This is a genomic window from Hominiventricola filiformis (assembly GCF_020686965.1).
Taxonomy (GTDB): domain Bacteria; phylum Bacillota; class Clostridia; order Lachnospirales; family Lachnospiraceae; genus Hominiventricola; species Hominiventricola filiformis.
The window spans coordinates 1-57,671 of the sequence record NZ_JAJEPS010000015.1 but is presented as its reverse complement, the minus strand read 5'-3'; the positions used below and the strand labels follow the sequence as shown (position 1 = coordinate 57,671).

The window sequence follows — 57,671 nt, the reverse complement described above, 5'->3', positions numbered from 1 at the left end:
AATACCATGGATATTCCGGCTTATTCCCCGGATTATCTGTCCGGATACAGCTCGGAGATTTATACAGTGGATCTGAAGGATGCGCACCTCGCGGCAAGAACAAGAATGAGTGCGGCCCTTTACAGTATGGTTGAACAGGATGTGTTGCGACGTTATGATCATGTGCGAAGTATTCGCATGGATGAGCATTATGATGCAGAAACCTATAAGCACGTGTTGCTTCCAGTCTATTCCACTGCTTATCGATATAAAAACAAGACCTATACGGTGCTGATTAATGGACAGACCGGGCGGGTGAAGGGCGAGTATCCGAAGAGTGTAGCGAAGATTACATTGATAATCCTTCTGGTACTGGCAATTATTGGTATGTTCTTCCTGGCAACATCTGGCGGCGAGGAAGATTATGGCCTGCAGAAGAATGAGACTGAGACGGTCTGCGAATATGAGGCAGATGAATTGACGCCTGCAGAATACATATGGATACAGGAGGTATCATAGAATATGGGTTTATTTGGAAATCAGTTTGCCAATGTGGTAGAGTGGGAAGAATACAGAGATGATGTGCTGTTCTGGAAATGGAGCAACCGGGAAATCAAAAAAGGCAGCCGCCTGATTATCCGTCCGGGGCAGGATGCAATTTTCCTGTACAACGGAAAAGTAGAGGGTATTTTTACAGATGAGGGAAGCTTTGACATCGAGTCTGAGATTATCCCGTTCCTGTCTACCTTAAAAGGCTTCAAATTTGGCTTTAACAGCGGAATCCGCGCGGAAGTGCTGTTTATCAATACCAAAGAAGTGACCGTGAAATGGGGTACCAAGAATCCTATTAACATTCCGGCACCTGGACTTCCTGCAGGTATGCCCATTCGTGCATTCGGAACTTTCTGCTGCAAGATCAGCGACCATGCGGCATTGATTGAGAAGATTGCAGGTGTGAAACAGCAGTTCACTATCGATGATGTGAAAGAGCGTGTTACTTCCATGCTGGATCAGCTTCTGATGAAATGGATTGTGCGGGAAGGCAAAGATATGTTCAACCTGCAGGCTAATTCTTTTGATATTGCAAAAGGAATTCAGGAAGATCTGGATATGGAGATGATGAGGATCGGTATCAGCATTGCCGTCTTTAATATTTCCAGCTTTACCTATCCGGAAGAGATCCAGAAGATGGTAACCAAGACCGCATCCCAGAGCGTTGTCGGTGACATGGGACGTTATCAGCAGATGTCCATGCTGGACGCCATGGCAAATGGAAATGGCGGCGGCCGTACGGCGTCTGATATGGCAGGCATGGCCATGGGCATGATGATGGGCCAGCAGATGGCGGGTCAGATGCAGCAGAATTTTGCAGGTCAGCAGGCACAGCAGCAGGCGGCCCCGGCTTCTTCCGGCAATACGGCAGCCCCGGCAGGCGGATGCAAATTCTGTCCGGAATGCGGTACAAAGACAGAGGGTATGAAATTCTGTCCGAACTGCGGAAAAAAACTGATGTAAGAAGGAGAATGATATGAAACAGAAAGGAAATCCTTTGGCACAGTTTTTGATCGGACTTGCAATGTTAGTATCTGGTGGTTACTGGTTCTTATCCAGTGTGGCGGTACATACAGCATTTTATAGCCTAAGACTTGGCGGTATGCGGCTGAACGGTGGCTTAGTGGTAGTGCCATTTATTGTTGGCGTAATCTGGATTTGTGTAAATACCGATTCATTTGGCGCAAAACTCCTGACAGGAGCCGGACTTTTGATGATTGTGGCATCTGTCATTGCGGGAACAGAGTTTGTGTTCCGTTATACCAGTCTGTATAATTATTTGATTATGCTGGTGCTGATGTTCGGAGGAGCAGCATTGATTTTGAAAGTATTGTGCCATGATCCGGAGAAAAAGAAGAAAAAAGACAAGGAAAGTTGAGGCAGAATAAAATGACCAGAGAAGAATTTCGTGTATTAGTAGAAGAGAAAGGACCGGTGATTCTGGATGGAGGAACCGGTTCCTGCTTGAGAAAGATGGGAATGCCGGTAGGCGTCAGTACAGAACAGTGGGTCTATGAACATCCGGAAGAGATTGCCCGTCTGCAGAGAGAATATGCGGATGCCGGATCAATGGTCATCTATGCTCCGACCTTCGGTGCGAACAGAGAGACTCTGAAAGGTATGGGACTGGAAGCAAATGTGGAGATCCTGAACCGGGAGCTGGTAAAGCGGACCAAAGAGAATGTCGGAGACCGGGTACTGATTGCCGGTGACATGTCCACGACCGGAAAGGGACTGGAGCCTTATGGACCCATGACTTACGACAGTATGATGGAGATCTATAAGGAGCAGATTACGCTGCTGGTCGAAGCAGGAGTTGATCTTCTGGTGGCAGAGACACTGTTGTCCCAGGATGAAGCAACTGTGATCTGTGATGCGGCAAGGGAGGTTTGTGATCTTCCACTTATTATTTCCTTCACCTGTGAAGGAGACGGCACTCTTTATTTTGGCGGCACCGTATTTGAAGCAGCTGCGACTATGGAAGCCATGGGGGCAGCTGCGGTGGGCGTCAACTGTTCGGTTGGGCCGGATCAGTTATCTGCAGTCATCAGTCAGCTTCATGAGACAGTATCCATTCCAATTGTGGCAAAACCCAATGCCGGTATGCCCACAATCACGGAGACGGGTGAAGCAGTGTACAGTATGGGCTCAGACGAGTTTACCAGACACCTGCTGCATCTGAGAGACTGCGGCGCTTCTGTTATTGGCGGATGCTGTGGTACTACTCCGGAATATATCGAAGATGTAAAGAAGAGTCTGTAATATGAAAAAAGGAATTACACTGGTACTCAGTGTTGTTGGAATTATTCTGTTTCTTGTATTCCAGCTGCAGGCACAGAAGAATGTTGTAATGGCGGTTCCGGTGGTAAAAGAAGAGGTATATGAAAGTATTAAGGAAAGCCGGACGCCGGTACAGAATCTTACCAGGGCGGAACTCCAGATTGGTGCTGTAACCGCAGCCTGGGAAGAGACAGAGCAAAGATACTATATTCCCAAAAACATGGATGAGAGCGGTTTTCGTGGAGAGCTTGGTGGGCTGCTTGACGGACAGCCAGTCTCTCTCGTGTGGAAACCGGACAGTGCATTTGACAATACTGACGATGCAGTGAAAGATAGGCATCTGTTTTCCTGTATGGTGTATTCTGACACGGAATATGCGGAACTTACGGTACTGTTTACCGGTATGCCGGTTATGAAAATAGATGGGGATATGGGAGCGGAAGGCACACAGATATCACTTTTTGATCCGATTTTTGGAGCTGATGGGGAATATCGGTCGCTGCAGAGCAGCGCTTACTATAATATCCGTGGAAATGCCAGCAAACGGTTTGAAAAGATCGGTTACAAGCTGGAACTGCTGGAAAATGATGGAACGACAAAAAGAAAAGAAACACTTCTCGGTATGAGAAAGGATGACAGCTGGCAGCTGAAAGCGCTGTATTCGGACAGAAGCAAGCTGAGAGATAAGCTTTCAACGGAACTCTGGAACAATATTGCGGACCTGACGCAGACGAAAGCAGATACCGGATGCCGGATGGAATATCTGGAACTCATCGTAAACGGAGAGTACAGAGGACTCTATACGCTGGTTGAACCGACGGATTACAAGTCTCTTGGCCTGGATAAAACAAAGGACATCATCTACAAGGTGGGTTCTGACGAACGTCCCAATGATGATCTTTTTGCGGAAAGTGAAGCGTCTCAGTCCTTTGAGTGCGGAGGAGTTCATATCCGTCAGGCTTCTAAAACATGGGAGTCCGGACTCTGGACTCCGTTTCAGACATTCTGGGATAATGCCTATGAACTGGACACCACAGGAAGTCTGGAGACGCTGTATAGCTGTATTGACCGACAGAATTTTATCGATTTTGATCTGTATTACAATGTAATTGCAGGTATGGATAACCGGTTCAAAAATATTATTTACAGCACGGTCATGAATAAAGACGGCACATATGTTATCCGGCGGATTCCGTGGGATCAGAATTATTCCTGGGGAGATGACTTCGAACAGGGAGAAGATAAAGACATTAAAAATATTCGATTTAATCCGGAACTGAAAACGAAATGGCTGAATGAAGACGTATTCCGCAATATGCAGGCGCTGGATGACACACTTCCGACAGATATGCTCCGTACATGGAAAAGATGGCGTGAAAGTTTTCTGACAGAAGAACGGTGGAAAGCATATGCACGGGAGCAGATGGCATATATTACGGATTCCGGGGCATTTGCAAGGGATACAGAGAAATGGCCGGACAGTGAGAATGTGAACAGCACGAAAGAAATCGAGTCCTATATTGATGCCAGATTTTCCTGGCTGGATAAATATTTGGCAGATTTAGCAGAACAATAATTGACAAAGATGATCATCATTGCTAAAATATTTGGTATTAACAACAGAAAGCAGGGGTATACATGCAAAAAGTAGTATTTTCGATACTGGTGGATAATACTTCCGGTGTATTGAGCAGAATTGCCGGATTGTTCAGCCGCCGCGGCTACAACATTGACAGTCTGACTGTAGGCGTTACCGCGGACCCCAGATATTCGAGGGCAACGGTTGTGACAAAAGGGGATCAGCAGATCCTTGACCAGATCGAAAAACAGCTGAACAAGCTGGAAGATGTGGTGGATATTAAGAGACTTGATCCGGATAATTCCGTGTGCCGTGAGCTCCTTCTGGTAAAGGTTCTCTGTGATGAGAAGAACCGCCAGAACATTATTTCCATTGCCGATATTTTCAGGGCTAAAATCGTAGATGTTTCTATACAGTCACTTGTAATCGAGCTGGTAGGAAGCCAGTCAAAACTGAGCGCTTTCCTGCGTATGCTCAAGGATGTTGAGATTCTTGAACTTGCACGTACCGGTCTTACCGGACTGTCCAGAGGAACCTTCGACGTTAAGATCTATGACGAGAACGGTGAACTGGTAGACTATGATTTTATGCAAGACTAAAGCAAACACACAAAAGGATGGAGGAAAAGAAAATGGCAAAGATTTACTATCAGGAAGATTGTAATCTTGCAGCTCTGGAAGGCCAGACAATCGCAGTTATCGGTTACGGCAGCCAGGGTCACGCACAGGCATTAAATGCAAAGGAGTCCGGATGCCATGTGATTATCGGACTTTATGAGGGAAGCAAATCCTGGAAAAGAGCTGAAGAGCAGGGATTTGAAGTATATACCGCAGCAGAGGCAGCTAAGAAAGCAGACATCATCATGATCCTGATCAATGATGAGCTTCAGGCAGCTATGTACAAAAAAGATATCGAACCGAACCTGGAAGAGGGTAACATGCTGATGTTCTCTCATGGTTTCAACATTCATTTCAATCAGATCGTACCGCCGAAGAATGTAGACGTTACCATGATCGCGCCGAAGGCACCGGGACATACTGTAAGAAGTGAGTATCAGGCAGGAAAAGGAACTCCGTGTCTGGTAGCTGTTCATCAGGATGCATCCGGTAAAGCTCTGGAGAAAGCTCTGGCATATGGTCTGGCAATCGGTGGAGCAAGAGCAGGTATTCTGGAGACTACCTTCCGTACTGAGACCGAGACCGACCTGTTCGGTGAGCAGGCAGTTCTCTGCGGTGGTGTATGTGCACTGATGCAGGCTGGATTTGAGACTCTTGTTGAGGCTGGATATGATCCGAGAAATGCATACTTTGAGTGTATCCATGAGATGAAACTGATCGTTGATCTGATCTATCAGTCAGGATTCGAAGGAATGAGATATTCCATCTCCAATACTGCAGAGTATGGTGATTACATTACCGGACCGAAGATCATTACCGAGGATACCAAGAAAGCAATGAAACAGATCCTGAGAGACATTCAGGATGGTACTTTTGCAAAAGATTTCCTTCTGGATATGTCTCCGGCAGGTGGACAGGCTCACTTCAAGGCAATGAGAAAACTTGCTGCAGAGCATCCGTCAGAGCAGGTTGGTAAAGAGATCCGTAAGCTGTACAGCTGGAACGGTGAAGGAAAACTTCTCGACAACTAGGAATAGGTAGAAACCGCCACGGTACGGGGCACCTGCGGGTACTCCGCCGCGGCGGTTTTTTTGTGAGGTATGACTTTGAAAAAGCACGGATTATCGACAGGGCACTTGATTTGCCTGTTTTTACTGCTTCATATAGCGGCTGTGGGATATGCAGTCACATTCCTGCATCCATATTATGGTTCCAATGATGAATTTACATTGGCGGCGATTGCCTCTGGGGCATACGGGAGTTATACGCAGTATTTTATCTATCTGCACAGTGCATTTGGATGGATATTGAAATGTTTCTATATGCTGTTCCCGTCTGTGAACTGTTATACGATGGTGATGTACGGGCTGATTTTTCTGTCATTGTCAGCCATTGGTTGTACCTGGATTACCAGGTGGAAAAAAATTGGCACTGTAATGGCGGTTATGCTGGTTTTGGCAGGACTGTCACCTCTCTATGTGGAATTACAGTATACAAAAACAGCGGCTGTTGTGACAGCAGCTGGATATGTTCTGCTGTTTATTGGCGGACAGAAAGCAGAAAAATGGAAAAAAGCATTTGTGCAGGCCCTGGGAATTCTGTTGCTTCTGCTGGGAAGCTGGATTCGTTTCCAGTCCTTTGGCATGGTCAGCATTCTTGCATTTGGATTCTGGCTTGCACGGGCAGTGGGGGTACTGAAAACAAGAGAATGGAAGCAGTTTCTGGTATGCGACTGCCTGCCGTGTATCATTGCTTTTTCCTGTGTGTTCGGAAGTATTGCCGCAGAAAATGTTCTGGTCTATACACCTGGAAGCCAGGAAGAGCATTATCGGGAATATGATAAGGCAAGACAGCGTCTCCTGGATTACGGTGTTCCGGAATGGGATGATTATCAGGCGGAATATGAGGCACTTGGCCTTACAAGAACGGATGTCATCAATCTGGAAAAATGGCTGATTGCGGATTATGACCGTTACACGGCAGATACGTTTAATGCGATTGTTGCATTTCGGCAAGACCGGCCATTCCAGTGGGAATACCTGCTGGATTATCTGCGAATTTTGATAATGAAGCCATTGTTCCTTCTGGGAGCATTTGGATGGCTGCTCTGGTTTGCAGTATCCTTCAGGAAAAAGAAGGATCTGCCAGAATATGTAGTGGTATTCTGGCCGGGGATTGCGTTACTGGGAGTATATCTTTATTTTATTAAGATTTACCGGGTATTGCCTATCGTGGTGACTGCCTGCCTGCTGATGTTTGTTATTTTCATCTGGTCTGCAGTGCAGGAAAGAATTTTTGAACAGTGGGAAGATCAGCTGGAGGGAAAACGGTTTGCAGCAGCCGGTATGGCAGGTGTGATCCTGACTGCCGGACTGGGCGTCAATATGCTGATTCGTCCGCTTGGACAGCCTTCTTTGCAACAATCGGAAGAAAGCGTGGCATTTCGGAATCTGTACGACACGATTACCAAAAACAAAAATGTTTTTTATGCATTTGATCCTGTCAGCAATACCGGTGTGGAACTTGGATATTCTATTTTTGAGAAACTTCCGGATGATTATCTGACAAATATATTTACGCTGGGAGGCTGGGAAACGGAATCTCCGCAGATTGTGGATAATCTTGAAAAATATGACTGCAGAAGTCTTCTGACAGGGCTCTATACCAGTGATCAGGCAGTGCTCATATCGGACACCATGCTGGAACACATTATGCTGCATCTGCAGGATATATATGATGGTATTTTTATTACGTACTCCAAGGTCAATCAGATTGGCAATTTTAATCTGTATGCGCTGAACTACAAGATGTCCGGCCTGAAACAGACAGATAAATACAGCGGAACACTGGATCGCACTTATACAGCGGAGGCAGATCGATATGATGTGATCGAGGGAACGGTCGACATGACGCCGGAAGAGTTGGAAGGGAAAAGCGTATTTCTCTGGATGGAGAGTGTGGAAAGTGGAAAACGCAGGATGTTCCAGGGAACCTGGCAGCAACAGGACGAAGATGGGCTGTACTCCATGCTCTATGATACTTCTCTTTCTGATACCAGCCAGTTCCGGTTTACAATACCGAAGATGGATTATCCTCTGGATGACCGTTATGAGGTGAATATTGTTATCCGTGACAGAGATAAAGCGGTAAGAATTCAGACAGAAAATCATCTTTATGATACGGAGGCACCGTGATGGAACAGGAAATACGAAAAAAACGTCAGGTAAATTTCGAACTTCTCAGAATTCTCTGCATGTATATGATTGTCATCGGGCACTGCCTGTTTCATGGCCGTGTAACGGCAAAACTGGGATATGGTACGGTGAATTATTTTCTGTCCTATCTGATACAGTCATTTTCTGTAGTACATGTGAACTGTTTTGTCATGATCGGCGGATATTTTGCCATAGACAGAGCTTTTAAAGCAGAACGGGCAGTGAAGCTCTGGAAACAGGTGGCATTTTATTCTGTTGGTATTTTTTTGCTGTGTGCGATATTTGGAAGTATTGCACCGGTGGATGTGGTGAAGGCAGTGCTTCCGATCTCGTCAAAGACATACTGGTTTGCATCTGTCTATATGGGACTGCTGCTCCTGATGCCATTTCTTGGCATGGTGGCAGTGCGGATTACCAGAAAACAGTATCAGTACCTGCTTTTGCTGCTGGCATTATTTTTGAGTGTCAATCATATGATTTTTCGGACGGATACCTATGGAACTTTCAATGGCCGTGATCTTCCCGGATTTATCTTTCTGGCATTATTGGCGGGATATATAAAGCTCCATATGAGAGAAGACAGAAAATATGTGAGAAAGGGACTTGCGGGGTATGTGATCTGTTCCCTGTCAGTACTGGCAAGTGTATATCTGTCGGTGAAGATGGGACTTGAAGATACCGGGTATTTCCTGAATTACAATTCACCGCTGGCATTACTGGCAACATTTTCTATTTTTGTGGCAGTCAGGAATATGCCATGGAAAGAGAGCAGGCTGGATGGCCTGATTCTGAAGGTTTCCGGCGCAGCGTTCGGAGTCTATCTGATCCATGACAATTATCTGATCCGTTATCTGGTGTGGGATACTTTTCGCGCCAGCAAAGTAGCGAGAACCCACTGGGCAGTGATCTATGCGGTAGTGGCAGCAGTGATTGTCTATATCGTGTGTACCTGTGTGGAACTGCTGCGTCAGAGGCTTTTTAAGGCAGTTGGGACCTGTTACGGGAAGACGGGATGTTACAGAAAAGAACAGAAACTATGTGAAAAAATAAACTTCATGTTATTTGAAAATGATACAAATCAGGAGGACAAAAATGAGCGAATATAGAATAGGAACGAAATGTGTACAGGGAGGCTACACGCCGGGAAACGGAGAACCGAGACAGGTGCCGATTATCCAGTCCACTACATTTAAATATAATACCAGCGAGGATATGGGAAAACTGTTTGATCTGGAAGCGGAAGGATATTTTTACAGTCGTCTGCAGAATCCGACCAATGATCATGTGGCAGCCAAAATTGCAGAGATGGAAGGCGGAACTGCAGCTATGCTCACATCCAGCGGACAGGCTGCAAATTTCATGGCAATGTTCAATATCTGTGAGTGTGGAGACCATATCGTTGCCTCATCTTCGATCTATGGCGGAACCTTTAATCTGATTGCCGTTACCATGGCGAAGATGGGGGTTACCGCAACTTTTGTATCACCGGATGCAACGGAAGAGGAGTTGAATGCGGCATTCAAACCGAATACAAAACTGATGTTTGGAGAGACCATTGCCAATCCGGCGCTGACCGTTCTGGATATTGAACTGTTTGCAAAAGTGGCTCATGCTCATGGAGTTCCGCTGATGGTAGATAATACGTTCCCGACACCGGTGAACTGCAGACCGATCGAGTGGGGTGCGGACATTGTTACCCACTCTACTACAAAATATATGGATGGACACGGAGCGGCTCTTGGTGGAGCCATCGTGGACAGTGGAAATTTTGACTGGATGGCTCATGCTGATAAATATCCGGGACTCTGCACACCGGATGAGAGTTATCATGGAATTACTTATGCAGAAAAGTTTGGAAAAGAGGGTGCGTTCATTACTAAATGTACGGCGCAGCTTATGCGTGACTTTGGCTGTGTGCAGTCTCCGCAGAATGCTTTTATTCTGAATCTCGGCCTGGAATCTCTGCATGTACGTATGCCGAAACATGTGGAAAATGGTCAGGCTGTGGCAGAATTCCTGGAAAGTCATCCCAAGGTTGCTTATGTGAATTATTCCGGACTTCCGTCCAATAAATATTATGAGAGAGCACAGAAATATCTTCCCAATGGAGGATGTGGTGTCGTTTCCTTTGGACTGAAAGGTGGCCGTGAGGCAGCTTCCACCTTTATGAAGAACCTGAAATTGGGCGCGATTGAAACTCATGTGGCAGATGCCAGAACCTGCTGCCTGAATCCGGCAACTTCCACTCACAGACAGATGAATGATGAACAGCTAAAAGAAGCAGGTGTGCCGGCAGAACTGATCCGCATCAGTCTTGGACTCGAAGATAAAGAAGACCTGATTGCAGACATTTCCGCGGCGCTGGATGCAATTAAAGAAGAAAAGTAGAACTTGACATTTTCGACAGAGTTTGCTATCATAAATTTCAGTGAAATAAGTAAATGCGTTGATGAGGAATAGTACATTCAGACTTGATTTCAGAGAGCTGTCGGCTGGTGTGAGACAGCAGAGAGAATGTTTGGAACTCGCCTCGGAGCGGCTGTCCAAAATCTTCTATATAATAAGAAGAAAGTAGACACAGACGGAATCCCTGCCGTTACGAAGGGAAGGATATAAGAAAGTAATTTCCGTATCCGGTAAGTGTGCGAATCATTTCGCAAAATGAGAGTGGTACCGCGTAGAACAGTTTAGTCCTTCGTCTCTTGGTCTGTAAAGGCCGGAGACGGAGGATTTTTTGTTTTATAAGAATGAACGGTTCCAGGCTCCTTTGGCGTTTGCTTTGTTTCACAGAAGAAAAATGTGAAAGAATGTAGAATTAAGGAGAGAGAAAAATGATGAATTACAAGAAGTATACCAGACAGTATTTTATGCCACCTGAAAGATGCATGGATTGGGCAGACAAAGAATATGTGGATCATGCTCCGGTATGGTGCAGCGTTGACCTGCGTGACGGTAACCAGGCACTGGTAGTACCTATGACATTACAGCAGAAACTGGATTTTTTCCAGATGCTGGTAAAGATTGGATTTAAAGAGATCGAGGTTGGATTCCCGGCAGCATCTGAGACAGAGTATGAGTTTTTAAGAGCTTTGATTGAGCAGAATCTGATTCCGGATGACGTGACGGTACAGGTGCTGACTCAGGCGAGAGAGCACATCATCCGCAAAACATTTGAAGCATTAAAAGGCGTAAAAAATGCCATTGTGCATGTCTATAATTCGACTTCTCTTTCCCAGAGAGAGCAGGTATTCCGCAAATCCAAAGAGGAGATCCTGAAGATCGCTGTCGAAGGAGCAAAACTCTTACAGCAGCTGACTGACGAAGCCGGAGCTGATTATCGTTTTGAGTACAGTCCGGAGAGTTTCACCGGAACCGAGCCGGAGTATGCACTGGAAGTCTGCAACGCAGTATTGGATGTGTGGAAACCGACAGCCGACAGAAAAGCTATTATCAACTTGCCGGTAACTGTACAGCATTCTATGCCGCATGTCTATGCACAGCAGATTGAATATGTCAGCAAACACTTAAAATATAGAGAAAATGTATTGGTTTCCCTGCATCCGCACAATGACAGAGGATGCGGGGTAGCTGATACGGAGATGGGACTTCTGGCCGGTGCTGATCGGGTAGAAGGAACCCTGTTCGGAAACGGTGAGCGTACCGGTAATGTAGATATTGTAACTGTTGCCATGAATATGTATGCCCAGGGTGTAGATCCTGAACTTGACTTCTCCAATATGACCGAGATCTGCGATGGATATGAGCATTACACTGGCATGAAGGTCAATGAAAGAAATCCATACAGTGGCGCGCTGGTATTTGCTGCATTCTCAGGGTCTCATCAGGATGCCATTGCAAAGGGTATGAAGTGGATCGAGGAGAAACATCCGGATCACTGGACTGTACCGTATCTGCCTATCGACCCGACTGACGTTGGAAGAAGCTATGATGCCGATGTTATCAGGATCAACAGTCAGTCCGGAAAGGGCGGCGTAGGTTATATTCTGGAGAGAAACTACGGTATCGAGATGCCGCCGAAGATGCGCGAGGCTATGGGATATGCAGCAAAAGCAGTATCCGACGAGCAGAACAAAGAGCTGCAGCCTGCTGAAATTTATCAGGTATTTGAAGAAAAATTTGTGGGAATTACCGAACCGTATCATATTACGGAAGTACATTTTAAACAGGTAAATGGCATCACCACGGAGGTTACCACAACCTATAAGGGTGAGAAGAAAGTGACTACTGCAAATGGTAATGGACGTCTGGATGCAGTCAGCAATGCACTGAAGAAAGCATATGGATTCGACTACAAGCTGGTCACCTATCAGGAGCATGCGCTGACCAAGGGAACCAGTTCCAGCGCAATCGCATATGTTGGAATTCAGACGCCGAATGGCAAACTTCACTGGGGAGCAGCCATTGATCCGGATATTATCCGTGCATCCATTGATGCATTGTTAACTGCAATTAACCATTCCGTCAAGTAAAATAATTGACAAAAGAGGAGAGCGTTTTTCATGATTTTTCATGAGAAGCGCTCTTTTTTCTTTGCTATTGTCATAAAAAAGCAAAGAATGGTTCATAATAGTTAACAAAATTGTAATATTTGTATTGACTTTTTCATTTGTCCCGGGCTATAATGCCAAACTGTAACCCACGGAAACACAGATTTTTCGTGAGACAACAAGAGGCATAAAATGCCGGATCATAAAGAAAAGGAGTGTATGTATGCGTAGATGCTATCGGGCTGCAGCACTTGTGTTAGGAACGATCCTGACGACAGGTCTTGCATCCTTCAACTCCTGCAGTATAGGCACACTGACTGCATATGCTGCAGAGGACACACTTACGGAAGAGCTTGCGACAGCTTTCCAGCAGGAAGTCCAGGCAGGAGCAGAAAACGTCGAAACAGAAATACCAGCAGAGGAAGCTGCAGTGCAGCCAGCTCAGGAAGAGCCAATGGCAGAGGAAGTTGTACCGGAAGAACCCGTTCCGGAAGAGCCTGCACCTGAGGAAGTACCCACTGAGGCTGTGGCAGCGAATTTTAATTTGGATGAACAGGAGTATCAGGTACTCCTACGAATAGTGGAAGCAGAGGCAGGCGGTGAAGATACCGTCGGCAAGATGCTGGTAGCGAATGTGATCATGAACCGGGTGAACAGTGGAATTTTTCCCGCAACGGTGACCGGAGTGGTCTACCAGAATACGGAATGCGGCGCACAGTTTGCCCCTACCGTGGATGGAAGAATCGACCGGGTGAGTGTATCACAGGATACGACCGAGGCCGTGAACCGGGTACTTGGAGGAGAGGATGTGTCTCAGGGCGCACTTTTCTTCCGTTCTACGCGGAGCAGAAGCAGCTGGTTTGACCAGAGTCTGAACCGGGTACTGGAACACGGAAATCATATTTTTTACACATTGTAGAGAAGAAAGGGGCAGTTGCCCCTTTCTTTTTTTACTTTCTTGTGGTACACTGCGAAGTGTTAAAAGCATAAAATGGAAAGAGGAGCGAATACATGGAAGTGTTATACAAAAGTACCAGAGGAGCTGAAGAAGCTGTCACTGCGTCCTGCGCAATCTTAAAAGGACTTGCAAAAGACGGCGGTCTGTTCGTGCCAACGGAGATTCCGAAGCTTTCCCTCAGCATGGAAGAACTTTCGAAAATGTCCTATCAGGAAACTGCTTATGAAGTGATGAAACTGTTTCTGACAGATTTCACGGAAGAAGAGCTTAAAGCCTGTATCGCAGGAGCTTATGACAAAAAATTTGATACGGATGTAATCGCACCGCTTGCAAAAGTTGAGGGTGCTTACTATCTGGAGTTGTTCCATGGAGCAACGATTGCATTCAAGGATATGGCTCTTTCGATTTTGCCATATCTGATGACAACAGCAGCAAAGAAGAATCATATCAAAAATGAAATCGTCATTCTGACTGCGACTTCCGGAGATACGGGAAAAGCAGCGCTGGCAGGTTTTGCAGACGTGCCGGGAACGAAGATTATCGTTTTCTATCCGAAGAATGGTGTAAGCCCGATTCAGGAAAAACAGATGGTAACTCAGGCCGGAGACAATACCATGGTTGTCGGTATTCATGGAAACTTTGACGATGCGCAGAGCGGAGTGAAGGCTATTTTCGGAAACAAAGAACTGGCAAAAGAACTTGACAAAGCAGGATATCAGTTCTCAAGTGCGAACTCCATCAATATCGGACGTCTGGTTCCGCAGGTTGTATATTATGTATATGCCTATGCAAAACTTCTGGAAGGCGGAGAGATCAAAGATGGTGAGACCATCAATGTGGTTGTGCCTACCGGAAATTTTGGAAATATTCTGGCAGCTTATTATGCAAAACAGCTGGGTGTTCCGATCGGAAAACTGATCTGTGCTTCCAATGATAACAAAGTACTGTATGATTTCTTCCAGACCGGAGAGTATAACAGAAACCGCCCGTTCATTCTTACCACTTCTCCATCCATGGACATTCTCATCTCAAGCAATCTGGAGCGTCTGCTTTACAGAATTGCAGGTGACGATGCTGCCAAAGATCAGGAACTGATGAAAGAACTGACAGCGGATGGAAAATATACAATTACAGATGCCATGAAAGAAAAGCTTGGTGATTTCTGCGGATACTATGTAACCGAGGCAGAAGATGCACAGGAGATCGCGAAAGTATACAAGGACACTGGATATGTGATGGATACGCATACGGCGGTTGCGGCCTGCGCATATGAAAAATATAAAGCAGAGACCGGCGATGAGACGAAGACAGTCATTGCATCCACTGCAAGCCCCTATAAATTTACCAGAAGCGTCATGGAATCTATTGACGCTGAAAAGTATGGAAAACTGGGTGACTTTGAACTGGTTGATGAGCTGAGCAGAATTTCCGGAGTTGCAGTTCCCAATGCCATCGAAGAGATCCGCACTGCACCGGTTCGTCATAAGACGGTTTGTGAAGTACAGGACATGGAGAAAACAGTCCGCGGTTTTCTTGGTGTAGAGTAGGAGAGATATATGGATACTATCTGGAATATTACAGATCTGATTGTGCTCGGAGCAGGATTCTATGCATTGTATGCAGCTTATGTGCTGAGAACACAGGGAAAGATCGTTAAGACATTTCTGGTGTTCAAGGATACGGATGTGAGCAGCTGTAAGGATCTGCAGGGATATGCGAATCTTATGTCACCGAAACTTATGGTGCTTGGCGGAGTGATGGTGGCATATGGAGCAGTATCTCTTTTTAATACATATGTTGCGAGTATCACGGGACTTTACATCGCATTTATCATTCTGTTCCTCGCTGTGCTCTTCTGGTACGGATATGAGGTAAGCAGAGCAATGAAAAAATACTTTTGATCTTGACATTTTTTTCACGGAATGTAATAATAAATCTGATCTGGGTCAGCTGAGTACTCCTTTCGAATTATGACGGAGTTCGGATGTGAGCAGGAGCTTTGAACCTGATCTGAAATTATACAAAAAGAAAGAGGTCTAGTGAAACATGGGAAAAATTGATTTAACCAAGTATGGTATCACCGGAACAACTGAGATTGTACACAACCCTTCTTATGAGATGCTTTTCGAAGAAGAGACCAAACCGGGTCTGGAAGGTTTCGAAAAAGGACAGGTAAGTGAGCTCGGTGCAGTAAACGTTATGACTGGTATTTATACCGGACGTTCCCCGAAAGACAAATATATTGTAATGGATGAGAACTCCAAGGACACTGTATGGTGGACTTCTGATGAGTACAAAAATGACAACCATCCGGCAACTCAGGAAGCATGGGAGTCTGTAAAAGAGCTGGCTAAGAAAGAACTCTCTAACAAAAAACTGTATGTTGTAGATGCATTCTGCGGTGCAAACAAAGATACCCGTATGGCTATCCGTTTCATCGTGGAAGTAGCTTGGCAGGCTCATTTCGTAACCAACATGTTCATTCAGCCGACTGCTGAAGAGCTTGAGAAATTTGAGCCGGACTTTGTTGTTTACAATGCTTCCAAAGCAAAAGTTGAGAATTACAAAGAGCTGGGTCTGAACTCTGAGACCGCAGTTATGTTCAACATCACTACCCGTGAGCAGGTTATTGTAAACACCTGGTACGGCGGAGAGATGAAGAAAGGTATGTTCTCCATGATGAACTACTATCTGCCGCTGAAGGGCATCGCTTCTATGCACTGCTCTGCAAACACAGATATGGATGGAAAGAACACCGCTATCTTCTTCGGACTTTCCGGAACTGGTAAAACCACCCTGTCTACCGACCCGAAACGTCTTCTGATCGGTGATGACGAGCACGGCTGGGACGACAACGGAGTATTTAACTTCGAGGGCGGATGCTATGCAAAAGTTATCAATCTTGACAAAGATTCCGAGCCGGATATCTACAATGCAATCAGACGTGACGCTCTTCTTGAGAACGTAACTCTGGATGCAGAGGGTAAAATTGATTTCGCTGATAAGAGCGTAACCGAGAACACCCGTGTATCTTATCCGATCAACCATATCGAGAAGATCGTTCGCCCGGTATCCGCAGCTCCGGATGCTAAGAACGTAATCTTCCTGTCTGCTGACGCATTTGGCGTACTTCCGCCGGTATCTATCCTGACTCCGGAGCAGACTGAGTACTACTTCCTGTCCGGATTTACTGCAAAACTTGCAGGAACCGAGCGTGGAATCACTGAGCCGACACCGACCTTCTCCGCATGCTTCGGACAGGCATTCCTTGAGCTGCATCCGACCAAATATGCTCATGAGCTGGTTAAGAAAATGCAGAAGAGCGGCGCTAAAGCTTATCTTGTTAACACCGGATGGAACGGAACCGGAAAACGTATCTCCATCAAAGATACCCGTGGTATCATCGATGCAATCCTTGATGGCGCTATCCTGACCGCTCCGACCAAGAAGATTCCGTTCTTCAACTTCGAAGTTCCGACCGAGCTTCCGGGAGTTGATCCGGCAATTCTTGACCCGAGAGATACCTACGCTGAGGCTGCTCAGTGGGAGGAGAAAGCAAAGGATCTGGCTGCTCGTTTCCAGAAAAACTTTGTTAAATATGAGAGCAACGCAGACGGAAAAGCACTTGTATCTGCTGGACCGCAGCTGTAATCATTATTGTATTTACAAAAGGAGTGCTGCTTTGCAGCGCTCCTTTTTTGCATGGCCAGGTATAAAGAGAAAGGGAGGCTCATACAATGAACCATGGAAAGATGATATTGGAAGCCTGCGTGGACAGTCCGGAATCTGCAGAAGCAGCTGAAAAAGGCGGAGCAGACCGGCTGGAATTGTGCGGGCATCTGATTATCGGGGGAGTGACGCCGGATGAATGGCTTTATCGCAGTGTGCGTGAGCATTGCAGGCTGCCGGTAAGGGTTCTGATTCGGCCAAGATTCGGGGATTTCTGCTACACAGAAGCAGAGTTTCAGATGATGGAACATCAGGTGGCGCATTTTAAAAAGCTGGGTGCGGATGCCGTAGTGATCGGCTGCCTGAGACCGGACGGAACACTGGATCTGGAGCGAATGAAACGACTGGCGGAACTGGCAGGAAATATGGAAATCACGCTTCACCGGGCATTTGATGTGTGCAAAGATCCTGGAGAGGCACTCGAGCAGGCAGTTATGCTTGGAATTGGGACTGTACTCACATCAGGTCAGGAGAACAGTGCGCTGAAAGGGGCGGATTGTCTGGCAGAACTTCAGAGGCAGGCCGGAGACCGGATTACACTGATGGCAGGTGCGGGAGTTGGCCCGGCGAGTATCCGTGAGATCTGGCAAAAGACCGGACTGCGTGCTTATCATATGTCTGGTAAGAAAACATATGATTCGAGAATGGAATATCGAAGAGAGGGTGTTCCCATGGGACTTCCTGGAATCAGTGAATTCGAAGTATGGAGAACAGATGAGGAGCTGATCCGAAAAACATCCGGAATATTGTCAGAAATTGGTAATAATTGAAAAATACCAAAGTTTTTTCTCCCGACAGTTGTCAAAAATGCAAAAATAGGGTATACTATGGTTACGGATTTCCTGGGGTGTTCGATAGCCCTGTTATTTTGAACCTACATTTACGTTTATGGGATTCCAATATCGCAGGCTGGATGTCACGCCTCCGTCCTTACTGGACGCCAGTGGAAGGCTGAATGCTCTGTTGAGGTTACCCACCTAGCTTTGGCTAGGCGTCAAAATACAGGGAACGGCACTTTGGGAAACGGAAGATATCGGGTATTGCAGAAGATGCAGTACCCGTTTTTTTGTGCAGCAGAGAGGATGCTAAAATGAGTGGGAAAAAATGGAAGGGAAAGTTGTTGCTGCTGATTTGTCTGACGGCATGGCTGCTTTTTTTACTGATACAGGACAGAACTCATGATGCGGAAGAACCGCCATCCGGAAATGGCGAGGAACTGATCCTGCCTGAGCCGGGAGTTCCTGAGCAGGAGGAAACACTTTCGAAGATTCCATCTGCAGATGCCTGCATCCGGGTATTGATTCTGAACAAAAGCGGCGGAATCTATCATGAAACAAAAGAACCAGATAGAAAATATCCGGGAACAATGCAGGATTATGAAACAGAGAATGGCTGGGTCATCGTCAATGAGGTTCCGCTGGAAGAATATCTTCGGAGAGTTGTACCAAGCGAGATGCCATCCGGTTATGCGGAAGAGGCACTGAAGGCCCAGGCAGTCTGTGCCCGCACGTATGCAGTCTGGCAGATGCAGGAATATGCATATCCGGAATATGAGGCGCATGTGGATGACAGTGTTTCTTTTCAGGTTTATAATCAGGTGGAAAGCCAGGAAAGTACAGATCAGGCAGTACAGGAGACGAAAGGCCAGATTATGCTGTATGAAGGCCGGCCGGTAAAAGCCTATTATTTTGCTACTTCCTGCGGCGTGACAACTGATGAGGCAATCTGGGAGGATGCGGATCCGACAAAAACACCTTACATAGAAGGACGAAGAACAGGGAATGGAAGCCTGAAGAAAAGTCTTACGGAGGAGACCGTTTTTGAACGATTTATTCGGAAAAAACATGCGGGAGATCTGGAGATTGCAGAACCATGGTACCGTTGGAACTGTTATCTTTCTCTTGCACAGATTACGGACAATGTACAGAAATGGCTGCAGGTACGCAGTGAGAAGACGAAAGACGGGATTCTGGTGAAGAATGGGGATCAGTGGATAAAACGTGAAGACTGTGATCCGGGAGAAATCAGAAGCGTATCCATTGAGAAGAGAAATACTGGAGGTGCGGCACTGGAAATGCTGATGGAGGGAACGAAAGAAACCCTGAAAATCAGATACGAGTATAATATACGCATGTTTCTCGGAGCACCAGAAGAAAAAATTTACAAAAATGATGGAACAGTGAAAGAGGGAAGTCCACTTCTTCCCAGCGGCTATTTTGTACTGGAACCTGTACAGAAAGATGGGAAAACAGTTGGATATGAAGTGTATGGAGGCGGTCTGGGACATGGAGCCGGTATGAGCCAGAATGGAGCGCGGATTCTGGCAGAGCAGGGGGAATCTTACGAGTCCATTCTTCATTATTTTTATAAAGACATAGAACTTGCTATTTTGGAATAAACAGGGTATGATAAGCAGGCAAACCATGCACGGAAAGGGTAAAATCATATGCTGCGCAGACTGATTATCATGATACTGGAAATAAAAAAGGACCTGGAGAGTGCTCATGTAGGGGCATATGCGGCGCAGTCTGCGTATTTTATTATTCTGTCATTTCTGCCGCTCACGATTATGCTGCTGTCACTGGTACAATTTACCGGAGTAGGAAAAGCAGACCTTTATAATCTGATTCAGACGGTGATTCCCCTGGGGTTCCGAAGCTGGGTTATTGGCATGGTGGATGAGATGTACAGCCGGACGATAGCTACGATTTCATTGTCTGCACTGGTCATGGTATGGTCTGCCGGAAAAAGTTTTATGGCGCTGAACCGGGGAATGAATGCCATCTGTCAGGTGGATCGAAAACCTAATTATCTGATGCTTCGTCTGCGGGGCGCCATTTTTGCCTTGATTTTTGTACTGCTTGTGGTGGCATCTCTGGTGCTCATTGTCTTTGGAACCTCCATTCATCTGTGGATCAGGTATCATTTTCCGTTTCTGACAGTAATCACGCGGATTCTGCTTACGTTCCGTCTGTTGATCATGTTGGTCTTATTTATGGTATTTTTTGCAGTGCTTTATATGATGCTGCCAAACCGTAAGACGACTTTTACGGATCAGCTGCCGGGGGCTTTGTTTTCTGCGGTGGCATGGTATTTGTTTTCCTTTGGATTTTCCATTTATATTGAATACACCAGAGCCTATACCATGTATGGAAGTCTGACTACGTTAATGTTATTTATGTTCTGGCTTTATTTTGTTATGTATATTGTGCTGATCGGTGTGGAGATCAACCATTTCTGGCTTGACCGGTAAAAAATTTTGTGTTATAGTAGTTGTCGATATGGAAATGCGTAGAAGGTGTCAGTAGCAACCTGTTTTCCGACAGAGAGGAAGAGCCAGCGGCTGTAAGCTCATCCCGGTTCAGACAGTATTGTGAATTTCCCACTGGAGCAGCATCCTTGAAATTATTTATGAAAAGTAGGGGAATGACGTTCACCGCACGTTACGCGGCATGAGTGTCCGGTCGAAAGAAGATCGGAAATAAGGGTGGTACCACGGATTACAGACTTCGTCCCTGTTAGGGGATGGAGTTTTTTTATTATCTGAAACAAAGGAAACCCTGAGACTATATTAAAGGAGTTCAGTCATGAAAGAAAAACTGCAGAAAATCAGAGAAGAGGCTATTGCACGTATCAAAGCATCCGGCAATCCTGATGCGCTGAATGAAGTACGTGTATCCGTACTTGGAAAGAAAGGGGAGCTTACAGCACTCTTAAAGAGTATGAAAGAGTTAGCTCCGGAAGACCGTCCGGCTTTCGGACAGCTGGTAAATGATACCAGAGCCGAGATCGAGAAGGTGATGGAAGAAGCAAAGAAGAACATGGACAAGCTGCTTCTGGAGGCAAAACTGAAATCAGAAGTGATCGATGTTACTCTTCCGGCAAAGAAAAACAGTGTCGGACACAGACATCCGAACACCATTGCTCTGGAAGAAGTAGAGCGTATCTTCATTGGTATGGGATACGAAGTGATTGAAGGACCGGAGGTTGAGTATGATCTTTATAACTTCGAAAAACTGAATATTCCGGCAAATCATCCGGCAAAGGATGAGCAGGATACTTTCTATATCAACAAAGACATCGTGCTCAGAACCCAGACCTCTCCGGTGCAGGCAAGAATCATGGAAAAAGGAAAGCTTCCGATTCGTATGATTTCTCCGGGACGTGTATTCCGTTCTGACGAAGTAGACGCAACTCATTCTCCGTCCTTCCATCAGATCGAGGGACTGGTTATTGATAAGAATATTACCTTTGCTGACCTGAAGGGAACTCTGGAAGAGTTCGCAAAAGAGCTGTTTGGAGCAGAGACTAAGACTAAATTCCGTCCCCATCACTTCCCCTTCACGGAGCCGAGTGCAGAGGTAGACGTATCCTGCTTCAAATGCGGCGGTAAAGGATGCCGCTTCTGTAAAGGTTCCGGCTGGATTGAGATTCTTGGCTGCGGTATGGTACATCCTCATGTACTGGAGATGTGCGGCATTGACCCGAACGAGTACACTGGTTTTGCATTTGGTGTAGGTCTGGAACGTATCGCACTGTTGAAATATGAGATTGACGATATGAGACTGCTGTATGAAAACGACATCAGATTCTTGAAACAGTTCTAAGGAGGAAATTACAAGATGAATACATCTTTATCATGGATAAAAGCATATGTGCCGGAGCTTGATGTGACGGCTCAGGAGTTCACCGATGCCATGACCCTGTCTGGTTCCAAGGTGGAAGGATTTACAAAAATGGATGCTGACCTGGAGAAAATCGTTATCGGTCAGATTCAGAAAATCGAACGTCATCCGGATGCAGATAAGCTGATCATCTGCCAGGTAGATATCGGAGAGGCAGAACCCATTCAGATCGTAACCGGTGCTCCGAACGTGAAAGAAGGAGATAAAGTTCCGGTTGTTCTGGACGGCGGACGTGTAGCTGGCGGTCATGACGGCAAGATGACACCGGGAGGAATTAAGATCAAAAAAGGAAAACTCCGCGGGGTTGAGTCTAACGGTATGATGTGCTCCATCGAGGAACTTGGTTCTACCAGAGATATGTATCCGGAAGCACCGGAATACGGTATCTATATCTTCCCGGAAGATGCGAAAGTTGGCGCAGATGCCATCGGTGCACTGGGACTTCATGATGTGGAGTTTGAATTTGAGATTACTTCCAACCGTGTAGACTGTTACAGCACGTTAGGCCTTGCAAGAGAGACTGCTGCAACCTTCCACAAAGAATTTAAGGCTCCGGTAGTAGAAGTCAAAGGCTGCGGCGGAGATGTCAATGATTATATAAAAGTAGAAGTACAGGCAGAGGATCTCTGTTCCAGATATTGTGCAAGAGTTGTAAAAAATATCCGTCTTGCTCCGTCACCGGAATGGATGCAGAGAAGACTGGCATCCGTTGGTATCCGCCCGATCAATAACATTGTGGACATCACCAACTACGTCATGGAAGAGTATGGTCAGCCTATGCACGCGTATGATCTGGATACCATTGCAGACCATAAGATCGTAGTCCGCCGTGCAGCAAATGATGAAAAATTTGTTACTCTGGATGGTCAGGAGAGAACACTGGACGAGAACGTTCTGGTTATCTGCGACGGTGAGAAAGCCGTTGGTATGGCAGGTATCATGGGTGGAGAGAACTCCATGATCACCGATGATGTAAAGACCATGCTCTTCGAGGCAGCCTGCTTTGACGGTACCAACATTCGTCTTTCCAGCAAACGTGTAGGTCTTCGTACGGAAGCTTCCGGAAAGTTTGAGAAGGGTCTGGATCCCAACAATGCACAGGCAGCCATCGACCGTGCATGCCAGCTCATTGAAGAACTGGATGCCGGTGATGTAGTAGATGGAACCGTAGATGTATATCCGGTGAAGAAAGAGGAAGTTCGTATTCCCTTTGAGCCGGACCGCATCAATGCTCTGCTGGGAACCGATATCAGTAAAGAGCAGATGCTCGAGTACTTCAAACCGATTGAGCTTGCTTATGATGAGAAGACCAATGAGATCGTAGCTCCGACTTTCCGTCAGGATCTGTTCCGTACTGCAGATCTGGCTGAGGAAGTAGCACGTTTCTTTGGATATGATAATATTCCGACGACTCTGCCGAGAGGAGAGGCAACCACAGGAAAGCTTCCGTTCTATCTGAGAATTGAAGCTGTTGCAAGAGATATCGCAGAGTTCTGCGGATTCTCCCAGGGTATGACTTACAGCTTCGAGAGCCCGAAAGTATTTGATAAACTGATGCTTCCGGAGGATGCAAAAGAGCGTCAGGCTATCCTGATCTCCAATCCGCTGGGGGAGGACTTCTCCATTATGAGAACCATTTCCCTGAATGGAATGCTGACTTCTCTGGCCACCAACTACAATAGAAGAAATAAAAATGTACGTCTCTATGAGATGGGAAATATTTATCTGCCGAAAAGTCTTCCGCTGACGGAATTGCCGGATGAGAGAATGCAGTTCACTCTTGGCATGTATGGCGATGGCGACTTCTTCAGCATGAAGGGTGTCGTAGAAGAGTTCCTCGACAAGATCGGTATGCATGAGAAAGAAGTTTACGATCCGAATGCCGGAAAATCCTTCCTGCATCCGGGACGCCAGGCAAATATTGTTTATGATGGAACCGTGATTGGTTACATGGGTGAGGTTCATCCGACCGTTGCTGCAAATTATGGTATTGGCGACCGTGCTTATGTAGCTGTTCTGGACATGCCGTCTATCGTTGAAAAGGCAACCTTCGACAGAAAATATGAAGGCATTGCAAAATTCCCGGCAGTAACCAGAGACATTTCCATGGTACTTCCGAAAGAGATCCTGGTAGGACAGGTTGAGGAGATCATCGTGACCAGAGGCGGAAAGATTCTGGAGAACTACGAACTGTTCGACATTTACGAAGGTTCCCAGATCAAGGAAGGATTTAAGTCTGTCGCTTATTCCCTTTCCTTCCGTGCAAAGGATCATACTCTGACGGACACTGAGATTACTTCCGCAATGAAGAAAATCCTGGATGGTCTTAAGGCTCTGGGCGCAGAGCTGCGTCAGTAATGATGTCTGCAAAAAAATCCATCAGGGCGGGGCTTTTAATAGCTGCCGCCCTGGTTTTGTTGTTTGTGGCATTCAAAAGTCCCGGGGAAGCGCAGAAGATGGAAGAGGCAGATGATATTATCGTTTCCCAGGAGGACTCCTTCTGTGCCGGAGACCTGGTGTTGAAACTGTCTGATGCGGGCGGTTATCCGATTTACTACACGCTGGACGGCAGTATTCCTGGATTTGAAAGCGGATTTTATGAAGATTCCCTTGTTTTTACGGCTACAGATGAGGTGCGAAGCTGCGTGCTCCGTGCCCGTTCTTATGATGAGAGTACCGGAGAATGGGGAGATCTGTTTACAAGAACTTATTTTTATGCGGACAGCATGGAGACATTGAAAGAACGGTTCAGTACCTATATTGTTTGTCTGACCAGTGATCCTTACAATCTGTATGATTATGAATATGGCATCATGGTGGAGGGAAAGATTCGGGATGAGTATGTGAACAGCCCGGAATATATTTCCGGAAAACTGACACAGCCTGCAAACTTTACCCAGCAGGGCAGAGATTGGGAACGGGATGCCTTTGTGGAGATTCTGTCTCCGGATGGAGAGCGCCTCATTGCCCAGGATGCAGGAATGCGGATCTTCGGGCATGCCAGCAGACAGTATTATTACAAATCCTTTAAACTCTATGCAAGGAAAGCCTACGGAAATGATACATTTGCCTATCCCTTTTTTGCAGATAATACCCATGGAGCGGATCAGAAGGTACAGGATGCCTATAAGCGTCTGGTCGTAAGGGCTCATGGCTTTGATAAGAGTGTGACCCTGTTCAGGGAAGAGCTGTTTCAGACTCTGTGCAGTCAGATCGAAGGCATTGACAGTAAGTCTGTTGCACCGGCGTCTGTATGGCTGAACGGTGGTTACTATAATTTTGAATGGCTGCAGGAAGTCTATGATGATACTTATATGGAAGAAAATTACGGACTGATGCAGAAAGGAGATTATTACCAGAAAGTGGCTCTCCGAGCAAACAAATTTCCTGATGATCCGGATGAAAAAGCAGAAGATATTCGAGGAAAAGAAGATTATCAAAAAGTAGCAGAGTACGCAGAAAAAAACCTGACCGATGATGAGACCTTTGCGGAACTGGAACAGCTGGTTGATATTGATAATATGATTCAGTATTTTGCGATTGAGACCTATATCGCCAACTGGGACTGGCCGTTGAACAATATTAAGCTGTATCGATATTACAGCCAGAACAATGTCTATGGAACCGGACGACAGGATGGAAGATGGCGGTATCTTTATTATGATATGGAAGCAGGCTTCAATATTTATAATGAAGAACCGGAAGACTGGCTGGATATAGAGACCGTGATGGAGCAGAATCCGCTGTTTGGAGCTGTCATGAAGAGGCCGGATATGCAGGAAAAATTTGCGAAGTATATAGAACTTTGTATTAAGGAATATTTTACGGAAGACAGAGTCCGCGCGGCTGTCGAAAAACTTTGTGGGGAACGCGATAGCGAACTGGCAGAAAGTTTTGCTTACAAACACAGTATTGATGAGTCGTATACGATGAACATGGATGATGTAGAACAGAACAAAGAAGTAATCTATGACTTCGTGGAGAAACGTCCGGAGATGATGCGGCAGCAGATACAGGAACTGTTTGGAATTGAACTATAGGAGGTTATTATATTTTGGACGAACAGAATATGAGTTTACATGATTTTTATTATGATCTTCCCCAGGAACTGATTGCACAGGATCCACTGGAAGACCGTTCCAGTTCCAGGCTGCTGGTACTGGACAGAGAGACCGGAAATACCGAACACCATATTTTCCGGGAGATTATTAATTATCTGAATCCGGGAGACTGCCTGGTGGTGAATAATACAAAGGTTATTCCGGCAAGGCTCATCGGAAACAAGGTCGGAACTGATGCGAAGATCGAAGTGCTTCTTCTGAAACGAAATGCAGATGATGTGTGGGAAACACTGGTGAAACCGGGCAAGAAAGCAAAACCGGGTACGAAGATCAGCTTCGGTGACGGGCTTCTTGTAGGAGAAGTAGTAGATGTTGTAGAGGATGGAAACCGGATGATCAAATTCACCTATGATGGTATCTTTGAAGAAATCCTGGATCAGCTGGGACAGATGCCGCTTCCACCCTATATTACCCATCAGCTGAAGGATAAGAATCGCTATCAGACGGTTTATGCGAAACACGATGGTTCTGCAGCAGCGCCGACGGCCGGACTTCATTTTACACCGGAGCTTTTACAGGCCATTAAGGACAAGGGTGTCAATATCGCCCACGTAACCCTGCATGTAGGCCTTGGTACCTTCCGCCCGGTAAAGGTGGAAAATATCAAAGAGCATCATATGCATTCCGAGTTCTATATGGTGGAAGAGGATCAGGCGAAACTGATCAATGAGACAAAGACAAAGGGTGGGCGGATTATCGCAGTGGGCACTACCAGCTGCCGTACCCTGGAATCCGCTACAGGAGAGGATGGAATTTTAAAAGCCGGAAGCGGCTGGACGGAGATCTTCATTTATCCGGGATATCAATTTAAACTGATTGATTGTCTGATTACCAATTTCCATCTGCCGGAATCTACACTGATGATGCTGGTATCTGCACTGGCAGGAAGAGATAAGATCATGGCTGCTTATAAAGAGGCGGTAGAAATGAAATATCGGTTCTTCTCATTTGGAGATGCGATGTTTATAAAGTAAAAGAGTAACAAAATACCCCGGAGCAAAGTAACAGCTCCGGGGTAAAATTCTGCTTTTTTAATTTTCGTCTAACATCAGCTGAATTTTGGATTTGACAATATCGAAGGCCACATTATTCATACCACTGTTGATGACCACATCGGCTAGAGCACGGGTTGGCTCTACATACAGATAATGCATGGGTTTTACGGTGGTTAGATACTGATCTACAATGTTGTCAAGATCACGGCCGCGTTCTTTCACATCCCGCACGATCCGGCGGAGAATACGCTCATCAGCATCTGCCTCTACGTAAATTTTAATATCCATCATGCTGCGGAGCAGTGGATCTGCCAGAAGGAGAATTCCTTCTGCAAGGATGATCTTTTTCGGCTCAATATGAATAGTTTCCTGAGAACGATTGTGTGCGCTGTAATCGTAGACGGGGCAGTCAACAGCCTGACCTTTTTTTAGCATTTTCAGATGTTTGATCATCAGATCAGTCTCCAATGAAGCCGGATGGTCATAATTTACTTTTTTCCGCTCTTCAAAAGGTACATCATCCTGCCTCCGATAGTAATTGTCGTGATAGACAACTGCTACGTCATTTGGAAATGCATCCCGCAGACGGTTGGTAAAGGTTGATTTTCCGGAACCGGTACCTCCGGCAATTCCGATAATCATAACGCTCATACAATAGTTTCCTCCTGTGTTCGTTCGCAATATACTGCGGTTTATTGTACACTTTTTTATAACAAATTTCTACAGGTAATTGCATAAAATATAAAAAGATTACAACATATGTGTTAAGAATATATCAAGATTCTCCCAGAAGGTTTGACTTTATTGAGAAAATGTACCATAATAAACAAGGCATAAGAGAAGATAAGAAACCGAAAGGAGTGTGTTTGCATGACAGAAATTCAGATTAAACTGCCACCGGAAAGTGTGAGCGCATTTGTAAAGAAAACTCAGGACTGTGATTTTAATGTGGATATTGCATATGACCGTCTGGAGATTGACGCCAAGTCGTTGCTTGGTATTCTGAGTCTGGATCTAAATCGGATATTGAATGTAAAGTTGTTTGGTCATAATGAGGTGCTGGAGGATTTCCTGCAGACGCTGGCTGTATAAAAAGAGAATATAAAAAAGGAGTTACTCAGGTGAATCTGAGCAGCTCCTTTTTTCGTTGATTTCTATTTTGCCAGCATGGAAAGATCTTCATAAAATCCAGGATAGCTGATTTTTACACAGTCAGCGCCGGTGATCTCGGTTTCTCCATCGGAAGCAAGGGCGGTGATGGCAAAGGTCATGGCAATGCGGTGATCAAGCTTACTGTCGATGACGGCACCATGGAGTGGATGTCCGCCTTCGATGATCATGCCATCATCGGTAGCGGTGACATGGGCACCCATGGCGGTAAGGTTTTGTACCATTACGTCAATACGGTTAGATTCTTTGACTTTCAGCTCCTGCGCATCTTTAATGACAGTAGTTCCCTCGGCAAAGCAGGCAAGAGCAGCGACTACCGGAAGTTCATCGATAAGAGTCGGAATTACGGCACCGCCTACGGTAGTTCCGTGAAGGGAACCCGCACGGACAAGAAGATCTGCTGTGGGTTCTCCGTTTCCAAGATTTTTATTGAGAAGTGTGATATCGGCTCCCATATCCTTACATACCCGAAGAAGTCCGTCTCTGGTCGGGTTAATTCCCACATTTTTAATAAGAATCTCGGAACCTGGAACAATCAGTCCGGCGGCGATGAAGTAAGCGGCAGAGGAAATGTCACCCGGTACCTCGATTTCCTGACCATGGAGTTCTGATCCGGGAACAATCGTGGCCGTAGTACCTTTACTGGTGATTTGTGCTCCGAAATGCTTCAGCATGATCTCTGTGTGATTGCGGGAAAGATAGGGTTCTGTCACACTGGTAGTGCCGTCTGCATAGAGACCTGCCAGCAGGATACAGGATTTGACCTGAGCAGAAGCAACTTTGGATTGATAGTGAATGCCGTAGAGCTGACTTTGGCGAATGCGAAGCGGTGCACAGCCGTTTCCGCGAATACTTTCAATATCGGCTCCCATCTGGCTTAGAGGGGCGATGATTCGTTTCATGGGACGGCTCTGGATGGATTCGTCACCGTTTAATTCTGTAGTAAAAGGCTGACCTGCGAGAATGCCGGAGATCAGGCGGGTGGTAGTACCGCTGTTACCCACATCCAGCATGGAATCCGGAGCAGTCAGTCCGTGGATGCCTTTTCCGCGAATAAGGATTTCATCCAGTGTTTCCTCAATCTCGATGCCCAGTTTCCGGAAACAGGCAATGGTAGAGAGGCAGTCTGCACCTCTTAAAAAGTTGGTGACTTTTGTGGTTCCGTCTGCCAGCGCACCAAACATGACGGAACGGTGGGAGATGCTTTTGTCGCCCGGAATGGTAACCGTTCCTTTTAAAGGAGCGGAAGCTTTCGTAAATTTCATAATTCATTACCTTTCGTAAATCACATAGCGATGTTTTCTTAAAATATCTGCAGCCTGTACCATGGCCTGTTCATCGTAAAATTCAATTCGAAGTACAGCTTCAATGAACTCCCGGCTGTGGATAATACCGATATTTTTCAAGCTGATCTGATTGCTTGCCAGAATGGTAGCAAGGGTGGCAATTCCACCGGCCTCATCTACCATATCGCAGTAAAGTTCGTAGATAGGCTGCAGGGCGCCGCTTCCCTTTGCAGGAAGGCTGTTGCGGTAATCCCGGGAAGTCTCAAACAGATGGTAGATGGAACCCTGTTCCGCGTTATCCAACTCCTTTTGGATTTGGGTCAGAGAAACAATGTAATCTCCAAGGATAGATGAAATATTTTTTCGGTTGGTCATGCAGATCTGTTCCCACATCTCCGGAGAGGAGGAAGCAATACGCGTAATGTCTTTAAATCCGCCTGCTGCCACCAGCTTCATGAGTCCGTTTTCCGTGTCGGAATCTTTCACCAGATTGACTAAGGATGAAGCAATAATATGGGGCAGATGGCTGATACCTGCTGTCACATAATCGTGGGTACGATAATCAACAACCAGCGGAAGTGCTTTTAAGCTTGCAACAAAGTTGCGGTAGCGGTCTACGGCACCGTCAGGGTTTTTCCCGGTAGGAGTGATCATATAGTAGGCATTTTCAATGAGAATTCGTTTGGAATTGGCATAGCCTGTCTTCTCAGAACCGGCCATGGGATGTCCACCGATAAAGTTTTCTTCCATACCAAGTTCCGTAACTTTTTCGTGGATGTCTGTCTTGGTACTTCCTACGTCTGTGATGATGCAGGAAGAGTGGATGAGGGGCTTCAACTGTTCCAGATATTTTGCGTTGCTGGAAACCGGGGCGCACAGGAATATATAATCGCAGTCTGCGAAATCCTCCCCGACTCCATCCGGAATCCGGTCTACCACACCGTCAGCGACGGCCTGTTCCACAGACGCCCGGGTACGGGAATATGCGATAATCTCCGCATCCGGATAAAAATGACGGACGGCCCTGGCGATAGAGCCGCCGATGAGTCCCAGTCCGATAAAACCAGTTTTCATGATTGTTCTCCTTTAGCACGTTAATGTCTATAAGTATAGCACGGTTCCCGGAAAATAGAAAGGTTTTTCTAAAATCAAAATTGACAAACAAAGGGTAGTATATTACACTTATAGAGTTAAAAATAAGCTGAATTACCGGATATCCCGGATAGTTATTTTGTAACAGCGTCGGAAATCGAGAAGGAGGACGTATGAAATGAAACACAATTTCCGAAAGATAGAAGCCAAATGGCAGCAGAAGTGGGATGAAGCCAAGATCTTTAATGCAGTGGACGGAAGTTCCAAGCCGAAATTTTATGGTCTGGTAGAGTTCCCGTATCCCAGCGGCGCAGGTATGCACGTTGGACACATTAAGGCATATTCCAGCCTTGAGGTAATTTCCAGAAAAAGAAGAATGGAAGGCTATAATGTCCTGTTCCCCATCGGATTCGACGCATTCGGACTCCCGACCGAGAACTATGCCATCAAGACTGGCAAACATCCGCGTGTGATCACGGATGAGAACATTGCAAAATTCACCAATCAGCTGAAAAAAGTCGGATTCTCTTTTGACTGGGACCGTGTGATTGATACCACAGACGAGGATTATTATAAATGGACCCAGTGGATTTTCCTGAAAATGTATGAGCATGGTCTGGTATTCAGAAGCAAGGCACTGGTAAATTACTGCCCGTCCTGTAAAGTCGTTCTTTCCAATGAGGACAGCCAGGGTGGACACTGCGATATCTGCCACAGCGAAGTTATCCAGAAATCCAAAGATGTCTGGTACTTAAGAATTACCGAGTATGCAGATAAACTGCTGGAAGGTCTGGATCATGTAGATTATCCGGCAAATGTAAAACAGCAGCAGATAAACTGGATTGGTAAATCTACCGGTGCATTTGTAGACTTTAAAGTAGACGGCGTTGATGAGCAGCTGGAGATCTATACCACCAGACCGGATACCCTGTTTGGTGTTACCTTCATGGTTATGGCTCCGGAGCATCCGCTGATTGATAAATATGCGGACCGCATTTCCAATATGGATGCGATTAAAGCATATCGCAGTGAGTGCGCGAAGAAAACAGAATTTGAACGTACCCAGCTGGTAAAAGATAAGACCGGTGTGAAGATTGAGGGCCTGGAGGCTGTTAATCCGGTTAATGGTAAGAAAATTCCGATCTTCATTGCAGATTATGTAATGATGGGTTATGGTACCGGAGCCATCATGGCAGTACCGGCACATGACCAGCGTGACTACGATTTTGCAAAGGCATTTAATATCGATATTATTGAGGTTATCAAGGGCGGAGATATCACGAAAGAAGCCTATACCGGTGACGGTGAGATGGTGAACTCCGAGTTCCTGAATGGTTATACGAATAAGAAAGATTCTATCAAGAAGATGCTGGAAGAACTGACGAAGCAGGGTATTGGCCGTGCAGGTGTACAGTTCAAAATGAAAGACTGGGCATTCAACCGTCAGAGATATTGGGGTGAGCCGATTCCGATCGTTCACTGTGATAACTGTGGTGTTGTTCCGGTTCCTTATGAAGAGCTGCCTCTTCGTCTGCCGAAGGTAGAGAATTTTGAGCCGGGTGTGGAAGGCGAATCTCCGCTGGCTAAGATTGATTCCTTCGTAAAATGCAAATGCCCAAAATGTGGACGTGATGCAAGAAGAGAGACAGATACCATGCCGCAGTGGGCAGGATCTTCCTGGTATTTCCTGCGTTACATCGATCCGCACAACGACAAGTGTCTGGCAGATCCGGAAAAACTGAAATACTGGATGCCGGTTGACTGGTATAACGGTGGTATGGAGCATGTTACCAGACACGTGATTTATTCCCGTTTCTGGCATCATTTCCTGTATGACATTGGTGTTGTCAATACTCCGGAGCCTTACGCAAAACGTTCTATTCAGGGACTGATCCTTGGACCGGACGGAGATAAGATGAGTAAATCCAAGGGTAATGTCGTAGACCCACTGGATATTGTAGAGGATTACGGTGCAGATACTCTGCGTACCTATGTTCTGTTCATGGGTGATTACGGTGCAGCTACTCCGTGGAACGAGAATTCTGTAAAAGGCTGTAAACGTTTCCTGGAGCGTGTAGCCGGATTTACGGATATGCTGTCTGAGGACAAAGAGACAGAAAAACTGGAGACTTCGCTTCACAAGACCATCAAGAAGGTATCTTCTGATATCGAGGATATGAAGTTCAACACTGCCATTGCAGCATTGATGACTCTGACCAACGATGTATACAATGTCGGAAAGATCAGTAAAGAGCAGCTTCAGACCTTCATCAAACTGCTTTGTCCGTTTGCTCCCCATCTGTGTGAGGAAATGTGGGAGGCAACCGGCGGAGAAGGATTCCTTTCTCTGGCATCCTGGCCGACCTATGAGGAGGCTAAGACAGTTGACGCACAGACCGAGATCGGTGTACAGATCAACGGTAAACTTCGTGGTACCGTAGTCATTCCGACTGGTGCTGACAAGGAAGAAGTATTTGCTGCTGCAAAAGCTGATCCCAGAATTGCATCCCTGGTAGAGGGCAAGACCTTTGTAAAAGAGATCTATGTTCCGAATCGTGTCGTAAACTTTGTAGTAAAATAGGTAATATAGCTAAATTCACAGCCCTGCAGACTGATTTCTGTGGGGCTGTTTTTATTTTTGCCTGTAAAAATACAGACAGGCAAAAAATAAATAGTCATTTCGCACAAAGACCTTGATATTTTTGCAATATTTTAGTATAATTCTAACATGATTACAAAATGGCATCGGAGGAAAAAGCTATGAACGTTTACACAACCGACAGTATCCGTAATGTGGTTCTCTTAGGACATGGGGGAAGCGGCAAGACCAGTCTGGTCGAGGCGATGGCATATGTGTCCGGTCTGACCGGGCGTCTTGGTAAAGTTACCGACGGCACTACCATCAGTGATTACGATAAAGAGGAGATCAAACGTAAGTTTTCCATCAATACTTCTGTTGTACCGATTATCTGGAATAATGTGAAGATCAATATTCTGGACACTCCGGGATACTTTGATTTCATAGGAGAAGTGGAAGAAGCAGTTGCAGCTGCAGACGCAGCCATTATCGTAGTATCTGGTAAAGCAGGAGTGGAAGTCGGAACCGAGAAGGCATGGGAGCTCTGCGAGAAATATAAGCTGCCCCGTATGTTCTTCGTATCCGAGATGGATGTGGATCATGCATCCTTCCGTGAAGTTGTTGAAAAACTGACAGAACTTTATGGAAAGAAAATTGCGCCGTTTTATCAGCCGATCCGTGAGAATGAGAAATTTGTCGGTTATGTGAATGTTATGAAAATGGCAGGCAGAAGATTTACCGATATCGGTAAGAGAGAAGATTGTGAGATTCCGGATTACTGCCGCCCGAACCTGGATATTTACCGGGAAGCTATGATGGACGCAGTGGCAGAGACCAGTGAGGAGTTTATGGAGCGTTATTTCGCCGGAGAGGAGTTCTCCGTAGGCGAGATCCGCGCAGCTATGAAGACCAATGTAGATGATGGAACGATTATTCCGGTATCTATGGGTTCCAGTGTGGAGCTTCGTAATATCCATAACCTGTTAAATGATATCGTGGAGCTGCTTCCGTCACCGGATAAGGTTTCCTGTGCCGGTATCAATATGAAGACCAATGAGATTTTCCAGGCAGATTATAATTTCGCAAAAGCAAAATCTGCTTATGTATTTAAGACGATCGCAGATCCGTTTATCGGAAAATATTCGCTGATCAAGGTTTGCTCCGGTGTTATCAAATCCGATGATACTCTGTATAATGCAGCAGCAGAGACAGAGGAAAAACTGAGCAAGCTCTATATTATGAGGGGCAATAAACCGGAAGAGGTTTCCGAACTCCATGCGGGTGATATCGGTGCCATCGGAAAAGCGGGCTGCAAGACCGGTGATACTCTTTCCACGAAGGCAACTCCGGTGATGTATGGTAAGACAGATATTTCCAAACCATATACCTATATGGCATATAAAGCAAAGAACAAAGGTGATGAAGATAAGATTTCCCAGGCACTTGCCAAGATCATGGATGAAGACCTGACGGTGAAATCCGTCAATGATTCTGAGAACCGTCAGACTCTTCTCTATGGCATGGGTGATCAGCATCTCTCTGTAATCGTAAGTATTCTTGCAGAAAAATATAAAGTCGATGTGGAGCTGGCAAAACCGAAGGTGGCTTTCCGCGAGACGATCCGCAAGAAAGCAGATGTGGAATACAAATATAAGAAACAGTCTGGTGGACACGGACAGTATGGTCATGTAAAGATGACCTTCGAACCGTCCGGTGATCTGGATACTTCCTATATATTTGATCAGATTGTTGTAGGAGGAGCAGTTCCGAAAAACTACTTCCCGGCAGTAGAGAAAGGCGTACAGGAATCTGTACAGAAAGGACCTCTGGCAGGATATCCGGTTGTAGGTGTAAAGGCGGTTCTCTATGACGGATCCTACCATCCGGTAGATTCTTCTGAGATGGCATTCAAGACCGCTGCAATTCAGGCGTTTAAAAAAGGATTTATGGAGGCATCCCCGATTCTTCTTGAGCCGATCGAGACTCTGACTGTACTGGTTCCGGACAAATATACGGGAGATGTTATGGGCGATCTCAATAAGAGAAGAGGTCGTGTACTGGGTATGAATCCGGCAGGTGCGGGTAAGACAGAAGTGGTCGCAGATGTTCCAATGATGGAACTGTTCGGATATTCTACCGATCTTCGTTCCATGACCGGCGGAAGCGGCACATATTCTTATGAGTTTGCACGTTATGAGCAGGCACCGTCCGATGTACAGGAAAAAGAGGTTGCAGCGAGAGCGGCAGAGGTGTAATATTATTCTATAAGTGAAGACAAAAAGGAGAGCTGTGCAGCAGACTGGCATAAGAGGGAGATGTCAGTCTGCTGCAGACTCTCTTTTTATGTGGCAGGATACAGAAAGGATGAAATACTGGATATGAAAGAACTGATACAAAAATGTTTTGGAAGGTGCAGTCTGCTGATTCGGTGGGTGCTGGTGGCAGGACCGACAGGAGTTATTCTGGGAATCTTTGGAGGACTGTTTGGAAGAAGTATTACAGAAGTGACGGCATTCCGAAACGGGCATCCGTGGATGCTGTATCTGCTGCCGGCAGCGGGACTTCTGATCGTAGCCATCTATAAACTGGATCCTTATAAGACTGGAACGAACAAGGTGCTGGAAGGCGTCCAGTCTGATACGTATGTACCTCTTCGGATGGCTCCGCTTATTGTGATTGCAACAGTTCTGACTCATGCCTGCGGAGGTTCTGCAGGACGCGAAGGAGCAGCACTGCAGCTGGGCGGAAGCATTGGCGGAACCTTAGGTAAATGGATGAAATTTGACGAGTACGACCATAAACTTATGATTATGTGCGGTATGAGTGCCGGATTTTCTGCATTGTTCGGTACACCGCTGACAGCGACGATCTTTGCTATGGAAGTGATCAGTGTAGGAATTATGCAGTATGCAGCACTGGTTCCCTGCGCAATGGCTTCACTGATTGCACACCAGGTTGCGCTGATGGTAGGTGCGGGAAGTGAGCAGTTTGATATTTTAAATATTCCGGTGTTTAATCTGAAGACCGCGGTATTGACGGTTTTACTTGGATTCTTGTGTGGAGGTGTAAGTATCCTTTTCTGTACGGTATTACATCGGACAGAGCATTGGTATAAAGAGATGATTCCAAATGAATGGGTCAGAATTGTGGCAGGAGCACTTCTGGTGATTGTTATGGCAAAGCTTCTGAATACAACGGATTATCTGGGAACAGGAATGAATGTCGTTGAACGTGCTCTGGATGGAGAGACAGAAGCAGCTGCATTTTTATTGAAGATCGTATTTACAGCGGTTACACTGGGATGCGGTTTCCGTGGCGGCGAGATTGTACCAACTCTGTTTGTGGGAGCTACGTTCGGATGTCTGTTCGGACAGCTGACCGGTCTGTCACCGTCCATGGCAGCAGCCTGCGGTATGGCGGCAGTTTTCTGCGGTGTGACCAATTGTCCGATTTCATCCATGCTCTTAAGTTTTGAATTATTTGGATTCGATTTTATGCCATTCATTCTGCTGACGGTAGGAATCAGCTATCTGGAGTCGGGATATTATGGATTGTACCACAGCCAGAAAATTCTGTATTCCAAGACCAAGCTTCAATTTATTAATACTCATACAAAAGAATAATTGAAAATGAAAAAGGCAGGAGCATGTGCTACCTGCCTTTTTTTGACTGTGCGGAAAAGAGCCGCTGAGCACGGTTCAGCATATCATCCATCTGAGCCTTTTCTGCTTCAGATTTTCCCTCTTTCATAATCATAAAGATCAGTTCAAATTCTTCTTTGGAAAACATCAGATTTCTGCGGTTGGCAGAAGTGATGGCGCCCATGACGACCGGCATGATCTCTTTCTGGCTTGTCTTTCCTTCCAGCTGTTCAGCCAGCCTCAGAAGCAGTGTCAGCTTTTCCGGGGCAATTTTCTGAACCCGCTCATCGTAAAACCAATTTGGAATATTCATGTGTCACCTTCCTTTGGGGCAAATCCTTCAAACATTTCCTGATACAAATCCATATGTTCAAACATATCGGCAAACTGTTCCATCTGCGCCTGTTCCTCCGGTGGAACAATTCCTTTCATAAACTCCATCAGATTTCCTTCATCCAGCGATTTCTGGACAGGTGGATGCTGATTAAAATAGGCAATGGTATTCTGAAGCTCTGTCCATTTGATGTAGATGGCAAGCATTTTCTGGGCAGGAGCAGGAAGAAAGGGCAGGAAAGCTTTGAGCATCTGCAGTTCTCTGGGAAGCACCGCTTCATCCAATGAAGTCATAATAAGATTGCCTCCTGCTTCTTTCTTCAATATATGAACGGACACCGGAAATCATGCGTTTCCAGAGCCGGGACTTTTGGACAGAGAACCGGAGGCGTCAGCTAGACTGACGTCCCCTGCTCAGGAAATGTCTGCCCTTTAAAGCTTTCAGCATCCGCAGGAATTACATCCACAGCCGTTTCCACAACCGCATCCACAGTTGTTATTTCCCCAGCCTCCGCAGCAGCAGAGAAGGATGATGATCCACAGACAACTGTTGTCATTGCTGCCGCATCCGCAGCCATTATCGCATCCACAGCTACCGCCGAAGATTCCGTTGCCGTTTCCACAGCAGCAGCTTAACAGAAGAAGAATCCAGATCCAGCTGCAGCAGCTGCCGCCTCCAAAGATCCCTCCGCCATTACCGCCGCATCCACATCCGCAGCTGCCGCCGCATCCGCATCCGTTTCTCGAACTTAAGTCACCCATGAAGAGAACCTCCATAAAACTATTTACACTTCATCATATGCAGTAAGAAAGAATTGTGTTATACTGCAAATGACAAAGTACAGACATTGGAGAAGGAGGCTGGTAATATGCCGGCAGCATATGCACATTATTATTTTGGAAAGAAAGTATACAAAACACTTCCGAAGCAGGAACAGGAGATGATCAGAGAAGGGAAATACGCCTTTCTTCTAGGTCTTCACGGACCGGATCTTCTGTTTTACTATTTCCCGGTCTGCAAGAACCGTATTAATCAGGAAGGAGTGAAACTTCACAAAAGTATTGCCGCAGATTTTTTTGAATACGGTGTGAAACAGTATCAGAAGAATCCTGATCCGATACTAAGGGCATATCTTTATGGTTATCTCTGCCATTTTATGCTGGACAGTGAATGTCATCCCTACATTGATTTGTATATGGAAGAAAAGGATCTGGGGCATCTGGAGATTGAGACAGATTTTGACCGGTATCTTATGGAAAAAGATGGAAAGAATCCTCTTTTTTATGTTCCGATCAGACATCTTTTCAGCCTGCGTGATACCTGCAGGGAAATTTCCCGGATGTACGATGACGTGTCGCCCGTACAGATTCACATCTGCATCCGTCTGTTTCGTCAGACGCTTCGTCTGTTTGTGTGCAGAAATAAGTTAAAACGGAAGCTTATGAGATTTTTGTTTCATGTGATCGGACAGGATAAAGAGCTCGGCGGACTGATTATGGATGGAAGAAAAAATCCTGCCTGCCGTGAGAGTAATGTATTTTTGAAGGAGCGGATGGAGCATACCGTTCGTCCGGCTGCCGAAGAAATTGTGCATTACGGACAGGTGCTGGATGGAAAAGGATTCCTGTCCATGCGCCTGTACCGCAATTACGAAGAAGCAATCTGAAAAATTACAGTTCCGTTTCTTCGAGAAGCCGAAGACCTGCAGTGCTGGTGACCGGCAGGGAGAAGACAATGCCTCCTGCCGGGGAACCAATGCCGGCCCTTTCCATGATAGATTTCATAATCGCCTGTTTCTGGCTTGTTTTCACTACGATAAAAATCATTTCTTTTTCTTCCGCAAGGGAGATGCCAAGGAAACGTTTTGCATGTTCGGCACCGGTTCCTTTTGCATGGATGACGGTCCCGCCGGGCGCATTGGCGCTTCTGGCCGCATCCATAATAGTCTCAATATGTCCCCCATTTGCAATGGTTACCAAAAGTTCATAATCCGTGTTCTGCAACGTACTTTCCTCCTCAATCTCCATTGTCTGTCCCGCAGTGAGATACTGCAGGGTTTTTCTTCCGCCAATACTGGACAGAGGAATCAGAAATGCAATCCCTCTTCCCGGAACAGCGATATTCATTTTTTCATATAATTCTTTTTTCAAAGATTTCCATGTATCCCTGGTGAGCAGGGCAAAATAGACGGTCTTTTCTGTGGCTTCCAGACCGAGGGCATCCAGAATCGTATTGGAAGCAGTACCTGCAGCCATAGTAGATAATACAACTGTAATATGGTGTTCCTCAAAAAATGCCAGGTATTTTTTCCGAAGTCCCCGGTTGGCAATGAGACCCATGAGAAAGATCTGATTCATAAGCGGCTCCTTTTTATAAAGTAATATGATTACAGTTCGATAATGTCATCATCTGCAAATTGATCCAGATAGGAGACAGCAGGTACCGGGATAAAAGAACCGGAGGTGCCGGAGCGGAAGCGGTAAATGGTTCCCAGTATCTGTATGGTGATGAGTGGAGTCATGGCCACCATGGCAACAATGCCGAAGGCATCACTGACGATATTTCCGCCGAGAGCATCGCAGGCTCCCATAGCAAAGGGAAGCAGGAAAGTAGCGGTCATGGGACCGGAAGCAACTCCGCCGGAGTCAAATGCGATGGCCGTGAAGATCTTCGGCACAAAGAAGGACAGGCAGAGGGCGATGGCGTATCCCGGAATGAGAAACCATAAAATGGAGATGCCGGTCAGTACACGGAGCATGGCAATTCCAACAGATGCTGCCACACCAAGAGACAGAGACATTCCCATGGCCTGGCCGGAAATAGCACCGGAAGTAAGTTCTTCCACCTGATCCATCAGGACATAGACGGCCGGTTCTGCTTTTACGATAAAATATCCGATCACCATACCGATAGGGATAAGAATCCAGTTGCAGGAAAGTCCGGCAATCTGCTGCCCCAGATAATTCCCGGCTGGCATAAATCCTACATTAACGCCGGTCATGAATAGTACAAGACCAATATATGTGTAGAGAATGCCGATCACAATTTTTTTCAAGGTCCGTTTCTTCAGTCTCAGGGAAAAGATCTGAAACAGGAAGAAAAAGAGGGTAATGGGCAGAAGAGAGAGGGCAATTTCTTTTATATATTCCGGAAATCCATCCCTGAAGCAGATCCACAGATCTCTGGAATTCTGGATTTCCGGTATAACAGCAGCGGTATAGGAGCTGTCGGAAGTTCTGAAAATAAGACCCAGAATGAGAACTGCCAGTATAGGACCTACAGAACAGAGGGCTACCAGTCCAAAACTGTCGTTTTCTGCATGCTTATCGCTTCGGATGGCAGAAAAACCAATACCCAGAGCCATGATAAATGGAACGGTCATGGGGCCGGTCGTCACGCCGCCGGAATCAAAGGCGACAGCAAGAAAATCTCCGGGAACAAAGGAAGCCAGGGTAAACACAAACAGATAGAAGACGATGAGCAGCGGAGCAAGTGCCATGGAAAAAAGCATTCGGAGGGCGGCAATCATCAGAAACAGCCCGACGCCGCCTGCCACGGCAAGGATCAGCGTCAGATTCGGAATGGAGGGAACCTGTCCGGCAAGTACCTGCAGGTCAGGCTCTGAGATGGTGATAATAAAACCGAGGAGAAAACAAAGAAACAGTACCAGTCCCAGATGCATGCTTCCCGCCATTTTCTTGCCGACTTTTTCGCCCATGGGCGTCATGGACAGTTCTGCACCGAGATTAAAGAACATCATGCCGAGAATCAGTAGGATTCCGCCAAAGAGAAACAGCAGCAGAATACCGGAGGGAAGGGGCGCGATGGTAAAACTTAAAAGAAGTACGATTCCCATAATGGGAAGGACGGCTTTTAATGCTTCGTTAAGTTTTTCAAGTAGATTTGTCTGAATAGCTGCCAAAGGCATCAGCTCCTTTCGTTGTTTTAAGTAAACGGGTGATCGTAAGTTTCCGAGAGACAGTTTAAAAAGGCGCGGGCAGCTGTGGAAATCCAGGTATCCTGGCTTCGCACCAGACAGATGCTGGAAGTTAGTGGAAGATCGGAGATCTGGCGGCTTACAGTGTCCGGGTTTTTCACCAGTCCGAAAGCGGAAGCCGGGAGAATGGAGATTCCAAGTCCGGCATCAGCCCAGATGACGGAAGTTCTGGCATCGTCATTTTTACAGAAAACATGGGGAACCAGTCCGGCTTCCCGAAAAGATTCCAGAAGAATTGGTTCCCATCGCCGGTACAGGATCAATGGCAGGCCGGAGAGATCGGACAGGGTAATGGAATTTTTATTTTGAAAATAACGTTTGCTGCCGACTGCCAGAAGCGGTTCTTCAATCAGCGGAACAGAGGTCAGCCCCTGTTTGGAAAACGGGGTGCGGACCAATGCCAGTTCAATGAGGCCGGAAGACAACTGTTCCAGAAGCTGATAAGTATTTCCCTCGGTTAATTCAAAATCAATGTGGGGATACTGTTTCTGAAAATCCTGTACCGCATGGATGAGATAGGTGCTTCCTACTGAGGAAACTACTCCCAGTCGGAGGCATCCGGCAGTTCCATCCCGGTAATCTTTTAATTCCCGCGCAGTAATATCAGCCAGTTCCAGCATTTTAACGGCACGGCCGTAGAGCATCTGTCCGGCGGCGGTGAGCTGCACATGCCGGGAACCCCGTTCAAAGAGCAGGCATCCGGCTTCCTCCTCCAGAAGTTTCATTTGGGCGCTTAAAGGCGGCTGGGTCAGGTGAAGTTTCCGGGCAGCGCCGGAGATGGTTCCTTCCTGAATCACTGTCACAAAATAAGATAACTGTTTTAAATCCATCAATGACTCCTTTATAAACCATATGAAATATATATAGAAAATATACAAAATGAATAATTTTAATATAGAATATGCTGTGCTATAATGTCAAGGAAATACGGAAACCTGAACGGTTTCTGAACAAGGGAGAACCATCATGAAAAAACTTCTTATTTACCTGAAGGGGTATGAAAAGGAGACGGTTCTGGCACCGCTTTTTAAAATGCTGGAAGCGCTCTTTGAGCTTTTCGTGCCTCTGGTTATGGCAGCCGTCATCGATGTGGGTATCGGCGGAAGCGACAGGGGTTATATTGTGAGAATGTGCCTCATTCTCGTTGCCCTGGGTGTGATCGGCCTGACCTGCTCTATTACGGCCCAGTACTTTGCAGCAAAGGCGGCGACAGGATTTTCCACAGTATTGAGAAAAGAGCTGTTCGGACATATCCAGAGCCTCTCTTATACGGAGATGGACAAGATCGGTACCTCTACACTGATGACCCGTATGACCAGTGACATCAATCAGGTCCAGTCCGGCATCAATCTGGTGCTTCGTCTGTTCCTTCGTTCCCCGTTTATCGTATTTGGTGCCATGGTGATGGCATTTACGGTAGATGTGAAAGCGGCACTGGTATTTGTCATTACGATTCCGCTTCTGTCCATTGTAGTCTTTGGAATTATGCTTTGGACCATGCCCATGTATCGGAGAGTGCAGGGTGCACTTGACCAGGTACTGGGTCTGACCAGAGAAAATCTGACCGGTGTCCGTGTCATCCGTGCATTCCGGATGGAAGAGCAGGAGCAGAAACATTTCCGTCAGGAGAATGAGCATCTGACGGATCTGCAGAAATTTGTAGGCCGTATCTCCGGTCTTATGAATCCGGTAACCTACATTATTGTAAATGGCGCTGTCATTGTACTTCTCTACACGGGAGCTGTCCGGGTAGATGCAGGTATTCTGACACAGGGTCAGGTGGTTGCACTGGTGAACTACATGAATCAGATTCTGGTAGAGCTGGTAAAACTGGCAAACCTGATTATCACCGTAACCAAAGCAGTAGCCTGTGGAAACCGGATCCAGAGTATCTTCGAAATTCCGTGCAGTATGAAGAACGGAACCAGAGAGATAAAAAACACCATTACCTCCCTGCAGTTTGATCATGTGGGACTGACCTATGCGGAGGCGGGAACGGAATCTCTGACGGATATTGATTTTACCGTACATGCAGGGGAGACCATCGGCGTTATCGGCGGCACCGGTTCCGGAAAATCCAGTCTGATAAATCTGATTCCGAGATTCTACGATGCCACGGCAGGAGCTGTCCGGATCAACGGCGAGGATGTCAAAAATTATGACAAAGAATCCCTGCGCCATATGGTAGGCGTGGTACCCCAGAAAGCAGTGCTTTTCAATGGAACTATCGCAGACAATCTCCGCTGGGGTAAAGAAGATGCCACGGAAGAAGAAATGTGGCAGGCTCTTTCGGTTGCCCAGGCAAAAGATTTTGTGGAAGAACGGGACGGACAGCTTCAGGCGCGGGTCGATCAGGGCGGAAAGAACTTATCCGGCGGCCAGAGACAAAGGCTTACCATTGCCCGTGCTTTGGTCAGAAAACCGGGCATCCTGATTCTGGACGACAGTGCATCTGCCCTTGACTTTGCAACAGATGCGGCACTCCGGAAATCCATCCGTGAGATGGAGGGGCAGCCGATCGTCTTTATCGTATCCCAGAGAACGTCTTCCATCCGTCATGCAGATAAGATCATCGTGCTGGATGATGGTAAAGTGGCAGGAATTGGAACCCACCAGGAACTTCTGAACAACTGTGAGGTATATCAGGAAATTTACTATTCCCAGTTTGAGAAAGAAGAAGGAAAGATGGCGGCAGCAGAGGAAGGGGTGAGCGTTCATGAGTAAGAAAATGAATTCTGAACAGACAGAAGTCCTGAAAAAGGTGCTCCGCTATATGAGACGCTACTGGTCTTACCTGGCGATTTCCATTCTTCTGGCAGCGATTACCGTAGCATCTACCCTGTATATTCCGCTGCTCACCGGAGATGCGGTAGACTGTATTGTGGGCAAAGGACATGTGGATTGGGCAGGTGTCTTTGCCGTATTGAAGCAAATGGCAATGGTCATTGGTGTGACAGCGCTGGCACAGTGGGGCATGAATATCTGCAACAATAAACTGACCTATCAGATTGTACGGGATATCCGGAATGAGGCATTTGCCAAACTGGAAATCCTGCCCCTGAAATATATTGACCGGAAGTCAAGCGGAGAGATCGTAAGCCGTATTATTGCGGATGTAGATCAGTTTGCAGATGGTCTGCTCATGGGATTTACCCAGTTGTTTACCGGTGTGATTACGATTCTTGGAACCATCGGATTCATGCTCAGCGTCAACGTAGGAATCACCTTCGTGGTTCTGCTGGTAACACCGATTTCCTGGCTGGTTGCTTCCTTCATTGCAAAGCATACCTTTGATATGTTCCGGAAGCAGTCCGAGACAAGAGGTGAGCAGACCGCACTGATCGACGAGATGATTGGCAACCAGAAGGTAGTTCAGGCCTTTGGTCATGAGCAGGAAGCGAGTGCCCGGTTTGATGAAATCAACGGCCGTCTTCAGAAATATTCCCTGCGGGCGATTTTCTTTTCCTCTATCACCAACCCGTCTACCCGTTTTGTAAACAGCCTTGTATACACGGGTGTGGGAATTACGGGAGCCCTGGCAGCCGTGAACGGCAGAATGTCTGTCGGACAGCTGACCTGTTTCCTGAGCTATGCAAACCAGTATACCAAGCCCTTCAATGAGATTTCCGGTGTGATTACCGAGCTTCAGAATGCTATCGCCTGTGCGGGCCGCGTCTTTGAACTCATTGAGGAGGAACCACAGACACCGGAACCGGAAGATGTGAAGGTTCTGACGGACGTAGAAGGAAATGTATGTCTTCAAAATGTAAGATTTGCATACCGCCCGGATCAGAAATTAATCGAGAATCTGAATCTGACGGTGAAACCGGGTGAGCGTGTGGCAATCGTTGGTCCGACTGGCTGTGGTAAGACAACGCTCATTAATCTTCTGATGCGGTTCTATGATGTGGATGACGGAAGCATTCAGGTGGAAGGTACGGATATCCGGATGCTCACCAGAAACAGTCTCCGTGCGGTTTATGGAATGGTGCTGCAGGATACCTGGCTTCGTTCCGGTACGGTAAAAGAGAACCTGCTCATTGGAAAACCAGATGCAACAGATGAGGAGATTGTGGAAGCGGCAAAATTAAGCCATGCCCACAGTTTTATTAAACGTCTGCCGAAAGGATATGATACCTTCATCGGTGAGGATGGCGGCGGACTTTCCCAGGGTCAGAAGCAGCTTCTGTGTATTACAAGACTGATGCTCTGTCACCCGACCATGTTGATTCTGGATGAAGCAACGTCTTCCATTGATACCAGAACAGAGATGAAGATTCAGAATGCCTTTGCAAAACTCATGGAAGGTCATACCAGTTTCATCGTAGCGCATCGTTTGTCTACGATTCGTGAGGCAGATGTGATCCTTGTTATGCGTGATGGACAAATCGTAGAACAGGGAAATCATAAAACACTGCTGGCACAGAATGGTTTCTATGCAAAACTTTATAACAGTCAGTTTGAAGACTAAACAGGATGAGATTCACCCGGCGTGAATGACAGAAAAGCTCTGATGTGCAGATGCACATTGGAGCTTTTTTTACATATACTAATGGGAAGTATTTAACGGAGGAACAGGTATGGACTGCCGGGAAGCAATCCTTTCAGATGAGTATATTGATTTTGTGTGGAAGATGGATGTGCGGCCGCCGGAAGCGGAATGGCTGCCCTACGGGTATTGCGGACAATATATCAGTCCGAACATCAGTGTGTATTATGTACGGCGGGAGGAAGTATTCGGTAACCGGATCAGTCTGCCTGTGGGAGATTATGGTGTAACCTATTGCCATACGCAGATGGATACGGAAAGTCTGGAGGCAACCCGGATTCTGACCATTCAGAATCAGCCGGCGCTGCAGTTAAAGGGGAGCGGTGTGATCATTGGGTTCGTGGATTCAGGGATTGCCCTGCAAAATCCCGTGTTCCGGACTTCAGATGGAAGAACGAGGCTGATCGGACTATGGGATCAGACCGATCAAAGCGGCACTGTGCCGGATGGATTTCTCTATGGGAGCGGTTATGGTCGGGAAGAGATAGATTCGTGGCTTCGGGAAGGACGGGAATATCTGCCGGGACGGGATGAGAACGGGCATGGATCCAAAGTGGCGGCCATTGCGGCGGGATCGGAACTTACGAATGAAAACTTTTTAGGGGCAGCACCGGAAGCAGACATTGCCTTTGTGAAGCTGAAGGAGGCAAAGCCCTTTATCAGGAAGCTGGAGAGAATTCCTCAGGACAGTATTGCCTATGAGGAAGCGGACATTATGCTGGGAATCCGGTATCTGGATCTTCTGGCCCAGCGGGAGGGAAAGCCTCTGATTATCTGTCTGGCGCTTGGCAGCAATTCCGGCGGACATACAGGCGAGACACCCCTTGGACTATATCTTACCTATATTTCCAGAAAATCAGGCCGGGCAGTGGTGGCAGCCGCCGGAAATGAGGGAAATCGGGGACATCATTTCTACGGGACTGTACCGTCGGAAACCGGATATATGGATGTAGAGCTGAGAGTGGGACCCGGGGAGACGGGATTTCAGGTAAATCTCTGGGGAAATGCGCCAGGACTTTTTGTGACGGAGGTGATTGCGCCCAGCGGAGAACGGATTTCACGAATTACGCCCCAGGTATTGAGCAGAGAACGTTATGATTTTGTGTTTGAAAATACTATGCTGGATGTACAGTATGAATTATCGGAAGTGATTTCCGGGGATGAGCGGATTTTGCTGGCTTTTCAGAATCCAACTGCCGGAATCTGGACCATTCGAATTTATTCCGTCGGAAATCTGGAAAAAGGATTTCATATGTGGCTGCCAGTGACAGGATTTATCAGTTCAGAAACTTATTTTATACGGTCGGATCCGGATACAACCGTCACAGAACCTGCCAATGCGGAAGGTGTTCTGACCTTTGCCGGATATGATGCCAGAACCAACAGTATCTGGTATGACTCAGGCAGAGGATATACGCGAACCGGAAAAGTGGTGCCTGATGTGGCGGCGCCTGCAATGGAAGTTTCCACCATTGATATGAGAGGACGAAACAGTACTCTCACAGGAACCAGTGCGGCGGCAGCCCTGGGGGCAGGAGCCTGCGCCCTTCTTCTGGAATGGGGGATTGTACAGCAGAACGCACCTGCCATGGACAGTGTTACCATTCAACGTTACCTGATCCGCGGTGCCAGCCGCTCTGAAAATTATACTTATCCTAACAAAACCTGGGGATATGGATTGCTGGATCTCTATGGCGTCTTCCAGGCAATTCGGGGAATCTGATACAATCAGTTATTGTGAAATATGCACGAACTTCTTGAATTTATGTAAACTGTACTGACATTTCATAAAACATATGATATACTGCAAGTTGTAATTTGAAAAAGTAAAACGAATAGCTAAAGAAAAGGAGGAAAGGCATGTTAAATGAGAGAGATCTGGAACTAATAGGTGGAGTTGTCACGAAAGCAATAGAACCTGTGCGTGAAGAAGTGAAAGAGCTGAGGAAAGACGTGACGGAACTGCAGGTAGGAATGAAAGAGCTGAGAAAAGATGTGACGGAGCTGCAGGTAGGAATGAAAGAGCTGCGTGCGGATGTGACAGAATTGCAGGTGGAAGTGAAAGAACTGAGAAAAGATGTGACAAAACTTCAAGGGGATGTAGTGGAGCTTCAGACTGGAATGGAGAAACTCAGTACAGATGTTGAGAGACTTGGCAGAAAGACTGAGAAAATTGAATTTATCATGGAGAATGAGCTGCGTCCCAATATCTGTAAAATTGCAGAAGGACATCTGGATCTGTCCCGTAAACTTGACATGGTGCGGGTCCGACGATCTGAATGTACATTAATGGATATTCAGATATCGGGACTTCAGCTGGATATCCGGGAGATCAAAAACACACTGAAAATAGCATAAAGAAAGATTTTGGCTGTTGCAAAATGGATGAGAGATCATCTGTTGAGCAGCAGCCTTTTTTGCGTATCCGATGTATCAATATATAAAAATCGACAATTGAAAAAAACAAGAAAGCGGATTTCTCAATATACCTGTTCCAATTATACCAAAATTCCGTGTGGGACACTATGTCCCACTCAACACCGTATCAATGAGAGTGCTGTTCTGACATTGGTTTCCGACACGCTCCGGGCTATCGCTGAATATTCCAGAAATGACCGGACGGAATTTATTCACACCGTTCAGGAGACGCAGGTTGCCCAACAGAGTGCCGATATAGCGAAAAAGCGCAGGCGTCTGGCCGCTGCTCAAAAGAGATCCGGAGAACTGGAAAAACTGATTTGCAAAATCTATGAGGACAACGCCCTCGGCAAGCTGCCGGATGCACGATATAGGGCACTTGATGCACAGTATGCCAAAGAGCAGGACGCACTTGAGATTGAAATTGCGGAGTTGGAAAAGGCTGTTACCGGCTACGAGTAAAGCCAGAAATCAGCAGAGAAATTTATAGCCTTGATTGATAAGTACGAGAATTTTGACACTATGACAAACACCATGCTCAACGAGTTTGTAGAGAAAATCCTTGTCCACGAACGCGCCAGAAAAGGCAGTCAGGATACCACGCAGGAAATTGAAATTTACTTCAATTTTTTAGGACGCTATATCCCGCCATCCTTACAGCCGGTTCCTTTAACTCCAGAGGAACAGGAAGAATTGCGGAAACAAGAAGAACGCAAGGACAGACTCCATCAGAACTATTTGAAGCGGAAAGCCAGCGGCGCACAGAAACGGTATGAGGACAAAATTAAGGCAAAGAAAAAAGCGGAAATGGACGCTAAGAAAGCCCTGATCCGGGCTGAGGATATGAAAAAAGGCGTTTTTTCTACTGTCGGACAGCTGCCGAAAGAAGAACCACGCAAAGGCAGCATAGCAGCCAGCGCAGCAGTCTAATCATCACGAAGCAAAGGAGAAATGAATATGAGTAAGTTGACTTACATTCGTTGTGGAGATTATGATATACCCAACCTAAAACTTTCTGAACAGCCGGAAACTTCTATCGGCAAGTACGGCAGAATGCGAAAATCCTACCTAAAGGAACATCGCCCCATTCTCTACAACCATCTGCTGATGAGCGAGAAGCTGTATCCCCACCTGTTAGAGATTGAGCGGACAGCACAGGGGCGTGTGGAAACCATGTTGCCTCACATGATGGAAGTTGCGGGTGCCACGGAGGAACTGAAAGCCTGTTACCCTATGCGCTGGGCGGGGCTGATGAACACGCTGAAAGCGCAGGTGGAGGAAGTGTTGTTGCAGGAATTAGTTTATATCTGATTTTGGGCATAGATGAAGCCGGGATTTTGCAAGCCAGCAAGCAATCCCGGCTTTATCTTATATATTTTCCAGTTTTTTTGACCGCCGGTATTCCAATGGCGATAGGCCAAATTGTTTTTTGAAAACTGATGCAAATTTGCTTTGATTCATATAGCCGACCAACTCTGCTATTTCTGCAACGGACAATCTTGTAGAAGTCAGTAACTCTGCAGCTTTTTTCATTCGGACTTCCCGTAGATAGATGGAAATATTTTGACCAAAAACGCCACGAAAATAGTTTTTTAAGCTGGTTTCGCTGACAGAAAACTGAGCTGCCAATTCCCATGCAGGATGATGTTGCCGCAAATCGGAAGTGATAATTTTTTCAACACGTTTTGCTATATCTACCTGTGTTTCAGTAAAAAATGTGCAGGCTTGCGATGGGGGGATATTGTTAAGATTTTGTAGTAATGAAAATAGAGCCAGAACATAGATCTTCATTTGAGAAATCGAAAACGGAGGCACAATATCAAAAAGTTCCCAGAGCTTGATCAATATTTCTTCAACTTCAGGAGTAACTGCTGAGATATAAGTGTTATCGTTTGGGCAAAAAAGTTCAATGATTTTAGGGATGTCTATGCCAAACTCTTTTTGTATCCATGTACTCTCTGTTGCCAGTGTATTAGTATCAACAAAAAGCTCCATTCCCTCATAGATACGGCGAGGATAGACATATTGCTTTTGGGCAAAACACTCCGTGAGAGAAATATCTCCATCTTTCACATATACAAAGTTTCCGTTATTCAAGATAATCTCGCAACGACCAGTCACGCAATAGTTTAGGAGCAAAGGCCCTTTTTTAATGAAACTATCTTCACCCAAATTTGGAGCTGCCCATGTCGGAGAATTTATAAAAATATACGCAATAGTAAGTCCGGGGAAAAGTTGAAAAAACGTCATAGACCCTTTTCCTTCCTTAGTTTTCATAAGTAGTTCTGCGTTGAACTCGCTACGTTTTATTGAAACGCCGGGAATTTCAATACATTTTCTAAAAATATCATCAATCTTCATTTTTAACTCCTGTCGATTTGTCTGGCTCATTGCCCTTGATTTTAATCATATTATAGAATTGTAAGCGAAGTCAGTCAATAAAAAAACTCGTTGCTGTTTGGAGCCAAAAAGATGATTGGTTGTAGAGAGCTACTGCTAACTATGGTATCTTATAGAGAGGTTAGAAAACGCTAACCAGCAAATGAATGGAGGTATTCGTTATGAGTAACAAGTTACAAGCAAAAGACCTGATTAACCTCGGTCTGTTCACCGTTCTCTACTTTGTGATTGGCTGCTGTGTCGCCATTCCCGTCGGCTTTGTACCTATCTTTTTGCCGATCCTCGGAGCATTGTGGTCTTTGATTACCGGCATCCCGTTCATGCTGTTCCTGACCAGAGTTAAAAAATTTGGCATGGTTACAATTATGGGAATTTTAAGCGGCCTGCTGATGGGGCTGACTGGCATGGGATTTTGGGGCGTACCGATGGGCGTGATTTTTGGGCTGCTGGGAGATCTGATTTTGAAATCCGGCGGTTATAAAAGCGCCAAGAAGAGCCTGATCGGGTATGCGGTGTTCAGCCTTTGGATGGTTGGTACATATATCCCCATGTATTTCATGGTTGAGGATTCCTGGGCCAGTTTTGCGGCCAGCTTTGGTGAGGAATACGCTGACAGGGTAATGGCTGTTATGCCTATGTGGAGCATTATTCTGGTAATCGCCGGAATCTTCATTTTTGCGATCCTGGGCGGACTTTTAGGTAAGGCGCTTCTGAAAAAGCATTTTGCTAAAGCGGGCATTGTGTGATGAACGGGCTATCATTTTCAGCAACAACCGAAAAAAGAAAAGGAATCCTGCTTGATCCCCGGACAAAGCTCATTCTGCTGCTGACGATTACAACACTGATGTTCAGTACCAGTAACGAAGGAATTATGAATATCGTCAAGCCGTGTCTAAGCCTTGTCCCCTTTGCTCTGATTTTGTCGGAACGCCGTTTCAAAACAGCAGGAAAATATCTGGTGCTATATGCGGTTTGCTTTATACTGGAACGGATTGCCCTTACGAGTTTGAGCGGATTACTCTCGTTCATCGTGCTGGCAGTGACATCTATCATGACGCGGTTTGCGCCCGGCATTATGACAGGTGCCTATCTGATCTCATCCACTTCGATCAGTGAGTTTATCGGCGCAATGGAGCGTATGCACATCACGGAAAAAATCGTGATTCCAATGTCTGTCATTTTTCGCTTTTTCCCAACCATCAGCGAAGAATATCAGGCCATCCGGGATGCAATGAAAATGCGGGGCATACGATTCGGCGGGAAAAATCCTTTCCTGATGTTGGAATATCGCCTTATTCCTTTGATGGTGTCCGTTGTGAAGATTGGCGATGAACTTTCTGCTGCTGCGTTGACACGGGGGCTTGGAGCCCCCGTTAAACGTACAAACGTGTGCCAGATCGATTTCCATGTTCAAGATTTGATTGCGATTCTGTTTTGCGTTATCTGTTTTGCCTTGTTTTTGTTTCAGCAGCAGATTTCTTTTTGACGGAAGGGGGTGAACCTATGATACGGATTGACCATGTGACTTTCTCTTATGAAGAAGAAAACGAGAACGCTGGTGGAGTCCATGATATAAATCTGACCGTAGAGGACGGTCAATGCGTCGTACTTTGCGGCGAAAGCGGCAGTGGAAAAACGACAATTACCAGGCTGATCAACGGTCTGATTCCCCATTACTATGAAGGAAAAATGAATGGAGAAGTGTGGGTAAATAGGGCAAAGGTTTCGGAACAGCCCCTTTATGATACCGCGAAAACGGTTGGCAGCGTGTTTCAAAACCCCCGCTCACAATTTTTCAATGTGGACACAACCAGCGAAATCACATTCGGGTGTGAAAATCTCGGCCAGCCGGAGCAAAGTATTCGGGAACGATTAGATAAGACCATCCGGGATTTCCGCCTGGAGAAATTGATGGGACGCAATATCTTTCATCTCTCCGGCGGGGAAAAGCAAAAAATTGCCTGTGCCGGGGTATCCATCATGGAGCCGGATGTGCTGGTTATGGATGAGCCGTCATCCAACCTGGATGCTTCCTCTATCCTGGATCTGAGAGCAATACTTGCGTTTTGGAAGTCGCAGGGGAAAACAATTATAGTGTCAGAGCATCGGCTCTACTATCTGCGCGGTCTTGCGGATCGTTTTATCTATATTACCGGCGGAAAGGTGGAAAAAGATTACTCCGCAGCGGAGTTTGAGAGCCTGACGGAGCAACAGAGAGCCAAGTTGGGGCTGCGTACCTTTATTCTTGAAGATTTGTTGCCGCCGAAAGCATTGCCCCAGGCCGGTCAGCAAATGGAACTTCGCAATTTCTGCTTTGCCTACAAAAACGAACCGGAAACGCTGCACATCCGGGAAAGTAAAATCCCCGCAAATCGTATTGTCGGGATCATCGGGAATAATGGAGCTGGAAAGTCCACCTTCTCCCGGTGTTTCTGCGGCCTTGAAAAGCGCTGCGGTGAGGTGATCTGGAACGGCAGAACTTATCGGCCTAAAGACAGACTAAATACCTGCTACATGGTGATGCAGGAAGTCAATCACCAGCTTTTCACGGAAACTGTGCTGGATGAAGTCCTGATCAGTATGGAGGAGGAAAATCAGGAGTGGGCTGAGGAAATCCTTGCCGAGTTAGATTTAATCGGCTTCAAAGACAGACACCCTATGTCCCTTTCCGGCGGCCAAAAGCAGCGGGTAGCAATTGCCTCGGCAATCGCATCCAAGCGTTCTATCTTATTTTTTGACGAACCGACCAGCGGTCTTGATTACAAACACATGAAAGAGGTTGCCAATGTCTTGAAACAAGTCAGGGATACAGGCATTACCTTGTATGTCATTACCCATGATCTTGAGCTGCTTTTAGATTGTTGTACGGATATTGTCCATTTTGAGGGCGGTTCCATCATCGACAAATTTCAAATGGATGAGGCCGGTCTTGAAAAAATCCGAAACTATTTTATAAAGGGGGTGCCTACAAAATGAAGGAAGAAAAGAAAGAGTCGCCCATAGGCGTCTTATGGGGATGGGGCAAGCCCTATCACGGGAAATTCATCGGCAGTATTATCCTTGCGGTATTAGGCGTGGCCTGCCAGATGGTGCCCTATTTCTGCGTGGCGCATATTGTCACACTGATGCTGTCGGGAGAGCAGGAGTTTTCCAGTTATATGACGGCCTGTATCGTTGCATTGTGCGGTTATTTGGGAAAGGTTGTTTTCGCCAATCTTTCAACAGTCATTTCCCACACGGCGACCTATTACACGCTGCGCGATCTGCGGGAGAATATCACCGCAAAGCTGGCCCGCGTCCCGATGGGGACGATTTTAGATACTCCGTCCGGCCAGTACAAAACGACGATTGTTGACCGGGTGGAAGGCATGGAATCGACCTTCGCACACCTGCTCCCGGAAATGACCGCAAATGTGCTGGTGCCTTTGGTGATTGTCGTATATCTGTTCGTTATGGACTGGCGCATGGCGCTCCTGTCCCTTGTTACGCTGGTGGTTGGCCTTGCTGTCATGTCTACCGGTATGAAGAATTATCCCGTCAAATGGGAGGGTGCTGTCAAGGCAGGCAAGCAGATGGCAAATGCCATTGTAGAGTACATCGGCGGGATTGAGGTGGTAAAGGCGTTCAGCCAATCCGCCGGTTCCTACAAAAAATATTCTGACGCGGTGAATTATAGCGCCAACTACTATGTGGACTGGATGCGGGAAAACCAGAAAACCATGAGCGCCTACAACGCCATCCTGCCCTCAGTGCTGATTTGCGTGCTGCCCTGCGGTTTTGCATTCTGGCTCTCCGGCAGTCTGGAGTTTTCCACCTTCCTGTCCATTGTGATTTTCTCGCTGGGGCTGATTGGGCCGATTATTGCGGCCTTTACCTTTACGGACGATTTGGCTGTACTGGGGACAAATGTGGAAGAAATCAGCCAGCTTCTGAACGTCGAAGAACTGAACCATAAAGAAACGCCGATCAAGCTGGAAAATACCGGCATTTCTCTTTGGTCTGTGTCGTTTTCCTATGACGGGACAACAGAGGTTTTGCATGATGTGAATCTCGCCATCCACCCCGGAACCATGACCGCCCTTGTAGGGCCGTCCGGCTCCGGCAAGTCTACGGTGGCAAAGCTGATTGCCGGGTATTGGGATGTTACATCCGGCAGCATTACCCTCGGCGGCCATGAGCTGAAGGATATGCCGCTGTCTGAAATTGCAGACCAGATTTCCTATGTATCTCAGGACAACTACCTGTTTAACCGCAGTATCCGGGAGAATATCCGCATGGGAAGACCCAGTGCCACGGACGCAGAGGTGGAGCAGGCAGCCAAACAAAGCGGCTGCGACGCCTTTATCCGCAAGCTGGATAATGGCTATGATACGGTTGTCGGCAGCGCCGGTTCCCATCTTTCCGGCGGTGAACGCCAGCGGATTGCCATCGCCCGCGCCATGCTGAAAAATGCGCCGGTTGTCATTTTGGACGAGGCAACTGCCTATATCGACCCAGAGAATGAGGCGCTGGTGCAGAAAGCCATTTCCGCTTTAACTGTCGGCAAGACTCTGATTGTGATCGCACACCGGCTGTCTACCATTGTTGGCGCAGATAACATCGTTGTGGTGAAGGATGGAACCATCCACGCACAGGGTACGCATGAGAAGCTGCTGGAAACCTGCCCCCTCTACCGGGATATGTGGCAGGCGCACATCGGCGCGAAAGACCAGATGTAAGGGGATGTTGTCAGATGTATGGAACATTGAAAAAAATCTTTGCTTTTGCAGGCAGCAAAAAGGGGCTTCTAAAAAAATCCCTGTTATTCTCATTCCTGTCCGGGCTGTTTTCAGCCATGCAGTTTGCCGCCCTCTTTGTAGTGATCGGCGCGTTAGTATCTGACAACCGGGACGGAAAGTTTATCTGCATTTCGCTGGGAATTATGGCCGTTTCCCTCATTGGGCGTATCATCACGACCTATTTTTCCACGATGGAGCAGACGGAAACCGGCTATTGCATGGTGGCGGAAAAGCGTATCCACATCGGAGATCGGCTGCGTTACATCCCGATGGGCTACTTCAACAAGAATAGTATCGGGAATATTACCGCCATTGTCACAACAACTTTGGGCGATGTAGAGAACTCAGCAGCCCGTGTTCTGGTGTCAGTGCTGGGCGGTTTTTTCAACTCGGTTGCCCTCGTCATCGTCCTGTTGGTATTTGACTGGCGGATCGGTCTTGTGGCCGCTGCCGGTGTCCTGATTTACCTTGCGGCGGCGGAACTGGCGCTTCGCAAATCTGCCGCGCTCAGCGGGGTACGCCAGCACACACAGGAGTCCCTTGTGGAGTCTGTGTTGGAGTACATTCAGGGGATGGGGATTGTCAAAGCATTTGGACTGGAACGGGACAGCACGCAGTCTATCGGCAGTGCAATTAAGGCGAGCTGCCGGGATAACCTGAAATTGACAAAGGCCAGCGTTCCCTATGACGCTATCAAACAGGCTGTTGTCCGAGTGTTCAGCGTCCTGTTGCTTTTGGCCTCGGTCTGGTTCTGGCTGGACAGCTCCCTGCCGCTGGCCTACGGTCTGATTTTGGTGATTGCTTCTTTCATGGTGTTCAACGATTTGGAGAACGCCGGGAATATGGCCTCTTTGCTGCAAATGCTGGCGGCCTCGATGGATACGGCAAACTCCATTGATGACACGCCGGTAATGGACGAGAAAGGCGCTGATATTACGCCGAAGTCCAGCGAGATCGTGTTTAACAAGGTGGATTTTTCCTACGCAGACCGCAAGATATTAGATCAGGTCAGCTTTACCATTCCCGAAAAAACGACTACGGCCATTGTCGGCCCTTCCGGGGCAGGAAAGACAACGATGTGCAACCTGATTGCCCGTTTTTGGGATGTGAATGCCGGGAAGATTACCATAGGCGGTACGGATGTACGAGATTTCAAGCTGGACAGCCTGATGAAGAATATCTCGATGGTGTTCCAGAGCGTGTACCTATTTGCAGATACGATTGAGAACAATATCAAGTTTGGCTGCCCGGACGCCACCCATGAGCAGGTGGTTGAGGCGGCGAAGAAGGCTTGCTGCCATGACTTTATTTCTGCCCTGCCGGATGGCTATGACACTGTGATTGGCGAGGGCGGCGGCACTCTGTCTGGCGGCGAGAAACAGCGGATTTCCATCGCCCGCGCCATGCTGAAGGACGCACCCATCATCATTTTGGACGAGGCAACAAGCAGCGTTGACCCGGAGAATGAGGATGAATTGCAGCGGGCTATCGAGGCATTGACCCATGACAAGACCATCATCATGATTGCCCACCGTCTGAAAACCGTCCGCAACGCCGATCAGATCCTTGTACTGGACAACGCTCATATCGTCCAGCGCGGCACTCATGCGGAGCTGATCCAGCAAAAGGGCCTGTATGCCGATTTTGTATCGGCCAGACAGGAGGCCATCGGCTGGAAGCTGGCTCAGTAAAGGAGGTGTCAAAGCCCAGCGTGTGCCATGCAGTGGCTACCTTGCGGGACGGCGGCTTTCTTATGATGGACGAAGATCACTTTCTCCATCTGACCGATGTTAGCCGGGAAGTTGCCGAAAAAATCTACGAGCGTCACTGCTTCTTTACCGAGCAGCTTATCACCGCAGGCGTTGACCCCAAGACTGCGGAGGCCGACGCCTGCCGGATTGAACACATCATCAGCGATGAGAGTTTTGACCGGCTGAAAGAGGCAGTCGAACAAGAGCAAGACTAAAACCGAATAAGCCAAGCGATCCTGCCCCGCAAGACGGGGAAAGAAAAAAAACCGTTGCAGGGCAGGCAGCTTTGTGCGCCCAAAATGGATTTTCCGGGTACTGCGGCGGTTTTGAGTAACATCAAGGCCGCCGTTCCTTATGCCCTCGACAAAGGAGTGACGACTATACGCTGACACGGCGGCTTTAGGAGGGAACCGCCATGAAGCACATTGACCGCCGACAAATTCAGACGATATTTCACTA

General features: G+C 46.7%; 47 protein-coding genes, 1 other RNA gene, 2 pseudogenes and 2 other annotated features (1 of these 52 running past the window's edge). Of the genes and pseudogenes, 40 read left to right on the top strand and 10 right to left on the bottom strand.

The annotated features are described in order from the left end of the window. The 23 genes from LKD36_RS13320 to queA form a co-directional block, all read left to right on the top strand. Positions 1-498 carry the end of a hypothetical protein gene (locus tag LKD36_RS13320; RefSeq protein ID WP_308459867.1) on the top strand. 663 nt of this gene lie to the left of the window's left edge, so the window shows 498 of its 1,161 coding nt (coding positions 664-1,161); its start codon lies beyond the left edge, outside the window; its stop codon occupies positions 496-498. 3 nt (positions 499-501) lie between these two features. After that, positions 502-1,494 (top strand): SPFH domain-containing protein, encoded by a 993-nt coding sequence (locus tag LKD36_RS13315; RefSeq protein WP_308459866.1) that lies wholly within the window; start codon positions 502-504, stop codon positions 1,492-1,494. Positions 1,495-1,507: 13 nt separating this feature from the next. Next, positions 1,508-1,909, top strand: coding sequence for a hypothetical protein (locus tag LKD36_RS13310; protein WP_118769876.1), 402 nt, complete (start codon positions 1,508-1,510; stop codon positions 1,907-1,909). A gap of 11 nt (positions 1,910-1,920) precedes the next feature. After that, the gene (locus LKD36_RS13305; protein WP_308459865.1) at positions 1,921-2,793 is read left to right on the top strand and encodes a homocysteine S-methyltransferase family protein; all 873 of its coding nucleotides are present in this window, start codon (positions 1,921-1,923) and stop codon (positions 2,791-2,793) included. 1 nt (position 2,794) lies between these two features. Further along, positions 2,795-4,387 carry a CotH kinase family protein gene (locus LKD36_RS13300; RefSeq protein WP_308459864.1) on the top strand — a complete coding sequence of 531 codons (1,593 nt, stop codon included), beginning with the start codon at positions 2,795-2,797 and terminating at the stop codon, positions 4,385-4,387. 62 nt (positions 4,388-4,449) lie between these two features. Next, complete coding sequence (gene ilvN, locus LKD36_RS13295; RefSeq protein ID WP_118769879.1) at positions 4,450-4,989, top strand: acetolactate synthase small subunit; 540 nt, start codon at positions 4,450-4,452, stop codon at positions 4,987-4,989. A 32-nt stretch (positions 4,990-5,021) separates the two neighbouring features. Further along, the gene (gene ilvC, locus LKD36_RS13290; RefSeq protein ID WP_308459863.1) at positions 5,022-6,038 is read left to right on the top strand and encodes a ketol-acid reductoisomerase; all 1,017 of its coding nucleotides are present in this window, start codon (positions 5,022-5,024) and stop codon (positions 6,036-6,038) included. Between the two features lie 75 nt (positions 6,039-6,113). Then, complete coding sequence (locus LKD36_RS13285; protein ID WP_308459862.1) at positions 6,114-8,201, top strand: hypothetical protein; 2,088 nt, start codon at positions 6,114-6,116, stop codon at positions 8,199-8,201. Then, complete coding sequence (locus tag LKD36_RS13280) at positions 8,201-9,328, top strand: acyltransferase (RefSeq protein ID WP_308459861.1); 1,128 nt, start codon at positions 8,201-8,203, stop codon at positions 9,326-9,328. Before LKD36_RS13285 ends, LKD36_RS13280 begins: the two co-directional genes overlap by 1 nt. Then, complete coding sequence (locus tag LKD36_RS13275; RefSeq protein ID WP_118769883.1) at positions 9,315-10,610, top strand: O-acetylhomoserine aminocarboxypropyltransferase/cysteine synthase family protein; 1,296 nt, start codon at positions 9,315-9,317, stop codon at positions 10,608-10,610. Before LKD36_RS13280 ends, LKD36_RS13275 begins: the two co-directional genes overlap by 14 nt. 49 nt (positions 10,611-10,659) lie before the next feature. Then, positions 10,660-10,928 (top strand) — a binding site (T-box leader). A 125-nt stretch (positions 10,929-11,053) separates the two neighbouring features. Continuing rightward, positions 11,054-12,712, top strand: a complete 1,659-nt coding sequence (locus LKD36_RS13270; RefSeq protein WP_308459860.1) for a 2-isopropylmalate synthase — start codon at positions 11,054-11,056, stop codon at positions 12,710-12,712. 241 nt (positions 12,713-12,953) lie between these two features. After that, positions 12,954-13,649: a cell wall hydrolase gene (locus LKD36_RS13265; protein ID WP_308459859.1), complete on the top strand. Its 696-nt coding sequence runs from the start codon at positions 12,954-12,956 to the stop codon at positions 13,647-13,649. A gap of 92 nt (positions 13,650-13,741) precedes the next feature. Beyond that, complete coding sequence (thrC, locus tag LKD36_RS13260; protein ID WP_118769884.1) at positions 13,742-15,235, top strand: threonine synthase; 1,494 nt, start codon at positions 13,742-13,744, stop codon at positions 15,233-15,235. A gap of 9 nt (positions 15,236-15,244) precedes the next feature. Next, entirely contained in the window at positions 15,245-15,589 is a 345-nt protein-coding gene (locus tag LKD36_RS13255; RefSeq protein ID WP_118769885.1) for a hypothetical protein, read from the top strand. A gap of 145 nt (positions 15,590-15,734) precedes the next feature. Beyond that, positions 15,735-17,339, top strand: a complete 1,605-nt coding sequence (pckA, locus tag LKD36_RS13250; protein WP_118769886.1) for a phosphoenolpyruvate carboxykinase (ATP) — start codon at positions 15,735-15,737, stop codon at positions 17,337-17,339. An 86-nt stretch (positions 17,340-17,425) separates the two neighbouring features. Further along, on the top strand, positions 17,426-18,187 hold the full coding sequence (locus tag LKD36_RS13245) for a copper homeostasis protein CutC (protein ID WP_118769887.1): 762 nt from the start codon (positions 17,426-17,428) through the stop codon (positions 18,185-18,187). A gap of 66 nt (positions 18,188-18,253) precedes the next feature. After that, positions 18,254-18,444, top strand: a non-coding RNA gene (gene ssrS / locus LKD36_RS13240) — 6S RNA. Positions 18,445-18,507: 63 nt separating this feature from the next. Next, positions 18,508-19,815 carry a SpoIID/LytB domain-containing protein gene (locus LKD36_RS13235; RefSeq protein WP_118769888.1) on the top strand — a complete coding sequence of 436 codons (1,308 nt, stop codon included), beginning with the start codon at positions 18,508-18,510 and terminating at the stop codon, positions 19,813-19,815. Positions 19,816-19,884: 69 nt separating this feature from the next. Further along, positions 19,885-20,670, top strand: coding sequence for a YihY/virulence factor BrkB family protein (locus tag LKD36_RS13230; RefSeq protein WP_308459858.1), 786 nt, complete (start codon positions 19,885-19,887; stop codon positions 20,668-20,670). 30 nt (positions 20,671-20,700) lie between these two features. After that, positions 20,701-20,937: a binding site (T-box leader), on the top strand. A 67-nt stretch (positions 20,938-21,004) separates the two neighbouring features. Further along, positions 21,005-22,024 carry a phenylalanine--tRNA ligase subunit alpha gene (gene pheS / locus LKD36_RS13225; protein WP_118769891.1) on the top strand — a complete coding sequence of 340 codons (1,020 nt, stop codon included), beginning with the start codon at positions 21,005-21,007 and terminating at the stop codon, positions 22,022-22,024. A 15-nt stretch (positions 22,025-22,039) separates the two neighbouring features. Next, entirely contained in the window at positions 22,040-24,460 is a 2,421-nt protein-coding gene (gene pheT / locus LKD36_RS13220; protein WP_308459857.1) for a phenylalanine--tRNA ligase subunit beta, read from the top strand. Positions 24,461-24,558: 98 nt separating this feature from the next. Continuing rightward, complete coding sequence (locus tag LKD36_RS13215; protein ID WP_308459856.1) at positions 24,559-26,142, top strand: CotH kinase family protein; 1,584 nt, start codon at positions 24,559-24,561, stop codon at positions 26,140-26,142. Between the two features lie 29 nt (positions 26,143-26,171). Next, complete coding sequence (queA, locus tag LKD36_RS13210) at positions 26,172-27,197, top strand: tRNA preQ1(34) S-adenosylmethionine ribosyltransferase-isomerase QueA (RefSeq protein WP_118770102.1); 1,026 nt, start codon at positions 26,172-26,174, stop codon at positions 27,195-27,197. Positions 27,198-27,254: 57 nt separating this feature from the next. Here the strand turns inward: queA and udk are convergent, their stop codons facing one another. After that, positions 27,255-27,869 (bottom strand): uridine kinase, encoded by a 615-nt coding sequence (gene udk, locus LKD36_RS13205; RefSeq protein WP_118769894.1) that lies wholly within the window; start codon positions 27,867-27,869, stop codon positions 27,255-27,257. Between the two features lie 219 nt (positions 27,870-28,088). On the opposite strand from udk, the gene LKD36_RS13200 reads away from it, so the two are divergent. After that, complete coding sequence (locus tag LKD36_RS13200) at positions 28,089-28,310, top strand: HPr family phosphocarrier protein (protein WP_118769895.1); 222 nt, start codon at positions 28,089-28,091, stop codon at positions 28,308-28,310. Between the two features lie 62 nt (positions 28,311-28,372). Here LKD36_RS13200 and aroA read toward each other — a convergent pair whose 3' ends face one another. Together aroA and LKD36_RS13190 are read right to left on the bottom strand one after the other, a co-directional pair. Next, positions 28,373-29,653, bottom strand: coding sequence for a 3-phosphoshikimate 1-carboxyvinyltransferase (gene aroA / locus LKD36_RS13195; RefSeq protein WP_308459855.1), 1,281 nt, complete (start codon positions 29,651-29,653; stop codon positions 28,373-28,375). 6 nt (positions 29,654-29,659) lie between these two features. After that, positions 29,660-30,748, bottom strand: a complete 1,089-nt coding sequence (locus tag LKD36_RS13190; RefSeq protein WP_118769897.1) for a prephenate dehydrogenase — start codon at positions 30,746-30,748, stop codon at positions 29,660-29,662. Positions 30,749-30,944: 196 nt separating this feature from the next. On the opposite strand from LKD36_RS13190, the gene leuS reads away from it, so the two are divergent. The 3 genes from leuS to LKD36_RS13175 all read left to right on the top strand — a co-directional run bounded on the left by leuS (position 30,945) and on the right by LKD36_RS13175 (position 36,967). Continuing rightward, positions 30,945-33,347: a leucine--tRNA ligase gene (leuS, locus tag LKD36_RS13185; protein ID WP_118769898.1), complete on the top strand. Its 2,403-nt coding sequence runs from the start codon at positions 30,945-30,947 to the stop codon at positions 33,345-33,347. Between the two features lie 179 nt (positions 33,348-33,526). Beyond that, positions 33,527-35,599, top strand: a complete 2,073-nt coding sequence (locus tag LKD36_RS13180) for an elongation factor G (RefSeq protein ID WP_118769899.1) — start codon at positions 33,527-33,529, stop codon at positions 35,597-35,599. A gap of 123 nt (positions 35,600-35,722) precedes the next feature. Beyond that, the gene (locus tag LKD36_RS13175) at positions 35,723-36,967 is read left to right on the top strand and encodes a chloride channel protein (RefSeq protein WP_118770103.1); all 1,245 of its coding nucleotides are present in this window, start codon (positions 35,723-35,725) and stop codon (positions 36,965-36,967) included. Positions 36,968-36,995: 28 nt separating this feature from the next. Here LKD36_RS13175 and LKD36_RS13170 read toward each other — a convergent pair whose 3' ends face one another. The 3 genes from LKD36_RS13170 to LKD36_RS13160 all read right to left on the bottom strand — a co-directional run bounded on the left by LKD36_RS13170 (position 36,996) and on the right by LKD36_RS13160 (position 38,080). Continuing rightward, positions 36,996-37,298 (bottom strand): hypothetical protein, encoded by a 303-nt coding sequence (locus tag LKD36_RS13170; protein WP_118769900.1) that lies wholly within the window; start codon positions 37,296-37,298, stop codon positions 36,996-36,998. Further along, positions 37,295-37,612, bottom strand: coding sequence for a hypothetical protein (locus LKD36_RS13165; RefSeq protein WP_118769901.1), 318 nt, complete (start codon positions 37,610-37,612; stop codon positions 37,295-37,297). Before LKD36_RS13165 ends, LKD36_RS13170 begins: the two co-directional genes overlap by 4 nt. Before the next feature lie 147 nt (positions 37,613-37,759). Then, entirely contained in the window at positions 37,760-38,080 is a 321-nt protein-coding gene (locus LKD36_RS13160; protein ID WP_118769902.1) for a chorion class high-cysteine HCB protein 13, read from the bottom strand. Between the two features lie 107 nt (positions 38,081-38,187). On the opposite strand from LKD36_RS13160, the gene LKD36_RS13155 reads away from it, so the two are divergent. Next, the gene (locus LKD36_RS13155; protein WP_118769903.1) at positions 38,188-38,985 is read left to right on the top strand and encodes a zinc dependent phospholipase C family protein; all 798 of its coding nucleotides are present in this window, start codon (positions 38,188-38,190) and stop codon (positions 38,983-38,985) included. A gap of 4 nt (positions 38,986-38,989) precedes the next feature. Here LKD36_RS13155 and LKD36_RS13150 read toward each other — a convergent pair whose 3' ends face one another. Genes LKD36_RS13150 through LKD36_RS13140 form a run of 3 tightly spaced genes read right to left on the bottom strand, consistent with a single transcriptional unit; the run spans position 38,990 to position 42,146 of the window. Next, positions 38,990-39,676, bottom strand: a complete 687-nt coding sequence (locus LKD36_RS13150; RefSeq protein WP_118769904.1) for a P-II family nitrogen regulator — start codon at positions 39,674-39,676, stop codon at positions 38,990-38,992. Positions 39,677-39,705: 29 nt separating this feature from the next. Beyond that, positions 39,706-41,247, bottom strand: coding sequence for a DUF1538 domain-containing protein (locus LKD36_RS13145; RefSeq protein ID WP_408610929.1), 1,542 nt, complete (start codon positions 41,245-41,247; stop codon positions 39,706-39,708). 17 nt (positions 41,248-41,264) lie between these two features. Further along, the gene (locus tag LKD36_RS13140) at positions 41,265-42,146 is read right to left on the bottom strand and encodes a LysR family transcriptional regulator (RefSeq protein WP_308459854.1); all 882 of its coding nucleotides are present in this window, start codon (positions 42,144-42,146) and stop codon (positions 41,265-41,267) included. Between the two features lie 136 nt (positions 42,147-42,282). Between LKD36_RS13140 and LKD36_RS13135 the strand changes: the two genes are divergently transcribed. The 6 genes and pseudogenes from LKD36_RS13135 to LKD36_RS13110 all read left to right on the top strand — a co-directional run bounded on the left by LKD36_RS13135 (position 42,283) and on the right by LKD36_RS13110 (position 49,594). After that, entirely contained in the window at positions 42,283-44,040 is a 1,758-nt protein-coding gene (locus tag LKD36_RS13135; RefSeq protein WP_308459853.1) for an ABC transporter ATP-binding protein, read from the top strand. Beyond that, entirely contained in the window at positions 44,033-45,787 is a 1,755-nt protein-coding gene (locus tag LKD36_RS13130; RefSeq protein ID WP_308459852.1) for an ABC transporter ATP-binding protein, read from the top strand. Before LKD36_RS13135 ends, LKD36_RS13130 begins: the two co-directional genes overlap by 8 nt. A gap of 109 nt (positions 45,788-45,896) precedes the next feature. Beyond that, entirely contained in the window at positions 45,897-47,588 is a 1,692-nt protein-coding gene (locus tag LKD36_RS13125; RefSeq protein WP_118769909.1) for a S8 family peptidase, read from the top strand. A 137-nt stretch (positions 47,589-47,725) separates the two neighbouring features. Beyond that, a complete protein-coding gene (locus tag LKD36_RS13120) occupies positions 47,726-48,223 on the top strand; it encodes a coiled-coil domain-containing protein (protein ID WP_118769910.1) in 498 nt (165 codons plus the stop codon). Between the two features lie 111 nt (positions 48,224-48,334). After that, positions 48,335-49,213: pseudogene (locus tag LKD36_RS13115) on the top strand (DUF4368 domain-containing protein); the annotation flags it as partial. 27 nt (positions 49,214-49,240) lie between these two features. After that, positions 49,241-49,594, top strand: coding sequence for a TnpV protein (locus LKD36_RS13110; protein WP_118769911.1), 354 nt, complete (start codon positions 49,241-49,243; stop codon positions 49,592-49,594). 57 nt (positions 49,595-49,651) lie between these two features. Here LKD36_RS13110 and LKD36_RS13105 read toward each other — a convergent pair whose 3' ends face one another. After that, a complete protein-coding gene (locus LKD36_RS13105) occupies positions 49,652-50,644 on the bottom strand; it encodes an AraC family transcriptional regulator (protein ID WP_118769912.1) in 993 nt (330 codons plus the stop codon). A 200-nt stretch (positions 50,645-50,844) separates the two neighbouring features. Here LKD36_RS13105 and LKD36_RS13100 point away from each other — a divergent pair, with 200 nt between their 5' ends. The 6 genes and pseudogenes from LKD36_RS13100 to LKD36_RS13075 form a co-directional block, all read left to right on the top strand. Further along, complete coding sequence (locus LKD36_RS13100) at positions 50,845-51,429, top strand: MptD family putative ECF transporter S component (RefSeq protein ID WP_015524597.1); 585 nt, start codon at positions 50,845-50,847, stop codon at positions 51,427-51,429. Continuing rightward, entirely contained in the window at positions 51,429-52,169 is a 741-nt protein-coding gene (locus LKD36_RS13095) for an energy-coupling factor transporter transmembrane component T (RefSeq protein ID WP_308459883.1), read from the top strand. The genes LKD36_RS13100 and LKD36_RS13095 overlap by 1 nt, the downstream gene beginning before the upstream one ends. A 17-nt stretch (positions 52,170-52,186) precedes the next feature. Then, positions 52,187-53,659: an ABC transporter ATP-binding protein gene (locus LKD36_RS13090; RefSeq protein WP_118769914.1), complete on the top strand. Its 1,473-nt coding sequence runs from the start codon at positions 52,187-52,189 to the stop codon at positions 53,657-53,659. Continuing rightward, entirely contained in the window at positions 53,656-55,401 is a 1,746-nt protein-coding gene (locus LKD36_RS13085; protein ID WP_118769915.1) for an ABC transporter ATP-binding protein, read from the top strand. Before LKD36_RS13090 ends, LKD36_RS13085 begins: the two co-directional genes overlap by 4 nt. A 14-nt stretch (positions 55,402-55,415) precedes the next feature. Beyond that, positions 55,416-57,152, top strand: coding sequence for an ABC transporter ATP-binding protein (locus LKD36_RS13080; RefSeq protein ID WP_118769916.1), 1,737 nt, complete (start codon positions 55,416-55,418; stop codon positions 57,150-57,152). 2 nt (positions 57,153-57,154) lie between these two features. After that, a pseudogene (locus tag LKD36_RS13075) lies at positions 57,155-57,427 on the top strand (metal-dependent transcriptional regulator); the annotation flags it as partial. Between the last annotated feature and the right edge of the window lie 244 nt (positions 57,428-57,671).

Coding starts and splice junctions, on each gene's coding strand:
- LKD36_RS13315 (WP_308459866.1), top strand. CDS start 502: ATGGGTTTATTTGGAAATCAGTTTGCCAATGTGGTAGAGTGGGAAGAA.
- LKD36_RS13125 (WP_118769909.1), top strand. CDS start 45,897: ATGGACTGCCGGGAAGCAATCCTTTCAGATGAGTATATTGATTTTGTG.
- LKD36_RS13175 (WP_118770103.1), top strand. CDS start 35,723: ATGAAAGAACTGATACAAAAATGTTTTGGAAGGTGCAGTCTGCTGATT.
- LKD36_RS13160 (WP_118769902.1), bottom strand. CDS start 38,080: ATGGGTGACTTAAGTTCGAGAAACGGATGCGGATGCGGCGGCAGCTGC.
- LKD36_RS13105 (WP_118769912.1), bottom strand. CDS start 50,644: ATGAAGATTGATGATATTTTTAGAAAATGTATTGAAATTCCCGGCGTT.
- udk (WP_118769894.1), bottom strand. CDS start 27,869: ATGAGCGTTATGATTATCGGAATTGCCGGAGGTACCGGTTCCGGAAAA.
- LKD36_RS13235 (WP_118769888.1), top strand. CDS start 18,508: ATGAGTGGGAAAAAATGGAAGGGAAAGTTGTTGCTGCTGATTTGTCTG.
- pckA (WP_118769886.1), top strand. CDS start 15,735: ATGGGAAAAATTGATTTAACCAAGTATGGTATCACCGGAACAACTGAG.
- LKD36_RS13255 (WP_118769885.1), top strand. CDS start 15,245: ATGGATACTATCTGGAATATTACAGATCTGATTGTGCTCGGAGCAGGA.
- LKD36_RS13150 (WP_118769904.1), bottom strand. CDS start 39,676: ATGAATCAGATCTTTCTCATGGGTCTCATTGCCAACCGGGGACTTCGG.
- queA (WP_118770102.1), top strand. CDS start 26,172: ATGAGTTTACATGATTTTTATTATGATCTTCCCCAGGAACTGATTGCA.
- LKD36_RS13215 (WP_308459856.1), top strand. CDS start 24,559: ATGGAAGAGGCAGATGATATTATCGTTTCCCAGGAGGACTCCTTCTGT.
- ilvN (WP_118769879.1), top strand. CDS start 4,450: ATGCAAAAAGTAGTATTTTCGATACTGGTGGATAATACTTCCGGTGTA.
- LKD36_RS13090 (WP_118769914.1), top strand. CDS start 52,187: ATGATACGGATTGACCATGTGACTTTCTCTTATGAAGAAGAAAACGAG.
- LKD36_RS13085 (WP_118769915.1), top strand. CDS start 53,656: ATGAAGGAAGAAAAGAAAGAGTCGCCCATAGGCGTCTTATGGGGATGG.
- LKD36_RS13270 (WP_308459860.1), top strand. CDS start 11,054: ATGATGAATTACAAGAAGTATACCAGACAGTATTTTATGCCACCTGAA.
- LKD36_RS13300 (WP_308459864.1), top strand. CDS start 2,795: ATGAAAAAAGGAATTACACTGGTACTCAGTGTTGTTGGAATTATTCTG.
- LKD36_RS13165 (WP_118769901.1), bottom strand. CDS start 37,612: ATGACTTCATTGGATGAAGCGGTGCTTCCCAGAGAACTGCAGATGCTC.
- LKD36_RS13120 (WP_118769910.1), top strand. CDS start 47,726: ATGTTAAATGAGAGAGATCTGGAACTAATAGGTGGAGTTGTCACGAAA.
- leuS (WP_118769898.1), top strand. CDS start 30,945: ATGAAACACAATTTCCGAAAGATAGAAGCCAAATGGCAGCAGAAGTGG.
- LKD36_RS13095 (WP_308459883.1), top strand. CDS start 51,429: ATGAACGGGCTATCATTTTCAGCAACAACCGAAAAAAGAAAAGGAATC.
- LKD36_RS13110 (WP_118769911.1), top strand. CDS start 49,241: ATGAGTAAGTTGACTTACATTCGTTGTGGAGATTATGATATACCCAAC.
- LKD36_RS13140 (WP_308459854.1), bottom strand. CDS start 42,146: ATGGATTTAAAACAGTTATCTTATTTTGTGACAGTGATTCAGGAAGGA.
- thrC (WP_118769884.1), top strand. CDS start 13,742: ATGGAAGTGTTATACAAAAGTACCAGAGGAGCTGAAGAAGCTGTCACT.
- LKD36_RS13230 (WP_308459858.1), top strand. CDS start 19,885: ATGATACTGGAAATAAAAAAGGACCTGGAGAGTGCTCATGTAGGGGCA.
- LKD36_RS13305 (WP_308459865.1), top strand. CDS start 1,921: ATGACCAGAGAAGAATTTCGTGTATTAGTAGAAGAGAAAGGACCGGTG.
- LKD36_RS13080 (WP_118769916.1), top strand. CDS start 55,416: ATGTATGGAACATTGAAAAAAATCTTTGCTTTTGCAGGCAGCAAAAAG.
- LKD36_RS13245 (WP_118769887.1), top strand. CDS start 17,426: ATGAACCATGGAAAGATGATATTGGAAGCCTGCGTGGACAGTCCGGAA.
- pheT (WP_308459857.1), top strand. CDS start 22,040: ATGAATACATCTTTATCATGGATAAAAGCATATGTGCCGGAGCTTGAT.
- LKD36_RS13170 (WP_118769900.1), bottom strand. CDS start 37,298: ATGAATATTCCAAATTGGTTTTACGATGAGCGGGTTCAGAAAATTGCC.
- LKD36_RS13135 (WP_308459853.1), top strand. CDS start 42,283: ATGAAAAAACTTCTTATTTACCTGAAGGGGTATGAAAAGGAGACGGTT.
- LKD36_RS13200 (WP_118769895.1), top strand. CDS start 28,089: ATGACAGAAATTCAGATTAAACTGCCACCGGAAAGTGTGAGCGCATTT.
- LKD36_RS13145 (WP_408610929.1), bottom strand. CDS start 41,247: ATGCCTTTGGCAGCTATTCAGACAAATCTACTTGAAAAACTTAACGAA.
- aroA (WP_308459855.1), bottom strand. CDS start 29,653: ATGAAATTTACGAAAGCTTCCGCTCCTTTAAAAGGAACGGTTACCATT.
- LKD36_RS13275 (WP_118769883.1), top strand. CDS start 9,315: ATGAGCGAATATAGAATAGGAACGAAATGTGTACAGGGAGGCTACACG.
- LKD36_RS13310 (WP_118769876.1), top strand. CDS start 1,508: ATGAAACAGAAAGGAAATCCTTTGGCACAGTTTTTGATCGGACTTGCA.
- LKD36_RS13190 (WP_118769897.1), bottom strand. CDS start 30,748: ATGAAAACTGGTTTTATCGGACTGGGACTCATCGGCGGCTCTATCGCC.
- pheS (WP_118769891.1), top strand. CDS start 21,005: ATGAAAGAAAAACTGCAGAAAATCAGAGAAGAGGCTATTGCACGTATC.
- LKD36_RS13130 (WP_308459852.1), top strand. CDS start 44,033: ATGAGTAAGAAAATGAATTCTGAACAGACAGAAGTCCTGAAAAAGGTG.
- LKD36_RS13280 (WP_308459861.1), top strand. CDS start 8,201: ATGGAACAGGAAATACGAAAAAAACGTCAGGTAAATTTCGAACTTCTC.
- LKD36_RS13100 (WP_015524597.1), top strand. CDS start 50,845: ATGAGTAACAAGTTACAAGCAAAAGACCTGATTAACCTCGGTCTGTTC.
- ilvC (WP_308459863.1), top strand. CDS start 5,022: ATGGCAAAGATTTACTATCAGGAAGATTGTAATCTTGCAGCTCTGGAA.
- LKD36_RS13155 (WP_118769903.1), top strand. CDS start 38,188: ATGCCGGCAGCATATGCACATTATTATTTTGGAAAGAAAGTATACAAA.
- LKD36_RS13265 (WP_308459859.1), top strand. CDS start 12,954: ATGCGTAGATGCTATCGGGCTGCAGCACTTGTGTTAGGAACGATCCTG.
- LKD36_RS13180 (WP_118769899.1), top strand. CDS start 33,527: ATGAACGTTTACACAACCGACAGTATCCGTAATGTGGTTCTCTTAGGA.